General features: G+C 65.1%; 42 protein-coding genes, 1 tRNA gene and 1 pseudogene (1 of these 44 running past the window's edge). 17 read left to right on the top strand and 27 right to left on the bottom strand.

The genetic code is table 11. The features are described 5' to 3' along the window. Positions 1 to 2,031 carry the 5' portion of a hypothetical protein gene (locus ABJO18_RS06110; RefSeq protein WP_348506773.1) on the bottom strand. It extends 1,764 nt beyond the left edge of the window, so the window shows 2,031 of its 3,795 coding nt (coding positions 1-2,031); it begins with the start codon at positions 2,029 to 2,031; its stop codon lies off the left edge, out of view. 148 nt (positions 2,032 to 2,179) lie between these two features. Between ABJO18_RS06110 and ABJO18_RS06105 the strand changes: the two genes are divergently transcribed. Further along, entirely contained in the window at positions 2,180 to 2,761 is a 582-nt protein-coding gene (locus tag ABJO18_RS06105) for an ECF-type sigma factor (RefSeq protein WP_348515793.1), read from the top strand. On the opposite strand, the gene ABJO18_RS06100 is transcribed toward ABJO18_RS06105, so the two are convergent. The 7 genes from ABJO18_RS06100 to ABJO18_RS06070 form a co-directional block, all read right to left on the bottom strand. Further along, positions 2,685 to 5,129, bottom strand: coding sequence for a protein kinase (locus tag ABJO18_RS06100; RefSeq protein ID WP_348509630.1), 2,445 nt, complete (start codon positions 5,127 to 5,129; stop codon positions 2,685 to 2,687). The two genes, ABJO18_RS06105 and ABJO18_RS06100, sit on opposite strands and share 77 nt — an antisense overlap. Positions 5,130 to 5,309: 180 nt before the next feature. Further along, the gene (locus ABJO18_RS06095) at positions 5,310 to 8,465 is read right to left on the bottom strand and encodes a CusA/CzcA family heavy metal efflux RND transporter (protein ID WP_348515792.1); all 3,156 of its coding nucleotides are present in this window, start codon (positions 8,463 to 8,465) and stop codon (positions 5,310 to 5,312) included. Beyond that, complete coding sequence (locus ABJO18_RS06090; RefSeq protein ID WP_348515791.1) at positions 8,449 to 9,687, bottom strand: efflux RND transporter periplasmic adaptor subunit; 1,239 nt, start codon at positions 9,685 to 9,687, stop codon at positions 8,449 to 8,451. The genes ABJO18_RS06095 and ABJO18_RS06090 overlap by 17 nt, the downstream gene beginning before the upstream one ends. After that, positions 9,684 to 10,940 carry a TolC family protein gene (locus ABJO18_RS06085; protein WP_348508884.1) on the bottom strand — a complete coding sequence of 419 codons (1,257 nt, stop codon included), beginning with the start codon at positions 10,938 to 10,940 and terminating at the stop codon, positions 9,684 to 9,686. Before ABJO18_RS06085 ends, ABJO18_RS06090 begins: the two co-directional genes overlap by 4 nt. Before the next feature lie 102 nt (positions 10,941 to 11,042). Continuing rightward, positions 11,043 to 11,357 (bottom strand): hypothetical protein, encoded by a 315-nt coding sequence (locus tag ABJO18_RS06080; protein WP_348508883.1) that lies wholly within the window; start codon positions 11,355 to 11,357, stop codon positions 11,043 to 11,045. 520 nt (positions 11,358 to 11,877) lie between these two features. Continuing rightward, positions 11,878 to 12,522: a TetR/AcrR family transcriptional regulator gene (locus tag ABJO18_RS06075; RefSeq protein ID WP_348515797.1), complete on the bottom strand. Its 645-nt coding sequence runs from the start codon at positions 12,520 to 12,522 to the stop codon at positions 11,878 to 11,880. Between the two features lie 292 nt (positions 12,523 to 12,814). After that, on the bottom strand, positions 12,815 to 15,094 hold the full coding sequence (locus tag ABJO18_RS06070) for a TonB-dependent receptor (RefSeq protein WP_348508882.1): 2,280 nt from the start codon (positions 15,092 to 15,094) through the stop codon (positions 12,815 to 12,817). Positions 15,095 to 15,385: 291 nt separating this feature from the next. Between ABJO18_RS06070 and ABJO18_RS06065 the strand changes: the two genes are divergently transcribed. The 6 genes from ABJO18_RS06065 to ABJO18_RS06040 all read left to right on the top strand — a co-directional run bounded on the left by ABJO18_RS06065 (position 15,386) and on the right by ABJO18_RS06040 (position 24,158). Continuing rightward, complete coding sequence (locus ABJO18_RS06065; protein WP_348515790.1) at positions 15,386 to 16,081, top strand: TetR/AcrR family transcriptional regulator; 696 nt, start codon at positions 15,386 to 15,388, stop codon at positions 16,079 to 16,081. Between the two features lie 174 nt (positions 16,082 to 16,255). Continuing rightward, positions 16,256 to 17,923, top strand: coding sequence for an MFS transporter (locus ABJO18_RS06060; RefSeq protein ID WP_348507767.1), 1,668 nt, complete (start codon positions 16,256 to 16,258; stop codon positions 17,921 to 17,923). Beyond that, positions 17,916 to 19,235, top strand: coding sequence for a hypothetical protein (locus ABJO18_RS06055; protein WP_348507768.1), 1,320 nt, complete (start codon positions 17,916 to 17,918; stop codon positions 19,233 to 19,235). The genes ABJO18_RS06060 and ABJO18_RS06055 overlap by 8 nt, the downstream gene beginning before the upstream one ends. A gap of 4 nt (positions 19,236 to 19,239) precedes the next feature. Next, the gene (locus ABJO18_RS06050; protein ID WP_348507769.1) at positions 19,240 to 20,895 is read left to right on the top strand and encodes a carboxylesterase family protein; all 1,656 of its coding nucleotides are present in this window, start codon (positions 19,240 to 19,242) and stop codon (positions 20,893 to 20,895) included. A gap of 288 nt (positions 20,896 to 21,183) precedes the next feature. Further along, positions 21,184 to 22,500, top strand: a complete 1,317-nt coding sequence (locus ABJO18_RS06045; RefSeq protein ID WP_348507776.1) for an MFS transporter — start codon at positions 21,184 to 21,186, stop codon at positions 22,498 to 22,500. After that, positions 22,497 to 24,158 carry a carboxylesterase family protein gene (locus tag ABJO18_RS06040; protein WP_348507770.1) on the top strand — a complete coding sequence of 554 codons (1,662 nt, stop codon included), beginning with the start codon at positions 22,497 to 22,499 and terminating at the stop codon, positions 24,156 to 24,158. Before ABJO18_RS06045 ends, ABJO18_RS06040 begins: the two co-directional genes overlap by 4 nt. 62 nt (positions 24,159 to 24,220) lie before the next feature. Here the strand turns inward: ABJO18_RS06040 and ABJO18_RS06035 are convergent, their stop codons facing one another. Both ABJO18_RS06035 and ABJO18_RS06030 read right to left on the bottom strand, forming a co-directional pair. After that, positions 24,221 to 24,886 (bottom strand): TetR/AcrR family transcriptional regulator, encoded by a 666-nt coding sequence (locus ABJO18_RS06035; RefSeq protein ID WP_348507771.1) that lies wholly within the window; start codon positions 24,884 to 24,886, stop codon positions 24,221 to 24,223. Positions 24,887 to 24,947: 61 nt separating this feature from the next. Then, entirely contained in the window at positions 24,948 to 26,531 is a 1,584-nt protein-coding gene (locus tag ABJO18_RS06030) for a long-chain-fatty-acid--CoA ligase (protein WP_348507772.1), read from the bottom strand. Positions 26,532 to 26,888: 357 nt separating this feature from the next. Here ABJO18_RS06030 and ABJO18_RS06025 point away from each other — a divergent pair, with 357 nt between their 5' ends. Then, positions 26,889 to 27,779: an SDR family NAD(P)-dependent oxidoreductase gene (locus ABJO18_RS06025; protein ID WP_348507773.1), complete on the top strand. Its 891-nt coding sequence runs from the start codon at positions 26,889 to 26,891 to the stop codon at positions 27,777 to 27,779. A 96-nt stretch (positions 27,780 to 27,875) separates the two neighbouring features. On the opposite strand, the gene ABJO18_RS06020 is transcribed toward ABJO18_RS06025, so the two are convergent. Further along, complete coding sequence (locus tag ABJO18_RS06020; RefSeq protein WP_348507774.1) at positions 27,876 to 28,202, bottom strand: hypothetical protein; 327 nt, start codon at positions 28,200 to 28,202, stop codon at positions 27,876 to 27,878. 150 nt (positions 28,203 to 28,352) lie between these two features. Then, the gene (locus ABJO18_RS06015; protein ID WP_348515789.1) at positions 28,353 to 31,475 is read right to left on the bottom strand and encodes a hypothetical protein; all 3,123 of its coding nucleotides are present in this window, start codon (positions 31,473 to 31,475) and stop codon (positions 28,353 to 28,355) included. A gap of 150 nt (positions 31,476 to 31,625) precedes the next feature. Between ABJO18_RS06015 and ABJO18_RS06010 the strand changes: the two genes are divergently transcribed. Then, on the top strand, positions 31,626 to 32,189 hold the full coding sequence (locus tag ABJO18_RS06010; protein WP_348508794.1) for a hypothetical protein: 564 nt from the start codon (positions 31,626 to 31,628) through the stop codon (positions 32,187 to 32,189). A gap of 34 nt (positions 32,190 to 32,223) precedes the next feature. Here the strand turns inward: ABJO18_RS06010 and ABJO18_RS06005 are convergent, their stop codons facing one another. The 3 genes from ABJO18_RS06005 to ABJO18_RS05995 all read right to left on the bottom strand — a co-directional run bounded on the left by ABJO18_RS06005 (position 32,224) and on the right by ABJO18_RS05995 (position 36,866). Further along, positions 32,224 to 33,807: a hypothetical protein gene (locus ABJO18_RS06005; RefSeq protein WP_348515788.1), complete on the bottom strand. Its 1,584-nt coding sequence runs from the start codon at positions 33,805 to 33,807 to the stop codon at positions 32,224 to 32,226. Positions 33,808 to 33,885: 78 nt separating this feature from the next. Next, the gene (locus tag ABJO18_RS06000) at positions 33,886 to 36,252 is read right to left on the bottom strand and encodes a serine/threonine-protein kinase (RefSeq protein WP_348507504.1); all 2,367 of its coding nucleotides are present in this window, start codon (positions 36,250 to 36,252) and stop codon (positions 33,886 to 33,888) included. 29 nt (positions 36,253 to 36,281) lie between these two features. Beyond that, positions 36,282 to 36,866, bottom strand: a complete 585-nt coding sequence (locus ABJO18_RS05995) for an ECF-type sigma factor (RefSeq protein WP_348507505.1) — start codon at positions 36,864 to 36,866, stop codon at positions 36,282 to 36,284. A 188-nt stretch (positions 36,867 to 37,054) separates the two neighbouring features. Here ABJO18_RS05995 and ABJO18_RS05990 point away from each other — a divergent pair, with 188 nt between their 5' ends. Genes ABJO18_RS05990 through ABJO18_RS05975 form a run of 4 tightly spaced genes read left to right on the top strand, consistent with a single transcriptional unit; the run spans position 37,055 to position 40,062 of the window. Then, positions 37,055 to 38,083 (top strand): hypothetical protein, encoded by a 1,029-nt coding sequence (locus tag ABJO18_RS05990; protein WP_348515787.1) that lies wholly within the window; start codon positions 37,055 to 37,057, stop codon positions 38,081 to 38,083. A 42-nt stretch (positions 38,084 to 38,125) separates the two neighbouring features. Continuing rightward, positions 38,126 to 38,770 (top strand): hypothetical protein, encoded by a 645-nt coding sequence (locus ABJO18_RS05985; RefSeq protein WP_348508449.1) that lies wholly within the window; start codon positions 38,126 to 38,128, stop codon positions 38,768 to 38,770. A gap of 25 nt (positions 38,771 to 38,795) precedes the next feature. After that, the gene (locus ABJO18_RS05980; protein WP_348508450.1) at positions 38,796 to 39,518 is read left to right on the top strand and encodes a hypothetical protein; all 723 of its coding nucleotides are present in this window, start codon (positions 38,796 to 38,798) and stop codon (positions 39,516 to 39,518) included. 34 nt (positions 39,519 to 39,552) lie between these two features. Then, positions 39,553 to 40,062: a hypothetical protein gene (locus ABJO18_RS05975; RefSeq protein WP_348508451.1), complete on the top strand. Its 510-nt coding sequence runs from the start codon at positions 39,553 to 39,555 to the stop codon at positions 40,060 to 40,062. Positions 40,063 to 40,291: 229 nt separating this feature from the next. On the opposite strand, the pseudogene ABJO18_RS05970 reads toward ABJO18_RS05975, so the two are convergent. Both ABJO18_RS05970 and ABJO18_RS05965 read right to left on the bottom strand, forming a co-directional pair. Continuing rightward, positions 40,292 to 41,033, bottom strand: a pseudogene (locus ABJO18_RS05970) (IS6 family transposase). A gap of 158 nt (positions 41,034 to 41,191) precedes the next feature. Next, positions 41,192 to 41,281 (bottom strand) — tRNA-Ser (locus tag ABJO18_RS05965). A 139-nt stretch (positions 41,282 to 41,420) separates the two neighbouring features. On the opposite strand from ABJO18_RS05965, the gene msrA reads away from it, so the two are divergent. Together msrA and ABJO18_RS05955 are read left to right on the top strand one after the other, a co-directional pair. Next, the gene (gene msrA / locus ABJO18_RS05960; protein ID WP_348508452.1) at positions 41,421 to 42,074 is read left to right on the top strand and encodes a peptide-methionine (S)-S-oxide reductase MsrA; all 654 of its coding nucleotides are present in this window, start codon (positions 41,421 to 41,423) and stop codon (positions 42,072 to 42,074) included. A gap of 89 nt (positions 42,075 to 42,163) precedes the next feature. Beyond that, positions 42,164 to 42,838 (top strand): HAD-IB family phosphatase, encoded by a 675-nt coding sequence (locus ABJO18_RS05955; RefSeq protein WP_348508453.1) that lies wholly within the window; start codon positions 42,164 to 42,166, stop codon positions 42,836 to 42,838. 147 nt (positions 42,839 to 42,985) lie between these two features. Here the strand turns inward: ABJO18_RS05955 and serA are convergent, their stop codons facing one another. From serA to ABJO18_RS05905, 10 genes are all read right to left on the bottom strand, one after another. Beyond that, entirely contained in the window at positions 42,986 to 44,194 is a 1,209-nt protein-coding gene (serA, locus tag ABJO18_RS05950; RefSeq protein ID WP_348508454.1) for a phosphoglycerate dehydrogenase, read from the bottom strand. A gap of 119 nt (positions 44,195 to 44,313) precedes the next feature. After that, positions 44,314 to 44,850, bottom strand: a complete 537-nt coding sequence (locus ABJO18_RS05945) for a redoxin domain-containing protein (protein ID WP_348508455.1) — start codon at positions 44,848 to 44,850, stop codon at positions 44,314 to 44,316. An 84-nt stretch (positions 44,851 to 44,934) separates the two neighbouring features. Further along, positions 44,935 to 46,743 (bottom strand): translation elongation factor 4, encoded by a 1,809-nt coding sequence (gene lepA / locus ABJO18_RS05940; protein WP_348508456.1) that lies wholly within the window; start codon positions 46,741 to 46,743, stop codon positions 44,935 to 44,937. A gap of 287 nt (positions 46,744 to 47,030) precedes the next feature. Continuing rightward, entirely contained in the window at positions 47,031 to 47,432 is a 402-nt protein-coding gene (locus ABJO18_RS05935; RefSeq protein ID WP_348508457.1) for a F0F1 ATP synthase subunit epsilon, read from the bottom strand. A 31-nt stretch (positions 47,433 to 47,463) separates the two neighbouring features. Beyond that, entirely contained in the window at positions 47,464 to 48,903 is a 1,440-nt protein-coding gene (gene atpD / locus ABJO18_RS05930; RefSeq protein WP_348508458.1) for a F0F1 ATP synthase subunit beta, read from the bottom strand. Positions 48,904 to 48,921: 18 nt separating this feature from the next. Beyond that, complete coding sequence (locus ABJO18_RS05925) at positions 48,922 to 49,809, bottom strand: F0F1 ATP synthase subunit gamma (protein ID WP_348508459.1); 888 nt, start codon at positions 49,807 to 49,809, stop codon at positions 48,922 to 48,924. A gap of 32 nt (positions 49,810 to 49,841) precedes the next feature. Beyond that, positions 49,842 to 51,374, bottom strand: coding sequence for a F0F1 ATP synthase subunit alpha (gene atpA, locus ABJO18_RS05920; RefSeq protein ID WP_291890002.1), 1,533 nt, complete (start codon positions 51,372 to 51,374; stop codon positions 49,842 to 49,844). A gap of 4 nt (positions 51,375 to 51,378) precedes the next feature. Beyond that, a complete protein-coding gene (locus ABJO18_RS05915) occupies positions 51,379 to 51,918 on the bottom strand; it encodes a F0F1 ATP synthase subunit delta (RefSeq protein ID WP_348508460.1) in 540 nt (179 codons plus the stop codon). A 273-nt stretch (positions 51,919 to 52,191) separates the two neighbouring features. Further along, the gene (locus ABJO18_RS05910) at positions 52,192 to 52,911 is read right to left on the bottom strand and encodes a TerC family protein (protein WP_348508461.1); all 720 of its coding nucleotides are present in this window, start codon (positions 52,909 to 52,911) and stop codon (positions 52,192 to 52,194) included. 221 nt (positions 52,912 to 53,132) lie between these two features. Then, complete coding sequence (locus ABJO18_RS05905; RefSeq protein ID WP_348508462.1) at positions 53,133 to 55,289, bottom strand: primosomal protein N'; 2,157 nt, start codon at positions 55,287 to 55,289, stop codon at positions 53,133 to 53,135. A 165-nt stretch (positions 55,290 to 55,454) separates the two neighbouring features. Here ABJO18_RS05905 and ABJO18_RS05900 point away from each other — a divergent pair, with 165 nt between their 5' ends. Together ABJO18_RS05900 and ABJO18_RS05895 are read left to right on the top strand one after the other, a co-directional pair. Then, a complete protein-coding gene (locus ABJO18_RS05900) occupies positions 55,455 to 56,144 on the top strand; it encodes a DUF484 family protein (RefSeq protein WP_348508463.1) in 690 nt (229 codons plus the stop codon). Further along, positions 56,123 to 57,061 carry a tyrosine recombinase XerC gene (locus ABJO18_RS05895; RefSeq protein WP_348508464.1) on the top strand — a complete coding sequence of 313 codons (939 nt, stop codon included), beginning with the start codon at positions 56,123 to 56,125 and terminating at the stop codon, positions 57,059 to 57,061. Before ABJO18_RS05900 ends, ABJO18_RS05895 begins: the two co-directional genes overlap by 22 nt. The last annotated feature ends 610 nt before the right edge of the window (positions 57,062 to 57,671 follow it).

Genomic DNA, 57,671 nt, shown 5'->3' with positions numbered 1-57,671 from the left:
ATTCGTGACGACCTGGCGCACACCGACGCCCCGCATCTCGAACCGGCCGCTGCGTGACAGGGTCATGCGGTTGAGCGGCAGATAGCGTTGACCGGCGCTTTCGACGAGCGCCCAGTCGGTCGCAATATAATCCGCCAGACGCACGGCGCCGGAATTGAGCCGGTCGCGATTGCCCAGCGACTGGTTGGAGATATTCACCCAGGCGTCCTCACCGGCCAGGACGGCGTCGTCCAGGTCCGCGGCATCATCGAAGGCGAGTGTGAACAGGCGCACCGGAATGGTGACCGGATTGGGCAGGACCTGCAGCGTGCGCTCGGGCGTGTATGTCAGCTGCGGTGACTCGCGGCCGGCATCGGCGGATGTGAAATTCACCAGACCGACTGTCATCTCCAGCTGCGCGTCGCGCGGCTCTCCCCGCCCGGGTGTCCAGCCGGTCGTCAGGGCGCGATCAATGCCGAGACGCCGCATCTCCGCCGACACCGTGTCGATGCGCGGGAACGGAAACTCGGTCCTGTCGAACCGCGCCGGCGTTCCCCGCGCATTGCCAACCTCGGCAGCATCGAGACGGACACACATCCGGTCCGGCATGGCTGCACTGTCGTGCCGGTCGCGTTCTGGCGGCCATTCAAAGCGGGACCGCAGGACAACGGGCCGGCCGGGCAGGACCGGCGCGTCGCGCGATCCCTGGTAGGCGTGGAAGTCCACAGCATCGCCATAGAGGGACTGGAAGGTGCCGCTATCGCTGGCCGGGGCGGTCTGGAATTCGAAACTGAACCCGCCGTCCAGCACCTGCCCCGGATCCAGGCCGAGCACGCCATTGGCGCCGCCGGTGACCTCGACCCGGTAGCGCGTCAGCGGGAACAGTGCCGTACCGGGCTCCAGATGGACCAGACCCTGGCCGTCCGTGGTGAAGGTCTGGCCGGTATCCTCCCACCCCGTTCCGCGCAGCGCCATGAGGCGGACATTGCCGGCAAGGCTCCGCCGCGAAACCGGCTGAGAAAAGCGGATATCCACGACCGGAGCGGCGGGATCGTTGTTGGTGCACTCAACGGTATTCTGATCGGGTCCGCGCAGGATGACCGGCTCGGGGCCGTAGGACACCACTTGCAGAACGCCGTCATCGATCGGTGCGCCGGCATGGATCTGGCCGCGTGCCGAGACCAACGGACACAACGCCTCGTCAGGGCCTTCAACCGTTCCGGAAAAGATGAGGTGAAAATTCGCGGGGCTCGGGTCGACAATCTGAACCACCGGCACGGCTTGCGCAAAACAGGCCGCCTGCTGCAGCTCTTCGATACTCCCGTAACCGGTCCCCGCCTCGAAACCCGGGCCCAGAATAGTCTGCAGGCCCATCAAGGCGTCCGTCGCGCGCTGACGCTCCTCCGGTTCCAGTTCTGCGAGGTCGGCTTGTACCTCGGGCCGGCCGAGAACGTCTGCCCCGGAAATGTTCGACCCGATCTCCATCAGCGAGCGGCACGCCGGCGCGGGCAGGGCAACGGGGCTCGCCGCCACACCCGCAGGCGGTCCGGCCGTCAGATCATAGCGCTCCATCTCAGCTTCGCTGAGCAAGCGTCCATTCACGGCCTCGCCATCGACAACCGGAAAGATGAAGCCGCCGCCCAGTCCGCCGCTCCCGGCCATCACGACCTGTATCCCCGCCGGCAAGCCATCCGGCCCCGGCTGGAGGCCGGTGCGCGAGATGGTCAGCATGGCGGGGCAAGTCACGCTGTAGGCTGCCGGTTCGCTCCAGATCACCGAAATCGAGACCGGGATTTCCATCTGCAGGGAATCCGTGCGCCCATCCCGTCCGCGCAGCCGCTGCCACACAGATCCTTCCGGCAGGCCATCTACCTCGACCCCGAACACGGCGGCAACCTCATCAGCGTCCTGGACTTGCGGGCGGGCATCCAGCGCCGGTTGCGCCTGGGCCTGGGCCGCAATCAGGAGCGCCGCAACAAGCAATCCGGAGCCAGATCCGGCCAGGCGGCGAGGTCCGCCCTCTCCGGCCGTTTTCGATACCTGCCGCACCATCCCGTCTCCTCCATGCATCCGGCGTCACACAGGGAAACGGAATGCATCGGCGGAATGGGACATCACCCGGTCCGGCGCTTTCACCTTGAAACCGGACGCAAAAATGAAAACACTGTCGGCGAGGGACGGTTTTCACCGAGGCAGTCTTATGACGGCAATTACTGCGGAGCGCGACGCGGGGGCGTCCGCGCGATCGCCTTCCGAGCTCGAAATCCTCGTTCCGGCCATGTGGGACGAGCTGCGGCGCATTGCCCGCAGCCATCGCCGCCGCGTCGGCGCCGGCGAGACCCTGCGCACAACGGCCCTGCTGAACGAGGCGTGGCTGAAATTGCGGCGGCAGGACATCTTCATCGACGACAATCACTTCCTGTCAGCGGCGGCCGTCGCGATGCGGCATGTCCTGGTCGACCATGCCCGCAGCCGCCTCGCAGCCAAGCGCGGCGCCGGGCAGATCGACCCGTTGCTGGAGGATCTCGATCCGTTCTGGGAGAGCGACGAACAGCTCGTCGAGCTCAACGACGCACTGACCCGGCTCAAGACCATGGATGAGCGCCTCGGACGCGTTGTCGAGCTGCGCTTTTTCGGCGGCTACACCGAAGACCAGACGGGCACCATCCTGGGCGTCTCGCGCAAGACCGCCCAGAGGGACTGGCTCAAGGCCCGCGCCTGGCTTCACCGGGAACTGACAGGTCCGGATCTGCCAGACCATACTGCACTCGCAGGGTGTTGATCGTCGCGATATAGCGCCCACCGGCCGGGCCGAGCGTTGCGAAGGCGGCTTCGGCGCGGTCCAGCCGCTCGGCCGCAGCCGCCAGATCGCCACTGTCGGCAAACACCCGGGCGGCGCCCACATCAAAAGCGCCCTGAGCCGGGGAGCCGGGTTCTGTGGCCGATGCCAGCCGTTCGTCATCGTCGAGCATGACCGTCCAGGCTTCACCGGACCGGCCGTCGGCAATCAGCGCCTCCAGCAGACCTGCGCTCGAGGCGGCGAAGTGGAGACTGCCCGACCCCGCGAATTCAAGCGCCATCTGGCGGGACCGGCCCAGCACGCCTGCTGCCAAGGCATAGTCACCGGTCGCGATCAGCGACTTTCCATAATTCCCGAGCGCAGCCGCCAGAGCCGCTGACGGACCATAGAGCGCCTCGCGCAATTCTGTGGCTTCACGGAAGACCGGGGCCGCCCGGTCGGGTCGGCCCAGAAGAAACTCTGCCGCGGCCAGATTGTTCAGCGTATTCAGCGCGTCCGGCCCGGTGTCGAGATCATTGATCCGCCAGATATCCCGCGCCCGCGCCAGCTCCTGTGCCGCCGGTTCCAGCTGTCCGGCCATCAGCAGCATGACCCCCAGATCATTGTGGAATACGCCGGTCTCGCGGAAGTCGGCACCGTTGAGCGCAATCTGCTCCGGCAGGACCTGCCGCAACAGGGCGATCGCATCCTCGATCTGCCCCTCATCCCGCAGCAGACGGGCCTCCACGAGACGGCTGTCGACCTGCTCGCGCCTGTAGCGCACCGGGTTGGTTGCCCAGAAGGCCTGCGCCGCATCCAGCTGGGTGCGCGCGAGATCAGGTTCGCCGCGGCGCTGGCTGACCTGGGCCAGATCATAGGCCGCGGTGGCCCGCAATTCCGGCGACAGGACATCCATTGCGACCAGCCGGCGGAGCAGCGGTTCGGCCGCCTCGTAATCATTCACGTGGAAATAGAGCTCGGACAAGGCGTGCAGCACTCGCCCGCCCGTTTCCGGGTCCTCGGCAAGCCGTTCAGTGACCCGGGTCGCTGCACTGTCCAGCACATCGCGGATCCCGACCTCTCCCTCCCGCTCGGCCGCGTCGCGCAGCATGAAGAAGAGATAGTCCTGGACCGCTGCCAGCCGGGTCTGTTCGCGGACGACGCTGTCGCGTTCGGCCCGGATCTGGGCCTGCTGCCAGGCGGATATGCCCAGACCAGCAGCCAGGACGACGATCAGCCCGGCAACCGACAATGAGGCAACCGCATGCCGTTCGAAAAAGCGGTGAAAACGATAGACGGCCGAGGCTGCACGGGTCGAAACCGGTTCTCTCGCCAGCGCCCGCCGTAAATCATCCGCGAAAGCCTGCACGCTGCGATACCGGTCTTCCGGACGGGCGGCGAGCGCCCGCATCAGGATCGCGTCGAGATCCGCCCGCAGCGCGCCCGGCATGACGACTGTTCCGCTTTCGTCGCAAAGCCGCGTCACCGGCGCGCCTTGGCTGACCCAGGCCATGACGGACAGGGCCGATGCACCGGTGTCGGCGGGCGGATGGCCGGCCAGCAGCTCATGGAGGGTTGCCGCCATGGCATAAACATCGCCGGATGTGCCCGCCGCATCGCCCAGGAGAACTTCCGGCGCGGCATAGCGCAACGACGCCCGCGCCTCGCCGGCATCACCGGCACCCGCGGAAATACCGAAGTCGATCAGGCGTGTCCGGCCATTCTCGTCGACCAGTATATTGGACGGCTTGATGTCGCGGTGAACCAGCAGGCGGGAATGGGCATAATCGAGACAATCGCAGACCTCGAGCACCAGCCGGACGCGGTCTTCCGCCGAACAGTCCCGCTCCCGGCACCAGCCGTCCAGCGGGAGCCCGTCGACCCGCTCGACGACCATCCAGGGCCGTCCGTCCGCGTCCACGCCGCCATCGAGCAGGCGGGCAATGCCCGGATGTTCCAGACGCGCCACGGTCTGGCGTTCATGGTGAAAAAGGGCAACGCCGTCCTCGTCCAGCGGACCGAGTATCTTGAGCGCCGCGTCCTGCTCGAACCCGCCATCGATGCGCTCGACGGCATAGACATCACCCATTCCGCCCTGGCCGATATGACCGGTGACAGCCCAGGCCCCCACCCTCGAACCGATCTTGAGCCGGAGACTGTCTGCATCAGGTGTGGTGGTTTCTGCGCGAATACCGCGCTTGCCATACGGGTCTGGAAACGCTTCACCCGGCTCCAGGCCAGCGAGCATCTCGCGCAACTGCTGCCCGAGCTCCGGATCCTTGCCGGACACTTTGTCGACGATCGCGTCCCGATGCTCGGGAGCCGCATCGAGAACCGCATCGAACGATGCGCTTAGGCGTGACCAATCCATTGTTTCTTGCCGTCTTTTTGACCGTTTTCCGGTCACTAAGCCCTCTCCCGCCCCGCTTGCCAAGCGAAAAGGGCCAACCAGAGCGCACAATCGGGTACGTGGGCGTGGTTCCGGTGGCAGACCCTGCTTCATCATCAGGGAAATGGCTCCGGGCCGAGGACGCGGCCCGGAGCCTTGCCGTCAGGCGTTGTCTGCCGATTGAGCATCTTGTGCCCATCCGGGATCGGCCGGTCGCAGTGCAAACCACTTGTAGACGGCCGGCAAGACGAGCAGCGTCAACACGGTGGATGTCACCAGCCCGCCAATAACGACAGCCGCCAGGGGACGCTGCACTTCCGATCCGATCCCGCTCGCAAAGAGCAGCGGCATCAGCCCGAGCCCGGTCGTGGTCGCTGTCATCAGCACCGGCTGAGCCCGCATCACGGCCGCCTCGATACTGAAAACGTCGACGTCCAGGCGGGTCCGGGCAAAGCGGTCGAGGAAGGACACCAGCACCATCCCGTTGCCCAGGGCGATACCGAACAGGGCGATGAAGCCGACGGAGGCCGGGACAGACAAGTTCTGCCCGGTCAGCCAGAGCGCCGCGACACCGCCGACCAGGGCCAGCGGAATGTTGGCCACGATCAGCAGCGCGCTTTTCAGGCGGCCGAAGCTGAACAACAGGAGCAGAAACACAATGCCCAACGTCACCGGAATGACAACGGCAAAGCGGGCATTGGCCTGTTGCTGCAGTTCGAACTGGCCGCCCCACTCCACATAGTAGCTGGACGGCAGATCGACCTCGGTGGCAACAGCATCTTGCCCTTCAGCGACGAAGGACCCGATGTCGCGGCCGCGCACATTGGTCTGGATGGTGATGAAGCGCCGCCCGTTCTCGCGGGTGACCTGGCGCGGTCCCTCGATCCGTTCCACATCCGCGACCTGGTGCAGCGGGATGAGTTCGCCGCCGGGCCCGTTGAGGACGATACGGCCGATGCGTTCGGCGTTGGCGCGATCAGCCTCGGGATAGCGTACGACGATATCGAACCGCCGGACGCCCTCGAAAACCTGCCCCGCGGTTTCACCGCCCACCGCACTGCGCACGACCGACAGAACGTCTTCGACATTGAGGCCGAAGCGGCTGATCGCGTCGCGATCGACCGTGATGCGCAATTGCGGTGCTCCTGTTACCTGATCGGTCTGCACGTCGGCCGAGCCCTCGACCCCCCGGATCACGCGGGCGATCCGGGCCGCCTCGCGCTCAAGCACGGCCATATCCTCACCGAACAGCTTGATGGCGAGATCGGCCTTGGTGCCGGTGAGGAGTTCGTCGGTCGCTGCCGCAATCGGCTGGGTGACGTTGAAGCGAGCGCCGGGAAAGTCCTCGAAACGCGCACTGATGCGGGCCAGCAATGCGTCCTGGCTCTGTGTCGTCGTCCATTCCGATCGCGGCCGCAGAGCCACGAAGGCTTCGGCGCTGTTGACCGGGTCGGCGTGGGCGCCGACCTCGCCGCGCCCGACCCGTGTTACCACGCGCTCGACCTCGGGGAAGTCCTCCAGCAACGCCTGCTCGAACCGGGTGACCGTCTCGCGGGCTTCCGGCAGGCTGATCGAGGGAGCCATGGTGAGGCGGACCAGAAGATCGCCCTCATTCATGCGCGGCGTGAACTCCGAGCCCAGCCGCGGGAAGATCAACGCCCCCGCAGCCAGCATGGCGCCGGCGAGCAGAACGGCCGCCCACCGCCGCGCCACGAAGAAGCCGACCGCCGGACCGAACCAGCGCATGTAGATACTGTTGCGATCGCCACTCGCGGGTTTTGGCCGCAGACCGAGAAACGCTGCCGCCGGCGCCAAAAAGACGGCAAAGACCAGCGATCCTGCCATCGCGAAGACGACAGCAAAGGCGAGTGGCCGGAAGGTCTTCCCCTCTACGCCATCGAGAGTGAGGATCGGCAGAAAGACGACCACGACGATCAGGATCGCGAAGACCAGGGGCTGAAGCACCTCGGCACAGGCTCGGGCCACGGTGCCGCGCCGGTTTCCGCCGGTCCCGGCCTCCGCCAGGCACCGGTTGGCATTCTCGATCATGACCACGGCCCCGTCGACCATCATGCCGATGGCTATCGCGATACCGCCCAGAGACATCAGGTTGGCGGAAACGTCGAACAGACGCATCGCGATCAGGGCAAAGCCGACCGAGAAGGGAATTGACGCCACCACGATCAGGCTCGGGCGCCAGCCGCGCAGGAATGCGAACAGCACGATCGCGACCAGCAACGCCCCCTGCCAGAGTGCCGTCGTCATGGTCGACACGGCTGCGCCGACCAGCTCGGACTGGTCGTAATAGGGTACCGCCCGGACCCCATCCGGCAGCGCCTCATTGATCCGGTCGAGTCGGTCGTGCACCCGGCCTATAACGGCGTTGGTATTCGCCCCGATCAGCTTGAGAACCAGGCCGGCAACGATTTCGCCACGTCCGTCCATGGTCGCCAGGCCCTGGCGCGGAGCTCCGCCGGTCTCGATGCCGGCAACGTCGCGGACGCGCACCGGCACGCCGTCGACCACCTTGACGACGATGTCGCCGAGATCGTGGGCGCCCGCGGCCAGGCCGACTGCCCGCACCGTGTACTGCTCGGAATTCTCGACCAGGAACTGGGCACCGGCATTGGCGTTGTTCGCCTCGACAGCCGCCACAACGTCGGCCACGGCGAGATCGAAGCGCAACAGCGCCTCGGGCCGGACATTGATCTGGTATTGCTGCTCGAAACCGCCGAGGGACAGCACTTCCGTAACGCCCCGGACCGTTTGCAGATCGAACTTGACCTGCCAGTCCTGGAGCGTGCGCAGGGCGACGCCGTCCATGGCGGTTTCGGTGCTGTCCAGAAAGTAGAACAGGATCTGTCCGAGTCCCGTGGTGATCGGCCCCATCGCCGGTTCGCCGAAACCGTCCGGAATGTCTTCACGCGCGAGCCGGAGGCGCTCGCCGACAAGCTGGCGCGCCCAGTAGATGTCGGTCCCGTCCTCGAAATAGATGTTCACGACAGACAGGCCGAAATTCGAGGTCGAGCGGACCTCGGTCAGCCTGGGCAAACCGTTCATCGCCGTTTCGACCGGGAAGGTGACATAGCGCTCGACCTCTTCCGGTGCGAGCCCCTCGGTTTCGGTAAAGACCTGCACCAGAGCCGGCGTCACGTCCGGGAAGGCATCGACCGGCATGGATCTGAACGTGATTCCGCCGCCAATGATGACAGCAATGAAGCCGAGCACCGCCAGAAGGCGTCCACCGGTGATGCGGTGCAGAAGGCGGGTGACCGCCCCCTTGCTGTCCGGGGTCGTGTTTTCAGTGGGCGTGTCCATCTTCGAACTCCCCCTTTTGCAGTTCCGACTTCAGGGTGAAGGCGCCGGCGATGGCGATCGCCTCGCCCGGTTCGACACCGGTCCGGATTTCCGCAAACCGGTCCGATCGTTGCCCGATCCGGACCCGCCGGACCTGGAAGCCCTCCGCGGTGCGCACAAAGACGACATCGTCGCCATCGACGGTCTGCAGGGCGGTGACGGGGACGCGCGCCATCGCGCTTGCACCGTCGGTCTGCGCATGGACCGACACGAACATGCCAGGGCGCAGCCGCCCGTCTGCATTGTCCAGAACGATCCGCGCCCGGCCGGTCCGCGTGCTTTCGCCGAGTTGCGGACTGATAAAGGCGATCTCGCTGACGATTTCGGCACCGCCGTCGCCCGGGTCTATGCGGACAGGACTGCCGGCCTGGAGCCGGCCGAGATCGGCCCCGTATATCGCGGCATCCACCCAGAGTGTGGAGGTATCGGCGATGATGAAGGCCGGCGGCTGGACGCCTTCCTCGATCACCTCGCCCAGCACGGCATGTCGCTCGATCACAGTTCCGGAAATCGGCGCTGCGAGCGCGTAGCGAGTGAGAGGCTGAAGTGTTCCCGAAACAAGGGTCGCCCGCGCGACCTCGTCGACGCCCAGCGCCTCCAATTGCTGGCGGGTGCTGCGCACCTCGATGCGGGACTCCTCCAGCGCCTGGCGGGCGTCCAGGAAGTCCTGCTCGGCCGAGATCTGCTGGTCCCACAGCCGCCTCTCGCGTTCGAAACGCGATTGGTCGAGGTCGAGGCGGGCCAGGGCGGACAGGTAGCCGGCCTTGGCGTCCGCCAGGTCGCGACTGTCAAGCACGGCAAGGAGCTGACCGGCTTCGACCGTGTCACCTTCGGTGACATGGACGGCATGGACGATGCCCGATACGCGCGGCGAGACATGTGCCAGCCGCGTCTGATCGAACCGCACCTCGGCCGGCAGTTCCACCTCGCCGTCTACCGGACCGGTATCGACCTGGCCGATCGTTATGCCCAGTGCGTCGATTTCATCGTAGGCCATGTCGACTTCTTCGAAGCCATCGGCGTGATCGGCCTCTGACTGGCTGGTTCCGCCCCCCATCTCGTGTGTATTGGTGCCCGCGGGGTCTTCGTGGGCGGGGGCTTGCGCGGGCGGGTCCGAGCAGGCGGACAGCAGCGCCAGCGCCGCCGTGCCGGCGAGCAATGTCCGGGTCATTGTCGATGTCATGGGTTGGCCTCCGCACCGGCGATGCCGGCGAGTTGTCTCAAGCGCGGGGCGCCAAGGAGCACGTCGAGTTCGATGACCGCGCGGGCAAGTTCCGCCCGGGCCTCGATTGCCTGGATACGTGTGTCGAAATAGGTGCGCTGGACGTCCAGCAGATCGAGAAGCTGCAGGGCGCCCTCGCGATAGGCGAGGCGGGCGCGGGAGAAAGCACTCTCCGCGGCGGGGAGTACCCGTTCGCTCAGCGCGGTGTGCCGCTGCAGCGCATCGCTCCACCGGCGGCAGGCCGCCGTGTGGCGTGCCAGCAATTGCCGGCGTAGCACCTCCTCGTCCAGCCTGGCGCCGGTCTCGCGCGCAGCAGCTGCAGCGATGCGTCCCTGATTGCGATCAATGACCGGGATCGGAATTTCGACCGTGGCGAGATAGGCCGTCTCGTCATCACGGCCATAGCGCCTTATCCCGGCCCCAACAGTGAGATCCGGGATAGCGGCGGCCCTTTCCCTGGCGATCTCTTCGCTTCGCGCCCGCGAGGTCTGCTGCGCCACTGCCAGATCCGGATTGCTCCGCATCATGGCGTCCGGCGTCAGCGCGGACTGGTCCGGATTGTTGGCAAGTACGGATGGCGGCGAGACCTCGCCTTGCGGCGCGCCGCCCCACACTGCGGCCAGCGCTCGGCTTGCATGCCGGGCATCCGTCGAGGCCGATATGGCGTTCATGCTGGCCGTGGCGGTCAGGATGTCGGCCCGGTCGAGATCGATGGGCGAGGACCGCCCCGCCTCGACGCGCCGGCGTATGGCCGACGCTGCGGTTTCCGCGAGGTCCTGCAGCTCCGCCCTGACGCGCGCGGTTTCCTGGGCCGCACGAGCATCCACGAAGGCCGTGGCAGCCTCGCCCAGAAGGGCGGCAATCTCGGCATTCAACCTCGCTGATTCGACACGGGCCCAGGCCTCGGCCGCATCGCGGGCGCGGCGCCGGTCGCCGCCCAGCGGGATGGTCTGGCGCACCGCGACGGTGAGATCGCCATCGCCGATATCGCCGCGATCGCCACCGAAACCCTCGATTTCGGCTTCCAGGGAAGGATTGTCCCACAGGCCCGCTTGACGGGCGTCGCCAAGCCGGGCGGACACATCGGCCCGGGCCGACCCGATGCGCGGATTGGCTTGCACAGCGCGTTGCAAGGCCGTGGAGAGTTCAAGCGGATTGTCCTGCAAGGCCGGCTGTGCCGGCGCAACGGACGCGAGGAGTGCGCTGCAGGCCATGCCTGCAAGCCCTCGACCCGGCCATCCCGGCCGGGGAGCTTTGTCTGAATACATCCAGATATCCCGATTGTCTTGAGAGAACGAAGGTTTGGAACGTTCTTCTCAGGCAATCGGAGGCTGGAGTTGTGGGGCAAGCGCCCGGCCGGCGCCGCGCTCATGAGACAGGCGATAGGCCGGCCGTGCTATGGATGCACTCGCTGCCGGCGTGCCGGTATTGGCGGGAATAGCATGATGGCAAACACCGCACGCGTGCACGGGGTGCTGGGCGTGACGGTGGTCGCTGCCACCCGAGCCACCGCCGGCGACATCTTCATGGCCGAGATGATGATCGTGCTGCGGCACAGCCGCCTCCACCACCTCTCCCGAGAAGGACAGGATGGTCAGAACGGCCAGCAATGTGCGTATCGCACTCAGCACCGACATCTCCGGCAAGGCGAAATAACGACAGACCGGCTCTTCCGATCACGGGCACAACAACGCTAACAGCTCTAGCAACTAGAGCTTCAAGAAAAACCTGCAGCTAGCGGACCCGGCGGGCTGGAGCTTGTACAACTCATTGTGACTGATCATGGGGACGAGATCATCCGGGCGTGCGCAAGACAGGCTTGTCCGGATCAATCCGCCCTCCACCGCAGTTCCTGGACTCAGTGGGCAAAAGCGCGGGCCCGGCAGCGCAAGTCCGCATACTCGCCCGATCATCTGCGATAGAGCGGCCAACTTTCGAGACCTGTCCGCTTCGATCTGAGCGAAATGGCGGTACTGTCAGACAAACGCGGACGGGTCTCGCGAGGCCGCGGGAAGTTCGACTTCGGGCGGCAGGCTGACGCCACCCGGCCAAGGCGATGGACCAATGTTGCTTGAAGTCGCTCGGCGGTGGAAGTTGGGTTCGAGATTGAAGTGATTGTGAGCGGACGCGTGGGTGGTGACACGCCTTCGCCTACCCGCTTTTGGTGTGCGCCCCTTCATCGCCCTGCGCCGCGATTGCGTGGAAGCCGGCGGCCATGAATTCCGCCATTCGCTGTTTGGCTGCCAGGAGATCATCCGACCTGCACACGCCGCCGGACAGTGCATCGATACGGCCTGTACGAGCGAGGGTGAGCATGAAGGCGCCAGTCACGAAGTGATAGCCCCAGAACAGGTCGGTCTCGCTGCAGCCGGGCAGCGCGCGCTTGAGCAGATCGACGAGCCGGCGCACCACGGGGTCGAAATGCTTTTCCATGATGTCGGCCCCCCATTCGGGCGTGTTGGCCACCTGCGCCCCGAGGGCGAGCGCGTGCTTCCATTCCTCCTGATGCTCGAGATAGAGCTCGAAGTCGGAATCGAGAAAGGCGTGCAGCGCGCCCTCGACGGTGGGCTTGCCCCCGGACGCTTTCTCGTAGGCATCCAGCGCCTCTGCGCGCCGCTTGCTGGACACCGGCGCCCGGCGGGCGAACACGGCATCGACCAACGCGTTCTTGTCGTCGAAATAGTAGTGAACAAGCGTGTGGTGGACCCCGGCATGCGCCGCGATGTCCTTCAGCGATACGCCGTGGAAGCCGCGTGCGGCGAACAGTTGTTCCGCGGAATCGAGGATTTGCCGGATCGAGTCGGCGCGCCGCTCGGCACGGCTGCGGCGAGGAGATTTTTCAGCCCGGCTTGTCGTTGACACGTCGCTTTCCCAGTCATTTTCCGAACCGGCGAGACAGCGCACGCGTCTCGCGCACCCGGCCACTCCGGCAGGATATAGGGTCGCGGCCGGACGAACCAAGCCGCCAGGTCAGCCCTTGCATATCCCGGCGGGTGCCCGGATGGCTGCACGTACCGGTTCCATCGCAGCCACGACGGAACCGGTACGCAAACGCTGGCCGTGGAAGGAACCGCCAGCGTCCCCCAAGCTAGTGCCGGTAGTTCAACCGGACCCCGATCGTCCGCGGACGCAGCGTGCTGAAGCGTGCGTCGGCAAAGGCTTCGGGGTGGGAGTAGATCAGGGAGTCGTTGTCGAACGCGTTCTCGACATAGACCGTTGCCGTGAAGTTCTCCCCGAAGTGGGCCCCCAGAGACGCATTGACGGTCTGATAGTCTTCCGTCGGAGCGTAGGTCGGCGACTGGACGCCCGGCTGACCGGGCACGTTCGGGAACTGGTTCACGAAACCGTCGACGTGCCGTGCATTGATATTGGCAAAGGCCAGCGTGTTCGGCCCGGCGCTCCAAGCGTAGTTCACATAGATGGATCCCTGGAATTCCGGGAAGGCCATGGGCGCGCCCAGAACCGCACCGGAAATCGCGGCCTGCGTGGCCGTGAGCTCGTCGACCTCGGCGCTGTTGAACGAGCCATTGATGCCGATGTTCAGCCCGTCAGTGGGCATGGCATTGACCTCGAACTCGATACCCTGACTGGTCGCGCCGCCGATATTGGTCGCGAACTGCACCTGGTCCGACACGCGGTTCGCCTGGACCTGGATATTGCTCCAGTCGATCAGGTAGGCCGCGATATTGGCCGAAAGGCGATTGTTGAACCAGTTGCCCTTCAGGCCGACCTCGAAGTTCTCGAGCTCGTCCGAAACGGCGCCATACGGGATGACGATGTCATTCGGGTCGACCGTGCTGGCCAGGCCACCGCGCGCATTCACTACCGGCGTCCGGAAGCCTGTCGCGTAGGTTGCGTAAAGCGTGATGTTTTCAACGGGCTTGTAGGACGCGCTGAACTTGAAGGACGGTCCCTCCTCGACCCCCTCATCGCCGACAGCGGCAACGTTCGGCGTGATGGTGAGCGGTCCGGGAATGCCGTAGATCGCGTTGACCAGGTAGTTACTGGTATAACCGCCCTCTTCGGCAAATCCCTGCACATCCAGCGATCCGTAGCGCAGTCCGCCGGTGAGCCAGAAGTTGTCGCTGAAGCGGTAGGTCAGCTCCCCGAAGGCGGCCAGCTCGTTCGACACGAAGTGGCTGGAGCTGCGCGAGTAGTATTCGTCAGGCAGCCCGGTCATGCCGCGAGCCGCGAGGAAAGCCTCGTCGGAGCGGTAGTTATAGTCCACATCGCGACGCTTGTAGTAATAGAAGGCGCCAACGACCCAGTCCCAGCGACTGTCCGTCTGTGACACCAGCCGCATTTCCTGGACGAAGGCCTCATCATAGGCGAGCGCGTCGAGCGCGAACGGGATGGCGCCGCCGAAGGTCGCGTCCAGATCGATGATGAAGGACTGGTCGTAGTTCGAGAAAGTCGTCGAACTGGTGAAGTTGGCGAAGCCGAAGTCGTGATCCAGCGTGACATTGTAGGAGTCGAGATAGCCGGCGAAGATGTCGGGACGGCGCGTGCGGCGCTGGTCCCGGTCCGTACCGAGCGTCGGGTTGATCAGCTGGGAATCTTCCGGCTCGCTCGTTTCATGCAGATACATGAAGCGGACCGACGTGTCGGGCGTCGGCTCCCATTGCAGGATCGCGCGGCCACCATAGGACTCCAGCGTGTTCGCATTATCCTCACCTGTGCCGATGTTTTCGACCCAGCCTTCCTCGTTGCGGTAGAAGCCGACGACCCGCAGCGCAAGCCGGTCCTCGACCAGCGGGATGTTGACCATGCCGTTATAGCGCTGGCGGAAGGAATCGCCCTCGGTCAGGCCGAAGTCGACCAGAAGTTCGGCGTCGAACTCGTCGAGATCGGGACTGCGGGTCAGGATGCGAACGGCGCCGGCAAGTGAGCCGGATCCGAACAGGGTGCCTTGCGGGCCGCGCAGGAATTCAACGCGCTCCACGTCGAAGAGCGTTGAGTCGAGCTGGGTCGAATTGCCGTTGGCCGAGATCGGAAGCTCGTCGATATAGACCGCCACTGTGTTCTGCAGGTTGGCGCCATAGCCGTTTGTGGCCACGCCGCGCACTGAAAACGTATTGAAGTTGGCGGTCGGCTTGTTGAGCACCGCGCCGGGTGTTTCCAGCGCCAGGCCCTCATAGCCGACGATCCCCTTCGTCGTCAGCTCTTCCTGCGAGAACGCGGTCACACTGAGCGGAATGTCTTGGACGTTCATTTCGCGGCGGGTGGCCGTGACGACAATGACGTCGTCCCGGTCGGAGCTTTGCTGGTTTTCTTCTGAAGCCGTTTCACCACTCGTCTGGGCAAAGGCCGGACATGGCAAGGCGATAAGAGCGACCGCGGAAACGGACGCACAAAGTACGTATTTCATCACTACTTCCTCCCCTGGTCGGTCTTTTGCCAACCTCGTTGATCATGCCTTTCACGCTACCGGCAAATATATTCACTGACAAGTGTGTGAAGATCTTTTCGGACGAAATTCTTACCTGCACCATGAATCGGGCCTGGCCTGCAGTGACATCAATGTCTTAGAGGGCGTGATGGAAGCTGAGCCGTGAGTGCCCACATTACGGCAAGGCTATTGTAAGGCGACTGCCCGGGCGTTTATGACAGGGATACGCGCCTTGCGGCAGGCGAACGGAATGATTCGAAAGGACAGCTTTTGGCAGCGGAAAGCAAAACCCCGCGGAAGCGTCAGACAAAGGCCGAAAAGCGCGCTGAAACAACGGAGCAGATTCTCGACGTTGCCGAGTTTCTGTTCTCCCGCAACGGCTTGCACGGCGTCACACTGAAGGATGTTGCCCGCGATGTCGGGGTTCACCACACGCTGCTTAATTACTATTTCAAGGACAAGCAAACGCTTTTCGACGCCGTGTTCGCACGCCGCGCAGCCGTCACCTGCGAGCGCCGAATGAAGGCGCTTGAGGCCTATGAGACCGAAGCCGCCGACAATCCGACCGTTGAAGGCGCCCTGCATGCCTTCCTCGACACCGATCTCGATCTCTATATCGAGGGCGGCCCGGGCTGGCGCAATTATGGCGCCCTGAGTGCCCAGGTCGCCAACACGCCCGAATGGGGCGCCGAGCTGATGGATCAGCATTTCGACCCGGTCGTGCTGCGGTTGATCGGTCTGCTCAAGAAGGCCCTGCCGCACGCCTCCGAAGAGAACATCTTCTGGGGCTATCATTTCGTCAGCGGCGCGCTGATGCTGACCCTGGCGCGCACCGGACGGATCGACAAACTGTCCGGCGGCCTGTGCAAATCGGACGATTACGCAGCGGTCAAATCCCGCATGGCCCAGTTCATGGCCGCAGGCTTCCACAAGATCTGCGGTCCCGCCCCCGACACCACGGACTGACGCAGCCGGCCCGATCGCCGTCTTTCCGCTTGATCTCGCCGGGATCATATTTCACTATCACGCGAGCGAATAACTTTCGTTTGTGTCGGCTCCGTGTGAGCGCCGCACAAACCCGCAGCGTGAAACCGGCACCAGACCGGCCGCGCCGCGGTGTCAACAAGGGGAGGACGGCCGATGGCCGACACAGCGAGCGCAGCGACCGCTGCGAGCGATCTGAGACGCCGTGACATCAAGGTCATTGCCGCCTCGTCACTCGGCACGATGTTCGAGTGGTTCGACTTCTATCTCTACGGCCTGCTCGCCCGCTACATCTCGGCCCAGTTTTTTTCGGGCGTGAACGAAACAACCGGCTTCATCCTGGCGCTGGCCGCCTTCGCCGCCGGCTTCGCCATCCGGCCGCTGGGCTCGATCGTGTTCGGGCGCATCGGCGATCTGGTCGGACGAAAATATACCTTCCTGGTCACCATGGGCCTGATGGGCCTGTCGACCTTCGCGGTCGGCTTCCTGCCGAGTTATGCCACGATTGGCATCACAGCGCCGATCATCCTGGTGGGGCTACGCCTCGTTCAGGGGCTCGCTGTCGGCGGCGAGTATGGCGGTGCGGCAACCTATGTCGCCGAGCACGCGCCGGAAGGGCGCCGCGGCTTCTTCACAAGCTTCATCCAGACGACTGCCACGATCGGCCTCTTCGCCGCCCTGTTGCTGGTCATCGGGCTGCGCGGCCTGATGGGCGAAGAGGCCTTTGCGGAATGGGGATGGCGGATACCCTTCCTGCTGTCGATCTTCCTGCTGGCCATTTCCCTGTGGATCCGCTTCCAGCTGTCGGAAAGCCCCACCTTCCAGAAGATGAAGGACGAGGGCACGACATCGAAAGCGCCGCTGGCGGAAGCTTTCGGACGCTGGTCGAACCTCAAATACGTGCTCATCGCGCTTTTCGGCGGCGTCGCAGGCCAGGCCGTGATCGGCTATACGGGACAATTCTACACGCTCTTCTATCTGGAGCGGATTGCCGATGTGGACCCGGCGACCTCGAATGTGCTGCTGGTCATCGCGCTGATCATCGCAACACCGACTTTCGTCTTCTTCGGATGGCTGAGCGACAAGATCGGCCGCAAGAAGATCATCATGACGGCATGCATCCTGGCCGCTCTCACCCTGTTCCCGCTGTTCAAGGCCCTCACGCATGCGGCCAACCCGCAGCTGGCCCGGGCGGTTCGAGACGCGCCGGTCACCGTCGTCGCCATGGCGGATGAATGTTCCGTCCAGTTCGATCCGATCGGCCGGAACACCTACGATTCCTCAAGCTGCGATATCGCAAAGGCGTATCTGGCGAGAAACGGTATCAATTATACCAATATGGACGCCGAACCCGGCACGATCGCGGAAGTTCGTGTCGGCGGCACGGTGATCATGGCCCCCGACCCGTCGGAGCACGGTGCGCAAAGCCTGGCCGCGGCGATCGATGCCTTCCGCACCGAAGTCGGCGCGGAGCTCGTCGAGGCGGGCTATCCCAGCGAGGCCGACCCGGCGCAGATCAACCGGCCGCTCGTCATCGCGATTATTGTCGCGATCATGCTGATGGTGACGGCGGCCTACGCGCCGCTGGCCGCGATGCTCGTCGAGCTGTTCCCGGCCCGCGTGCGCTACACATCGATGTCCCTGCCCTACCATATCGGCAATGGCTGGTTCGGAGGTTTCCTTCCGACCACCGCCTTTGCAATGGTTGCGGCCACGGGAAACATCCATTTCGGCCTCTGGTATCCCGTGGTGATCGCCGGGATGACCGCCATTGTCGGCCTTCTTTTTCTGCCGGAGACCTTCCGGAGGAATATCGATGCATAGGCAGGACAAGCACAGTCTTTCGGCAACCAGACGGGGCTTTCTGGCCGCTTCGGCCGTCACTCCGCTGCTCGCGTCCGCGCCGGTGTCCGCCGATGGTCCGGACATCGCCCACGATCGCATAGCCCGGGACTTGCAGCGCTATGTCGGCTTCGGCAACAAGCAGTCCGGCGGCCCTGGCGACGAGGCCTGTGGTGCCTGGCTGGAAGACGAGCTGGAAGCGATCGGCTTCCGGACGCAAAGGCAGTCCTTCTCTGCGCCTTGGTTCACACCGGACACGTCGGAAATTGCCGTGGACGGTGATCGGGCGGTGCTTTGGCCGCAACCCATCGTTCAGACAACGCCGCGGGACGGGCTGATTGCACCGCTTGTCCGCGTCGACAGCGCCGGACGCGCTGACCGGCCGCTCGGCGGCGCTATTGCGCTTGTCGATCTGGCCCATGCGCGCTGGTCGTCCATGTTCTGGCCCGGCGTAGCAGGGCCAGTGCGGGCTGCATTCGAGCAAGGCGCGCTCGCCTGTGTCATCATTACGAACGGGCCGAGCGGCAGGATCATCGCGCTGAATACGGACGGTCGCTCGCCGCTCTATGACAGGCCGATCGCGATATTGGCTCCGGACGACGCTGCGCCCTTCCTCGCGGCCGCCCAATCTGCACAGCCGGCGAGACTGACAGTCACCGGACAGGGCGGACGCCGTCCGGCCTTCAACCTCGTCGGCACGCTTGACCGGGGCCGGGGCCGGTGGCTCGTCGTCTCGACACCGCGGTCGGGCTGGTTCACCTGCGCCGGCGAGCGCGGCGGCGGTATCGCGGCCTGGCTGCACATGGCGCGCTGGGCGAGCCGGCACGCGCCGGGCTTCGACCTGTCCTTCGTGTGCAACAGCGGCCATGAATACCAGTATCTCGGCGCAGAAGAGCTGCTCCACAACGTGGCGCCGCCGCCCGGTGAAACCGCGTTCTGGCTGCATCTCGGCGCCAATCTCGCGGCCCGGGACTGGCATTCCGGTGTTGGCACGCACCGCCCCCTGCCCGGCACGGATTCGCAACGCTATCTCGTCGTGAGCCCGCATCTCGTGCCGGCCGCCTCGGAGGAGTTCGCCGGGCTGTCCGGCCTGGAGGCTCCGTATTCCAGCCAGGACCTGTCTGCCGGCGAGCTGACCAATGTGATCGAGGCCGGCTATGCGCCGGTCGCCGGCATTTTCGGCGTCCACCAGTTCCATCATGTGGCGGACGATGACGAGCGTTGTGTTTCCGCCACGGCGGTGAGCGAAACCACACTCGCTTTCCAGCGCCTGCTTCAGCGCGCCTTGAGGTAGTCTGATGACCCGTATCGCAAAGCCCCTGACCACCCTTTCCGCGCTCGCGGTGCTTCTTCTGACCGGCTGCAGCCAGCCCGAAACAGCATCGGCGCCCAGGGTCCAGACCGCGAGCGGGACCGTGCAGGGTGCGCGCGCGAATGGCGTCGTCAGCTTCAAGGGCATTCCCTACGCAGAGGCGCCTGTCGACGAATTGCGCTGGCGTGCACCGCAACCGGTCCGGCCCCGCGACGACGTTCTGGAGGCAACCGCCTTCGGGCCCAGCTGCGTTCAGCAATCCATCCCCGCCACCAGCATCTACAATGATCCGCCGACGGCGATGTCCGAAGATTGTCTCAGTCTCAATGTATGGGCGCCGGAGCATGCAGCAGAGGCCCCCGTCATGGTGTGGATACACGGCGGGTCGCTCCGTATCGGCGGCGCCGCGCAGGCCATGTATGACGGTACCGTCTTCGCCGAACGCGGCATTGTCTTCGTATCCGTCAACTACCGGCTCGGCGCGCTGGGCTGGATGGCCCACCCCGAACTCAGTGCGGAATCGCCCCATGGCGTCTCCGGCAATTACGGTCTGCTCGACCAGATCGAGGCCTTGCGCTGGGTCCGAGAGAATGTGGCGGCCTTCGGGGGAAGTCCGGACAATGTGACCGTGATGGGGGAGTCGGCCGGCGCGCTGAGCGTGACCTATCTGCTGACCTCACCGCTTGCCGAAGGCCTGTTCGACAAGGCCATCGTCCAGAGCACAAACCTCCGCGCCTTTCCGGAACTGGATCAGGCTGTCTTCGGCCTGCCCTCAGCAGAAGACACCGGCCTGAGAATGGGACGCGCCCTGGGGCGCACCACAATCGCCGGCCTGCGAGAGATGGATGCGGAAACACTGACGCAGGAGACCGCGCGCCTCCGTTTCAGCAGCCAGGGGACGATCGATGGGTGGTCCTTGCCCGAGCAGATCATCGACGTGCTGGACCGCAACGCGCAGGCGCCCGTGCCGCTGCTGGCCGGCTTCAATAGCGACGAGCTTCGGACCCAGCGCATCCTGGTGCCGGAAGCACCCGGCACACCGGAGGAATACGAGCGGCTCATCCGGTGCGGATATGGCAGCCGGGCTGACGCGTATCTGGCGATCTATCCTTCCGACGACCCGGAACAGTCCACCTTCGATGCCGTCCGCGACACGATCTATGGCTGGGCCGGCGAGCACCTCGTCCGATCCCAGACCGACATCGGAGCGCCCGCCTATCTGTACATGTTCGACCATTGCTATCCCGCCGCCGAAGCACTCGGCATTTGCGGCTTTCACGCCAGCGAACTGCCTTTCGTGTTCGGCCAGACCGGCGAGGATGCGGCGCTGACCGCGAACTGGCCCGCGCCGGTCGACGACACAGACGAGGCCCTGTCCGCAGCCATGATCGACTACTGGGCGTCCTTCGCCGCGACCGGGCAGCCGGTCAGCGAGGCCGGGCCGGACTGGCTGCCTTATGCGCAGGACCAGTCCTTCATGCGTTTCGACGGCGCGCCGCATCTTGGGCGGGATCCGGTCCCCGGCATGTACGAGTTTCACCGGGACTGGGTCGCACGCCAGCGCTCACAAGGAGAGCAATGGTTCCTGCAGGTCGGGATCAACGCGCCGCAGACCTGCCAGACCGAGGGATCTGCTGAATAGTTGCTGCGAAAAGACGGGCAACTCGCACCCTTAAAGTTATTCACACACATTAGAATGAATGTTGACATCGCGAGTCCGGCCCGCTCAAGATGCGCTTCAAACCGGCCATGAGAGCCAGAATTTTCGGGAGGACACCGGTGCATCACATACCGGATTATCCGGATGCCCCGTTGCGGGCATCTGTTCGAATATCGCGCCACTCGGCCTGCCGGCCCCACGAGGGGAGGAGCGGCCGTGAGCGCTGAACCGCCGAGCCCCGAGATCACCCAGATCCCTGCCGAACCGGGTGTGAAGCCCCGGCTCGAGCCGGCCGGGGATGCGGCCGCCAGCCCGCCGGCACCCGGACACCGCGCCTGGGTGGTGCTGGTCATCCTGTGCTTTGTCTATGTCCTCAACTTCCTGGACCGCCAGCTCTTGTCCATCCTGGCCAAGCCGATCCAGGACACGCTGGGCATATCGGACAGCCAGCTGGGCCTGATCGGCGGGCTCTACTTTGCCTTCTTCTACTGTTTCATCGCCATTCCGGTCGGCTGGCTTGCCGACAAGACGAACCGCGTCGGCGTCCTCGCGCTGGCCTGTGCGATCTGGAGCGCCGCGACAATCGCCTGCGGTGCTGCCCGCAATTACGGTCAACTCGTCGTGGCACGCATGACGGTGGGCTTTGGCGAAGCTGGCGGCGTACCGCCATCCTACGCGATCATCACCGACTATTTCCCCAAGGGGCGGCGCGGTACCGCACTGGGCATTTTCAACCTCGGCCCGCCGATCGGGGCCGCACTGGGCATTGCCTTCGGCGCTTCGATCGCTGCAGCCTTCAGCTGGCGCGACGCCTTCTATGTGCTTGGCGGGGTCGGCCTGGTCGCCGCGATCGCCGTCGCCGTATTCGTTCGTGAACCCAAGCGTGGCGGGCTGGACGAACCCAATCCGGAACACGCCTCAGAACCGTCCGGCTTCTGGGTCACGCTGAAAATGTTCTTTTCCCACAAGGCGCTCATGCTGGCGGCGCTGGGCAGTGGCGCGACACAGTTCATCACCTACGGGCTCGGCAATTTCACCGCGCTCTTCCTGATGCGCGAAAAGGGCATGACCCTGAACGAGATCGCCGTCTGGTATGCGCTGGTTGTGGGGATCGGCATGAGCGCCGGCATCTTCATGTCCGGTTGGGCGATCGACCGGTTCACGCGGATCTCCAAACGCTATTATGCGCTGATCCCGGCGGCATCACTGGCCCTGTGCATTCCCTTCTATATCGGGTTTGTATGGGCACCCGGCTGGCAGCTGGCGACCCTGTTCCTGATCGGCCCCTGCTTCCTGAACTATTTCTATCTCTCGTCCTCGGTGGCGCTCGTTCAGGAAGAAGTCCGGCCGGACCAGCGCGTCATGTCCGGCGCCCTGCTTCTGCTGGTGATGAACTTCATCGGCCTTGGCCTGGGGCCAACCTATGTCGGCATTGCCAGCGACCTCTTCCGCGCCAGCTTTCCCGACAATTCCCTGCAGATCGCCCTGTACACGCTGGTGCCGTTCTACGGCCTGGCGATCGCCCTGTTCCTCGGCCTGGCGCGTGTGCTTGCGCGCGAAGAGGCCAAGCAAGGAGGTGTTTCATGACCTGGAAACTCGACACGCCTGCCCTCAAGGCCGGCACCCTCGCCTGCCTGCTCGCCGCCTCCACGGCCTGCGCCCAGACCGGTGCTGAAGGCGCGCCGGTTGTCAATGCGCCGGTCGGCCCGATCTCCGGACAGGCCGCAGGCGGGCTTCGCTTCTTCAAGGGCATCCCCTACGCCCGGCCGCCGGTGGGCGAGGCCCGCTGGACGCCCCCGCAGCCGATGGAGCCCTGGCAGGACACGCTGCAGGCAAATGACTACGGCCCGTCCTGCGTGCAACGCGTGCGCGAGACGACGAGCATCTATGCCTCGGACATAACCCCGGTCAGCGAAGACTGCCTCAGCTTGAACATCTGGGCGCCGGAAGATGCCGATAATGCGCCGGTCTTCGTATGGATCCACGGCGGCGCGCTGTCGGCCGGATCGACCCGCGAACCGCTCTATGACGGCGCCCGGCTGGCGCAGGACGGCGTCATCGTTGTTTCAATCAACTATCGTCTCGGCGTGCTCGGCTACATGGCGCACCCCGAACTCAGCGCGGAGTCGCCCGATGGCGTGTCCGGCAATTACGGGCTTCTCGACCAGATCCAGGCCCTGCGCTGGATACAGGACAATATCGGCGCATTCGGCGGCGATGCCGACAATGTGACGATTGCCGGTGAATCCGCCGGCGGTCTGAGCGTGATGTATCTGATGGCGGCACCCGATGCCCGCGGCCTGTTTTCGCGCGCCATCGCCCAGAGCGCCTACATGATCTCGACACCGGAACTCAAACGCCCGGTCCACGGCGCCTATGCGGCCGAAGCCGTCGGCGCCTACATCGCCGGCCAGCTGGGAGCGGCAAACATCGCCGAACTTCGTGCCATGGACGCCCAAGCCGTGACCGATGGCGCCCTGGCCGCCGGCTATCTCACATCCGGCACAGTCGACGGGCACTTCCTGCCCCGGCAACTTGTCGAGACCTTCGATCGCGGCGAGCAGGCTAACGTGCCGATCATCGCCGGGTTCAACCAGGGCGAGATCCGTACACTGACAGCGCTTGCACCGGCCGTGCCGGAGAGTGCCGAGGTCTATGAGAACCGCATCCGCGAGCTCTACGGAGACATGGCCGATGATTTCCTGCGGCTCTACCCCGGCGACAACCTGCAGGAAAGCATCTACGAGACCACTCGCGACGCCTTGTACAGCTGGACCGCAGAACGTCTGGTGCGCAGTCAGGAAGCCCTCGGGCAACCGGGTTATCTCTACATGTTCGACCACGGCTATCCCGCCGCTGACGAACGGGGCCTGCATGCCTTTCACGCGGCCGAGCTACCCTACATGTTCGGGAACACTGATCGCACGCCGCCCTACTGGCCGCCCCTGCCGGATACGCCGGAAGAAGCCGCCTATGCCGATGCGATGACCGGCTACTGGACCAGCTTTGCACGTGCCGGCGAGCCGGTCGCGGACGGTGCTGCGCCCTGGCCGAATTACGGGCAGACACGCGCCTACATGCATTTCGCCGAAGTCCCGCAAGCGGATGAGAACGTACTTCCGGGCATGTATGAGTTTGTCGAGGAACTGGTTTGCCGCCGCCGGGCTGCAGGGGGCCAGGGCTGGCACTGGAATGTCGGGCTGGCGTCTCCGCCGGTCCCGGCCCTGCCGCCGGATTGCGAATAGCCCGCACCTGCGGAGACCTCGACACCCCTTGCCTTGACGCCACGCCTCAACCGGGCGTGGCGTTACTGTTTCAGTGCGACAAAGCCGGCGGCCAGAAAATCGCTGATCCGGTGCTTGATGGCGGGAAAGTCGTCGGCATGGCAAACGCCATCCGAGAGGCGGTCGATCCGGCCAGTGCGGGCCAGCGTTGTCATCAGGGCGCCCGTGACGAAGTGATAGCCCCAGAAGATGTCCTCTTCGCTGTGATCGGGCAGGGCGCGCTTCAGGATGCTGACCAGTTTCAGCACGACAGGATCGAAATGGGCGTCCATCAGCTCGGCGCCTTCGGGTGTATTGCTGACCCGGGCACAGAAGGAGGCATAGTTCATCCACGCCTCGCCGCCCTCAAAATAGAGGTCCAGATCGGTATCGAGAAACGCGCGCAACGCGCCTTCCACCGTCGGCGCGTCCCCAGCCTGTGCCTCATACTCCGACAACGCCGTCATGCGCCGTTCGCTTGTCACGGCGGCCCGCCGCGCGAACACCGCCTCGAACAGGTGTTTCTTGTCGTCGAAATAGTAGTGCAGCAGCGTGGTGTGGATGCCGACACGCTTGCCGACATCGCGCAACGTCACCCCGTGCAGTCCGTGCCGCGCAAACAGATATTCCGCAGCATCGAGGATCTGCTCCAGCGTTTCCGCGCGCTGTTCAGCCTTGGAACGACGCGCCCGGCGCCGAGGCTGTGACACGGCCTTCGCGCGGGCACCGTCTGTATTTTTTGGCGATTGGCCCGTCATGCTCGTCCCGGTCCTATCCTGCCGCCGCATAGTCAAGCCGCAGCCTGCGCTTGTCGATCTTGCCGGTCGGGGCAAGCGGCATCGCATCGACCAGAATGAGCTGATCGGGAATCCACCAGTCGGCGACCTGCCCGCGCAATGCGCCTTGTAGGGCAGCCCGGTCCGGTTTCATGCCCTGGTTCGGCTCGACGATGAGCACCGGCCGTTCGCCCCATTTCGGGTCGGCACGGCCGATCACCGCGACCTGGCACACATCGGGGTGCCGCCCCACGATCTCCTCGATCTCGGCCGGATTGATCCACTCGCCGCCGGACTTGATGAGGTCCTTGGCCCGGCCGCAGATCGTCAGATTGCCGTCATCGTCGAGGGACGCAAGATCGCCGGTGTCGAAATAGCCGTCCTCGTCCAGAGTGTCCGTCTCGGCCCGGAAGTACCGGTCCACGACGCTCGCACCCTTCACCTTGAGGTGCCCGACAGTATTTCGCTGCTCCGCCAGTTCGCGGCCGTCCCGGTCGGTCAGTTTCAGGTCGATGCCCAATGGCGGACGCCCGGACGATTGTAGGGTCTGCGTCGACGCGCCCGGCGGCGCGATCGTACCAACCGGCGACAATTCCGTCATGCCCCAGCTGGTCTGCACCTCCACTCCCAAGCGCGTCTCCATGCGGCGGATCAGGCTGTCGGGACATTTCGAACCGCCGATCAGAACCCGCTTGAGGTCCGGCAGTTCGCCGCCGGTCTCGTCGAGATGGTCCATAACGCCAACCCAGATCGTCTGGACGCCGGCGGCCAGCGTCACACCCTCGTCGCGCATCAGCCTGGCAAGGCTGGCACCGTCGGCACGGCGGCCGGGCAGGACGAGTTGTGCGCCCACGGCGGGCGCAGCGAAAGGCAGGCCCCATCCATTGGCATGAAACATGGGCACCGCAACCAGCACCGTATCCCGGCCGGTCAGCGCAATGGCATCCGCCTGGAGTGCGCGCAGCGTGTGCAGATAGTTCGAGCGGTGCGTGTATAGGACCCCTTTTGGCCGGCCCGTTGTGCCGGATGTGTAGCACAGTCCGGCCGGCGCATTCTCGTCAAACCCGCCCCAGGCCACCGGCTTGCCACAGGACTGCAGAAGGGTTTCATACGGCCAGAACCGGACGGCCTCTCGTGCACAGCACATTTTCGCCGGGCCATCGCCATCAAGCCAGATCACGTGCTCGATCACCGGACAGAGCGGCAGAAGCTGGGCGACCAGATCGGCAAGACTGGAGGCAGCGGCAATCACCCGGTCCTCGGCCTCATTGATCATGGCAGCCAGATGAGCCGGTGTGAGACGAGGATTGAGCGTGTGACAGACCAACCCGCAACCCATTGAGGCATAGTAGACTTCAAGATGATGCTGCGTGTTCCAGCCAAGCGTCCCGATGCGGTCTCCCGTCTTTAGCCCCAAAGCCCCCAGCGCACCCGACAGATCGTTCGCCCGCCGTCGCAGTGCCCCGTAGGTAACCCGCTCCACCCCTGCTCCGTCCCCGGCCGACGCGACCCCGCGCTTCCCGTTCCATCGTGCTGCGTGGTCCAGGAATTTGTCGATGGTAAGCGAGTAGGTCTGCATCGCGGATACACACTTGTTGTCGAGGAAGCGGATTGCCGTCCGGGAAGTTCGGCAATTCGCCCCGTCTGTTGTTCGGAACAGGCCCGAATAGGGAGCACCGCACCCGCGCGAAGCGCAGGCCGGACCAATTGCGGAAAGAGGGATCCAATCGCAACAGGACGACCGGCAACACGATGCAACCCCACTGGCACACAAGGCAAAACTAGCCGCCTGCCCAGACTCTTGTCAATCTTCATTATACTGTGAGCGAATAAGTTCACATGGCCCGCCCGATCGTGCTAGGGGATGCGATCAGGGCACTTCACCGTGCCGGGTTCGGTTTGTGCGGGACATCGAACGTCCCCGGGGGAGAGGTATATGATCGATCTTTCTGGACAAGTTGCCATCGTAACGGGGGCCGGTGGCGGTCTGGGCCGTTCGCACGCTCATCTTCTTGCGGCGCGGGGCGCTCACATTCTGGTCAATGACCTCGGAGAAGGGGCCGAAACCGTCGCGGCCGAGATCCGCCACAAGGGCGGCTCGGCCATCGCCTTTCAGGGCTCGGTCACGGATGCCTCCGCCATGCAGGTCATGGCGGACACTGCGATGGCGCACTGGGGCCGGATCGATATTCTTGTCAACAATGCCGGCATATTGCGCGACAAGACCTTCGCGAAACTGCCGCTCTCGGACTTCCGGCTGGTCGTTGACGTGCATCTCACAGGTGCCGCCAACTGCACCAAGGCGGTCTGGCAGATCATGCGTGACCAAGGCTATGGACGGATCGTCATGACAACCTCGTCATCGGGCCTGTACGGAAATTTCGGCCAGTCCAATTACGGCGCAGCCAAGCTCGGCCTTGTCGGGCTGATGAACACGCTTGCGCTGGAAGGCAAGAAATACGGCATCCACGTCAACTGCCTCGCGCCGACAGCGGCCACGCAGATGATGGAAGGCATTTTGCCGGCCGAACAGCTCGAGCGGCTGGACCCCGGCCGTGTCAGCCCGGCCGTCCTCGCCCTGTGTTCGAAGGACGCTCCGACACGCCAGATCCTGTGCGCCGGCGCAGGCGGTTTCGAACTGGCCCACATCACCCTGACCCGGGGCATCCATATCGCCGACGGACCGGACATGGCCGAGGCCCTGCTCGAACGCTGGTCCGAACTCGCCGACAGAAGCGGCGAGCTCATCCCCGACCAGGGTTTCGACCAGAGCCGCCTGGAGCTTGAAAAAGCCGGTTACACACCGCCTGACGAAGCTGCGGAGTAGCCGGCCCGACCTTCCTAGTTGACGATGATGGAGGTTTCTGCGTGGTGCTGTCAGACAAAAGCGAAGCGGTCTCGAATGTCGTTCCTTCAACCTACATCAGGCAGCGAGTTGACGCCATTCGGCCAAGGCGGAGGCGCGGCTGTTCTTGAAGTCGCCGCGGCGATAGAAGTGGCGTTCGAGGTTGAAGTGATTGTGGACTGAAGCGTGGGTGGCGGCGAGCTTTTGCAGGCTTCGCATCGACCTTGCGAAGAGAAGGCCGAACCTGGTCCACCAGAACCGGACCGTCTCATGTATGATATCGCTTCCGCGCTCGTGAAGTAGATCCTCGACGTTCCGAAGCGACAGCGAGAACCGCACATACATCATCACGGCCAGGCGGATGATCTCGGGAGAAGTCTTGAAATACCTCAAGGGGTTACGCATCCGGCGAGGCTATGAAACCGGCGCTCCACGCTCAAGCCAAAGTTCCTCTGACACTGCCTTCCCCGACAATTCCACGCCGAAGTGCGGGTGTTGTTGCATCTGATTCCACCCTCGCTGACCCGCCCGGCTATGCGGGTTCTCGCTCGCCCGTCAGAGCGGGCACGCCGTTGGCGACTTGCCACCGGACAGACCGACAATCCCGTCGATATTTTCCAGGGTCGAAAACGTGGTGACTGCTAGGCCGGCAATGCGGCCGGCATCGGCAAACACGCCGAGCGTGATATTCTTGACCACCTCGCAAGCCATGCCGGCAAGTGCCAGACGCAAGGCCGGCGCAATACCGCCGGCATCCATCAGGATCACACTCATCGCAACCGCGCCGTAGAGCCGCGCCAGGCGCTGCCCGTAGGCCGCAGCAATGCCCAGCGACACGCCACCGACACCGCTCAGCGCTCCGGCCGCACCCGCTGCACCTGCCAGGAGGTTGATGGCCGAGATGGCGCGATCAAGCTCCGACAATTCCCGTGCGATGCGCTCGGCTTGGCTGCCGCCACCACTGGCATCTTCGAGCACGCCGACAATATTGGCGCTTTGCTTGTCGACCAGCCACATGGCCCGGACGGCCCCGCCGGACGGTGCCAGATAGTAGGTCCGGGAGAACGGAAAGGACGGCCTGAGCTGCGCCATCAGATGATGCCAACTCTCCTGTTCGGTGTCAGGCAAGCCGGGTTCCAGATACCGGAATCCCCATCGTCCCAACGAGGCCAGCGAGCGGCCGTCGAGTAGGCCTGCTGTACTGCGCTCGAACAGAGCGGCTTCAGCCAGGTTGAGATCGAGGCTGAGGTCAAAGGCCTGCTGGCGGCGGAACGCGGCATCCGGAGACAGGACGCTGATCCGGCCGGTGGGCAGGATGTCGACGCGCTTCACAAACCGGTCCGATCCCATGACCGGGTGGGCGGAATAGAGAATAGCCCGCAACCCTTGCTCGGAAACCGAAAAATCTTCTCCCGAAAGATGACCGGTGCGGGACATCATCGTCACCAGCTCGCCCGGCAGGACCGGAATACCGGCCTCGATGGCATCGATCATCTGCTCGAGCGAAGCGGCAGGATCTACGAGCGTCCGATCGAGCCGTTCCAGGCCCAGCTTGGCGCGCAACACATCATCCAGCAGGACGGACAGAGCCGGCGGTGCCCCCTCGAAGCCGATCATGTGCAATCCAAGCATGGCGCCGTGCACAGTGCTGACATGATCGTCCGTCACCTCGCCCAGCCCGTCATGACCGGCCAGGACCCGATTGACGGTATGGCCGCCGACATCCAGCTCCAGACGCAGAGACGCCAGTTTCCGCGCGCGCCGGCGCGGCGCCGCGTCAATCGTGTAGCGTGCCGTCTGGCGCACGGATCCGGCAGCAATATTCACCTGCCGTTCCCCGGGTGACGCGTCCAGGGCGCGATAGGCCAGGGTGTAGAGCGGGCGATCCTGGGTCCTCAGCATGCGCTGGATTGCAGCGGCGATCGGCGCCATGTCATTTCCTTCCGGAGCGTCCATGGCCTCGCCACCCGTGGCCTGTGCCATGGCGTCGAAGACATTGCCGGACCGGTTGCGCTCCTCCGCTAGATTGCGGTCGACATCGATCACCAGGGCTGGCGGACCCGCCTCCAGGAAGCGCAAATCTGCCGCGCCGGGCGCCCCGCCGACCAGATCGCCATCGGTTGCGTAGACAACGAGATCGGCCTGGCTTTCCGCGGCTTCGATCAGGTGCCCCCACAAGCGCGAACTGGTCCCGCGCACTGTCACCCGGGCTCGCGGATGGATCCGACGCGCCATGTCGCGCACGTGATCCGCCAGGGCCTGCATCTCCGGCGCAGCGCCGCGGAAGACCCGCGGCATGGACAGCGACTCGTCGGCGAGGAAAAGAATGCGCGGCGCATTGTCCGACCGGCGCAGGGAATGGCTGACCGTCTCGTCCTCATCCTCCAAGGCAAAATCGGCGACAGACAGCCCCTCGACGGCAGCGCCGCCGGCGTCTCGCGGCGTCAGACCGAGCCGCATATCAGGAAAGCACGAGGCGTCGACACGGACATCGATCGAGGCAATGCGCGGCGCATGTCCCGATGGCCCTGCAGATGCCGCAACGGGCTCGTCATTGACGAGAACGGCGCCGGTCTCGTCCAGCGCAACCCGGTCGCCGTCCAGGGTGATGACATCACCCACGGCCACGGCATCCTCGCCCAGGTCTTCGCCGTCCAGGGCCTGGACGGACAGGACCGGCGAAAACGCCCGCAAATTGCCCAAGCGCGCCGACAGCGTCTCCAGTGTTCCCGCTGCCGGCTTGAAACCGATACGCACCTGGCGGCCGGCGAGTTGTTCGGCAGACCATTGAGCCTGCACAAGTTCGAACGGCGTATCCGGTGCGTCCGTCGTTGTCGCCAGCAGCCGGAGGCAGACCGGCAAGGCCGGCTCCGCTTCGCTGGCAGCGGACTCGGCCAGCTCTGCCGGCCAGGGGCCCAGCTCGCTGCCGGGCCGGACCGGGTCGGCACACAACACCTGCCCGTCCGGCTGCGCGATCCGGACCACGGGGGTGCGGCCTACCTGGCGCCCGTAGAAACGATCCGAATGCCCGAGGGCTTCAAACCCGGCATCGCCGATGGCGGCCCGGACCACTTGTTTGATCCCCGCCCGCTCCGGCGCCCGGGCGAAAATGTCGACCATGCCCGGACCGGATGTGTCGCGCCCCAACCGCATACGCCAGGCTGCAAGATCGCTCGGGCCGATGTCGGGATCGAAACCCTGTTCAAACCCCCTGTAGAAGACGCGTCCGGTCCCGGCGCCCGATCCGGTGGCAGGGGTTTCGACCACCTCGGCCGCAACCCCCGCTTCCTGCAGAAGACCGGCCAGGAGGTCCGCCTTTTCACGGGCTGTGCCGGCCGCGGAACGCAGGGTCGCCCGGCTGCCCCACTGCCGCCCGCCTCCCATGGCAAACCGGTCCGGCTGGCGCGAGATCAAACGGATCTCGTCTCGCACAAAGCGGTGCAGGGCCGCGATATCGCCCTCCGCGACGAGCGCCCGGGCCCGTCCGACACTGTGATCGGGACTGGCCCGCAAAGCGGCCTGCACCTCGCGCCACACCGAATAGGGCCCAGCTTCGGGGGCTGCGTCCGGAGAGCAAGCGCCCAGCACCGGCGGCAAGCCGCTCAGAACCAGGCTGCTCACACCCAGCTTGAGCGCGCCGGACATAACTTCGCGCCGCGTCTTTCCCTCTTGTGACATGCCCTTTTCCCCTTCTGGCTTCCGGCCACATCAACAAAGAACGAAAATCAGGCGGGAAGCCGGACATGTCCGTTATGGCACCCGGAACTCGTTTTCCTCCCTGTCCGGTGTTTGCGGACCCGTGTTTGACGCTTGTTCTGGGAGACCCTCATGCCTCACCCCGTCAGCCGCGCAGCCCTCAGCCTTTTCGCGCTGGGCCTGGTTGCCTGCGGCAATGAAGACAGCCCGTCGGCTCCTGCCGGCGGGTCCGCGACCGCCGAGGCGGCGGATGCACAACCAACGGCCCGGTTCGGTTCGGTCGAATGGACGCTGAACGGCCAGCCCGGCACGCTGGGCGTCGACAATGCGCTGGTGAACTCGTCCACGCCCGGCCTCTACTACATTCGCATCGAGGCCAATCCCCCCGAAGGAGCGCCAACGCGCCATGGGCCGGTCCTGTCACTGTCTTTCCAGCTGATACACACAGCCACCACATCGACCACTCGAACTGCACTCTTGTCCTACGACCCGCGCGGTCCGGACACGGGCTGGTGGAGCGGCCGGGCCGGGCCGGAGAGCCAGATCACGCTGACCATCGACCACGCAGCCGAAGCGGACGGCCGGCTTTCGCTGAGTGGACATGTTTCCGGCCAGCTGATCCCACGTGCGGAAGACGACGCTTCCCCTGCCCCGGTGGAAGCCCGGTTCTCGATCCAGGCCGAAGTCGGCGAATGAGCAAAGGGTGCTGGCCTTGGCCAGCGCCCCCATTTTATCGAAGCTGCGCGCAGACCAGATCGGCCTCGAACTGGATGCGTTCGCTGGACATGACCCGGTTTACCCGGTTCTGCATGCCGCGCAGTTCTGCAGCGCTCAGATCTGAGAAGCGGGGATCGGCAGAGGCATTCATGCCCTGCCCGGCGGACCGGAAGCTCTCGCCCATCAGTTCGCGCTCCCGCGGCGACAAGTGCTGCCCCGTCACGTCGGCCTGGCAGGCACACAGGCCGGGGGCATTGCCGAAGCTTTCGCAATCGGCCCGCACAGCCTGCCGCCAGTCCGTACCGGAAACCGGAGCGGCCGGGGACTGCGCAACACGCTCGCCGGCGCGCCGCGCCGCAAGCAGGTCACCATCGCCCGGATCGGTACAGGTCCGCGCTAGGCCGGTATCGTAGTCGGTCAGCCGATCAGCCAGATCCATATTGGCCAGCGCCCGGTTGGGCGGATAGTCCGAGACCGGCTGTTGCGGAGTCCCGAACAGGCTGGACACCAGCACATCCGCCACGAAGGCACGATCCGGTCCGTCCAGCGCGCCGATCGCCTGTGCGAACCCGTCCGCCATACACCGGCAGTCCAGCGGAAACGCACTGTCGCGGCAGGCCGCCTCGACAAATGCCGTCTGTGCGCATGCCGGCGCCGCACGGCGCTCCGACGGTGCCGGACACGCTTCCTGCAGGGCATCGGGCATCAGATCCCCCATCCGGCCGGCAATCCGCTCCAGCACAGGAACCGGTGTTTCCGATATCGTGTTCTCTCCGCCCAGCGAGGCGATCGCCACCCGCGCCAGTCCGGCCTGCTCTTCGCGGTCAGCACCGGTTGCCACCCGGCTGTACGCATCCCCGACACAGCCACAGTCCAGATCGAATTCCGATTGGATACACGCCTGCCGGACATCCTGCAGCAAAGCGGACGCCGCCCGCCCTATGACCCGCGCCGGCGCCGCGGCGGGCAGGCTGGCCGGTGTGGCACAGGTCTGGGCGACCTCGTTCAGCGGCCCGATCTGGGTTTCGAAACCGCGCAACAGGCGATTGATCTCCGCCAGCCGGCCGAGATCGGCGGGCGGGGCACCGTTGAGATTATGGATCGTCAATTCCGCGATGGCCTGCCGTTGTTCCAGGCCGGCGCCTTCGGCTGCTTCCCGATAGGCCGTATCGACACAGCCGCAATCGATCGGTGCGGGATAGCGGGCACATACCGCGCTGACCTCGGCATCGATGGCCGCTTCGGTCAGCTGGCCGGCCGGGACGGGCTGAGCGGCGCACGCATCGGTGAGGTTGTCGAGCGCGTTCAGCCGTTCCGTGACAGACACGATCACGGACATGTCCATAAAGGCCGGGTCCGGTTCGATCCCGAGCATCACGCCGGTCATTCCGGCCAGTGTCTGGCGCTCCCGCGTAGACGCACCTTGTGCCGCAGCCTCGAACCGGGTCGCCACGCAAGCGCAGTCCAGATCGAACATGCCGCGATCACAGGCAGAAACGACGTGTTGTGCCGGTCCGTCGGCAAGAGCCGGCGCAGGCGCTACGCTCACAAGCAGCACCAGAAGCGCGCGCAAAAGGCGTTTGGGTAGAAGGGCCATGAAGGTCTCCGCAGCTTGGCAATACTCTGCAGAACGACATTCGTGACCGGCCCCGGACACAATGTACCGAACAGCGGATCAGTTATGGGCCAGCATCCGGTCTATCAGTGCCAAACGGTAGCGGCCCAGATAGTCTCCGGCCCCGAGCTGCGCGACTTCGGCAGCATAAGCGTCGCGCAGCGAGGCCGCCGCATTGGCATCCCCGGCACCCAGAGCCAGATAAAGCTCGCCCCGCAACCGCTGACGGCGCACAGCATCGCTGTCGGCGAGGGTCTGGATGCGAACCAGTTCCTGCCGGGCATCCTCCAGGCGTCCCGATTGCGTCAGCATCTGGATGCGCAAGGGCCCGAGCGCATGCTTGTGACTGTCCGGCGCGCCGCCAAACTCCGCAAACATGTCATCGGCGGCCTGTACGAGCTGCAGGCCGGCACCGGCCTGCCCTTCGGCCAGCGCGATCTCGGCCTCAAGGACCCGGGCTTCCGCCAGAATCGCACTGGGTCCCTTGGTGTCGTCGGCGATGGCCTGAACCGTTTCCAGTGCCGTGCGGGCCCCCGCAACATCCCCGAGGGCGAAATAGCGCAGATGGGCGGCATTCATCAGAGCCCGGTCGGTGGCGGCACGCCGGGTCGGGTCGACCTGCATCTGCACCGCGACGCTTTGCTCAAGCGCATCAGCCGCCACCGCAAAATCCCCCAGCGCACTGTGGTGCACGCCCTTTTCATTGTAGAGGAAGGGACACCAGAAACAGCCGGTCACCTCCTGGTCGCGAACAATGGCATCTTCCAGCACCGAGATGGCCGTCTGCCGGTCGGTCAGACTGCCACTGGCAACGGCCAGGCTCGACACGGAAGATGCGTGCGACGGCGAGGCATAGTAGTCGGGATCCCGCGCCAGTTCGGCCTCCAGGGCCGAGCGCAGCAGCGGCACAGCCTCCGCATTCCGGCCGACGCCCATATAGGCGCGCGCCAGAAGCGCGTCGCGCTCGGCATTCAATTGCGCCACAGACAGGGTCAGGTCCCGTGCCGGTTCGAGTATCTCCAGCATGGCGGTGTAGTCGTTGCGGCGCAGGAAAATCGACCCGATCGCTACCAGGCTGTAAGCGACATCATCGGGATACTCCTCGATATAGGCCATATTGTCCTGCGAGTATTCGACCAGCTGGTTGCGGACAAAGCCGGGATCCAGCGAATCCGAATCCGCCGAATTGAAGACGCTGAGCAGGGCCTGGGCCTGGGCGGCGCCTAGGCGCCCCGAATATTCCGATGCCTCGAACAGGATTTCGGTTTCACCGAGCAGGGTGTTCGCCCGTTCCGCTTCTGCATTGGCGCGCAGGGCGAAGCCCGTGCTCGCGGTCAAGCCGGCAACAAGGCTGACCAAGAAGGCCGCCGCCAGTCCGGCCCCCAGCCGGTGCCGGTCGACCCAGCGCACAAACCGGTAGCCGGCTCCACCTTCGCGCGCCTCGACCGGCGCCCGATCCAGGAAGTTCTGCAAATCCGTCGCCAGCGCATCTGCACTGGCATAGCGCCGCACCGGATCGGTCGTCAGGCAGCGTTCCAGAATGGCGCGCAGATCACGCGGCAGTATCGCATCCTCCGGCAGGCTTGCCGAACCGTCGGCTGCACGCCGCGGGGGCCGGCCCGTCACCAGCTGGGTCAAGGTGGCGCCGAGTGCAAAAATGTCCGCCGCCACAGACACATGACCACCATCCCATTGTTCGGGAGCGGCAAAGGCCCGGGTCAGCGGCAAGCGGGCCGCCGTCTCGCCCTCGGTCTCCGCCAGGCTGGTGGCAACACCGAAATCGATCAGCTTCAACTCGCCGCGCGGAGTCACGAGAAGATTGGCTGGTTTGATATCCCGGTGCAGGACCAGCCGGCTGTGGGCGTGCGCAACCCCGTCACAGGCGGCCAGGATCAGGCGGACCCGGTCCTGCAGACCGAGCCCCCGCTGATCGGCATGATGATCGATCGGGATGCCGTCGATCAGCTCGACGACCATGAAATGGCGGCCTTCTCCGGCGCGCCCGCCGTCGATCAGCCGGGCGATATTGGGATGTTCCAGACGCGCGAGGGTCTGCCGCTCGGCCTCGAACTGGCGATGCCCTTCATCGGCCTCAACACGGGTGAGCTTGATCGCAGCGGTCTGGTCGTAATGGCCATCGGCCCGGCGCGCCCGGTAGACCTCGCCCATACCCCCGCTGCCGAGAAACTGTTCGACAGCCCAGGCGCCGAGCCGCTCGCCCGCTTGCAATGAGCCCGCATCTTCAGCAGCCCAGCCAGCCGTCACCAGAAAGCTCATCGCGCCTTCCATCAGCGCGAGGCGGCTTGTCGCTGCACGGCGATCCTCGGCGCTTTCCAGACGCTGGGTGATATGGTCTCGGCGCTGGTTCGGTGGCAGCAGAAGCGCTTCGTCGACCACGGTCTCAATCAACGCAAGTGCTGCCGGCATCACAACGCCCCTGACGATTCCGGAAGGGTTCAGGCCGTCGCGGTGACCGACAGGCGCGGCTCTATCCAGGCCCGGGCCCTGTGCCAGTCGCGGCGGACCGTCCGGTCTGTCACGCCCAGCAATTGAGCCGTCTCCGGCTCTGTCAGCCCGGCGAAAAAGCGGCAATCGATCACCCGAACCAGGCGCGGGTCCTCCTCCAGCAATTCCTGCAAGAGGCGGGACAGATCGACGACCACATCAAGCCGGTCAAGATTGTCAGGTCCCGCCACATCATCGTCCAGCTCGACGCGGATGGCGGCGCCACCGCGCTTCTGGGCCAGACGTGCCTTGGCATGATCGGTCACGACATGCCGCATGGCCAGCACGGCAGCCCGGCGGAAATGATCTTCCGACTGCCAGGAACCGCCGTTTCGCAATTTCAGATAGGTGGAATGCAAGAGGTCGCCGGTCAGGAATGTATCCCGCCCGTGGCGGCGGCGGCGGACTTTCCGCGCCATAGAAACCAGCTCGTCATAATGGCTCTGGAACAAACGATCCGCGTCGCTGACCGTGCTCTCGCTCCAGGCTTGGGCCTGTACCGTGGACCCGGCGTGTCCGGTTTTCTCACTCGTCATCGTTAGTCCTGTTGAACCCAATCACGTTCGGCGACCCGTCGCTCGGTTGCGGTTGAATACTGGTGCAACGACCGGCGCAGAGCAAGGCATGCCGGAAACAAGAAGGGGGAGCGGCGGGGTCCGCCGTCTGTCCCGCGAGGATCGGGCGCACACCCATCCAAGCTGGAAGTCCAACACAGGGGACAATGATGAGAAACGTGATTCAAGCCTTCCTCGCCGCCGCCCTTTTCAGTGGCGCCGCCGGAGCCGAAGACTATGAAGGCGCCTGGGACACCTCCTTCGGAGAGGTCCGCATCCAGGAACGCGCCGGTGCCTTTTGCGGCGAGTACGACGATGTCGGCTTTGTCGCCGGCTACACCAACGGTCATTTCGCGCGCGGCGTGTTCGTGCATGCCGACCAGGGCAATGGCACGCTGGACGACAAGCAGAACAATCGCGGCATCTTTCAATGGGTGCAGAACGCGGATGGAGCGTTCGACGGTCACTGGCTGTGGGGCACGCAGGTACAGATGTCCCGCGCCCAGCCCTGGAACGGCCAGCGAACCCGCGAAACGCGACCGTCCGGATCACAGTGGCGGCGCAATGCCGGCTATTGTCTGGGCTATCTGGCCGGCCTTCCCGAGGCGGCGCACGACTGGATGCGCGCTGCGCGCGACATGGCGCCCCCGGCACCGGCTCCAGCCCCCCAACCGCCGGCCCCCGAGCCGCGGCCGGAACCCCAGCCGTCCGGACCGCCCATTCCTCGCCATGTCGACACGAGCGAGTTTTCGAACTGCGAGATGAGCGCCGCGAATCCGAGCATCCTCATGTGCAACACCCGCAATGGCGCTCGGGACCGCTTTGCGCTGGACCTCGGCCTGTGCCTCGAAGGCACGGTCGAACCGACCACCTGGGCAAATGGCATCCGCTGCGCGGCGCGGGACGTGGCGGGCTCCTACTCCCGGTCCTGCGATCCGATGATCGTCGTCGCCACGCAGCTCGGCGAAGCCACCGAGCGCGATGCACGCAACTGGTACTTCACGCCTTGCGCCGGTCCCGAGCTGCGCATGATCGGCACCATGTCCAGCACGCGGACCTTGGTCGAGACGGAAAACCGCAGAGCCTACTACGTGCGGGGCCGCGGCGAGCGTGCCTACCGCAACAGCTATCGCGCGGGGGCCTGCGAATCCCGGCGCTTCTGGAATGAAAACGGCTATCTGCGCTGCAGCGGCAACTAGCCCGGTCGAACGATCCGGCCCGACCGAACAATGGAGAACACCATGTCCCGACACCTATCCAAATTCGGGCTCGCGCTCGCCACAACTCTGGCCAGCCTGGGCCTCTCGACGGCCGCGGCGGCCGACTGCCGCGAGTCGATCGAACTCTCTGTCCTGCCCGCAGAAACCTCCCGGGTGGAACGGGAAGAAGATCTCTACCGCCTCATGTCTGAAGCCCTGTTGCTTTGCTCAGGCCACGCACTGGATGCGGGTCAGCTGCTGCTGATCCGCATCCAGGACCGGCGCATCGCCGATGTGCACCTGTCTGCCGGTTTCCGTCTGCCGCCGCGCTCGCGGGCCAGCCTGGCTGGTCTGCTCGGCCGTTCCGGTCACCGCCACGATGAGACCTTCCCGGGGGACAATTTCTTCCCTGGTGACAGCTTCTTCCCGGGCGACAGCTTTTTCCCCGGGGACAATTTCTTCCCGGGCGACAACTTCTTCCCGGGCGACAATTTCGAGCCCGGAGCCCCGCTTTCCGCCGAACTGCGCGAAGCCATCCTGCGCGGCCGCTCCAGCGGCATTGCCCGCATCGCAGAACAGGGGGTGCGGCAGGCCCGGATGGAGAACGGCCTGATCATTTCCGTCATCGATATCGGCAGCGGCCTGCCTTCGCGGATGGTCATGCTGCCCCTGCGGTCGCGCCGCTGATCGCACAGAAAAGGAGTGTGAAACAATGATCCTGCCTGCTCTCACGGCATCCCTGCTTGTGCAGGCGACGCCTGACCTCACCGCTCAGCCCGATTATCGCGCCACTGCGCAGATCTCGATCGAGGGAGAAACCCATGAACTGGAGGTTCGCGCCTCCGGTTCACAATCCCGCATGACCTTGCCGCAGGCGCTGTCAGGCGCCCCGTATGCCCATGTCATGCTGTGGGACTTCGACACCGGGGAAGTCGCCATTTTCCCGGTCGGGCGCGATGTGCCGGAAGCGTCGCGCATCATTCTGCATATGACCCCTGAGCGCACACCGATGGCCGGGGTTTCCTTCCGTCAGCCTGTCAGAACAAGCCGGGGCGAAACCGTCCAGATTGCCGGCGAGACCTGTACCGACCACGTCCAGGAAACACAGAACACCTATGGCGAGATCGTGCGGTCGGCGGCCTGTTTCACCGACGACGGCATCCTGCTGCGCCAGGCCGTGGATGGCCGGCCCCTGTATCTGGTCACGTCTGTGCAACGGGCACAGCAGTCGCCTGCCCTTTTCGAAACTCCGCAGGGCTATCATGAGATGGGTATGGGCGATCCTTCCGGCGCAGCCGCCGGGGAAGATTCCAACCCCTTCGTCAATACCCTGGGCCACTATGGCGACCAGGTTCGCGACCAGGCTGACCGCCGCACCGGCGAGGAAATCGAAGAACGCACCCGCAACGCGCTGAACCGCTTGTTCGGCAATTGATCCCGACTGCCCTCATCGCAAACAAGGACTTCTCATGATGCAGTTTCGTCAAGGCATTCTGCCCGCAATTCTGGCGGGCGCCTCGGTTCCGGCGGTCGCGGCCTGTCAGCAAGAGACGCCGGCCGATCCGCTGCCTGCGGCCACCATACAAGTGACCTACTACGCCCACGAGACCGAAGACGGCATTTGCCAACCGCGTGGCGTTGCCCGGGTCAATGTGAGCGATACCGACCTCTATGCCGTCTATGGGTCCGTCGAGTATACCGACATTCATAGCGGCGGGACGACACGTCTTCCACTGCAACATGTGTTCTACGGCTATGATTCAGACGGCATCGGCGTGTCGGAAGTGCGTACCGGAATCAACACCGATACGGCCTGCGAAGACCTGCGTATCGACCATGTCGTCGATCACTGCCAGCTGAATGCAACCCGTCCGGCTGAGGAGTCCTGTCCCCGCATTGAGTTGTCGGGGGAAGGCTTTGCCGGCCTCGCCATGCAAGAGGACAATTCCCGGCCCGCAGCCCCGGACACCGAAGGCTGACTCGGCTTCACCCGCCCCGCCTCTGGCATCACTATGTCATCTTCGCGCTATGCCTGACACCGCGCCTTGAAAAATCAGCCGATCAGTTCGCTCTCGCGCGCACGCAAGATCGCCTGGTCACCGGCATGTCGGGCGCGGGTCAGGGGGTAGTTGTGAAGCAGCGCGATGCAGATGACGAAGATCAGGGCCGGTGTGATCGTGTTGACGGCGATCAGTCCGAGAGGTGCTGTCAGACAAAGCCGGACTGGTCTCGAAAGGCCAGGGTCGAGGCTGATTCAGGCCGCCAGTTGACGCCATTCGTCGAGGCGGTGGCGCGGTTTTCCTTGAAGTCGGATCGTGAGTAGTGGTGGCGTTCGAGGTTGAAGTGATTGTAGATCGACGATTGGACAGTAGCGAACTTTTGTAGACTTCGTGATCGCCGAAATCGCGCCATGATTTTCTCGCGCCGACGTAAGGGCTGGTGGGAAATTTCAGCTCGGTTATTCAGCCACCTCCCCCGTCTCTTGGCGGTTTGCATTTCCGAGCTTCCGAAGCGCAGCTTTGTAGCTGCGCAACTTGTCAGTCACGACCACTTCCGGACGGCCATACCGTTTCATCGCCTTGCGCAGAAACTTCAACGCTGACTCGCGATTCCGGGTCTTGGTGACATACGCTTCAAGCACCTCTCCTTCGTGATCAACGGCGCGCCATAGATAGTGAGTTTCACCGTTGATCCGGACGAAAACCTCGTCGAGGTGCCAGGCCCAGTTCGAGTAGTGCCTGTTCTCCACGCGGCGCCTGCGGATCTCGCCTGCGAACATCGGCCCGAACCGGTTCCACCAGAAGCGCACCGTCTCGTGCGTGATATCGATGCCGCGCTCGTGGAGAAGATCCTCGACGTTCCGAAGCGACAGCGGGAACCGGACATACATCATCACGGCAAAGCGGATGATCTCGGGAGAAGTCTTTAAATACCTGAAGGGGTTACGCATCAGGCAAGGCTATGAAGCCGGCGCTCCACGCTCAAACCAAAGTTCCTCTGACACTGCCTGCTCGTGCGGTCTCAGAACCGACAAGCAGCCGCCAAGTCGCGACAAGTTCGGGATGAATTTCGGGGTTCAAGGACCCAGACCGGAAACCGGGGTCTGAGTGGCGGTGAGGGTGGGATTCGAACCCACGAGACGGTTACCCGCCTACACGCGTTCCAGGCGTGCGCCTTCGACCACTCGGCCACCTCACCGCAGGAGGCGCGGACTATACCCATCAGCGCGCGTTCGGCAAGGCCTGAGTCAGCAGGTCCGGCGGTGCCGCTGCACAGGCTGGCAATCGGCGCGCGAACGCCTATCTTTGCAGGGCAAAGCGCGACCCTGGAGCCCGCCATGTCCGACCCTGTCTGGAAGTCCGAGATCATCCCCGCCGGGCAGGCCCTGCCTGGCCGTCCCGACGCCCTTGCCACAGCGCCGACGCATTTCATTACCGGCCGGGACCTCAAGACCGCCGTGCCTGAGGGGATGCAGGAAATCGTGCTGGGCATGGGCTGTTTCTGGGGTGTGGAGCGCCTGTTCTGGCAGACGCCGGGCGTATGGCACACGGCGGTCGGCTATGCCGGCGGCAGCACGCCCAATCCGACCTATGAGGAAGTGTGCTCCGGCGCGACCGGCCATGCCGAAGTGGTGCGCGTGGTCTTCGATCCGGCGCAGCTATCGCTGGACGATCTCCTGAAAGTCTTCTGGGAGGGGCATGATCCCACCCAGGGCATGCGTCAGGGCAATGATCTGGGCACGCAGTACCGCTCGGTCATCCAGACGCAGGGCGAGGACCAGGCCGACGCCGCCCGCGCCAGTCAGGCGCGCTACCAGGCCGAACTGGACCGCTCCGGCCTTGGCGCAATCACGACCGTCATCGAACCGGCCGGCGAATTCTTCTATGCCGAGGACTATCACCAGCAATACCTGGCGAAGAATCCGGACGGTTATTGCGGTATCGGCGGCACCGGCGTGGTCTGCCCGATCGGAACCGGCATCCCGGCCTGACGTTGATCTAGCGCAGGCCTGTTGCCTGTGCGGCCGGTCTCGTCGAGGCTGGCATAAGGCGCTGACATCTCGAACGACAGGACATTCGCTTGCAAAGACTGATCGCCTTTGACGTGGATTCGACGCTGCTGCGTGTGGAATCCCTGGACACGGCCATCGAGGCCGCGCTGGCGGCCCTGCCGGATGCGGCCGAGGCGCGCCGCCGCCTGCACGAGATCACCAATGCCGGCATGACCGGCCGCATGGCCCTGCGCGACAGCCTGGAGGCGCGGCTGAAACTGGCGGCACTCGACAAGGGCGGGGTCGACGAGATGGCCGAGCGCCTGCGCCAGCGCGTCACGCCGGGCATGGCGCCCCTTCTGAAGAAGCTGCGCGCCCGCGGCGACCAGATCCACGCCATTTCCGGCGGTTTTGCCGACCTGATCGAGCCGGTGCTGGGCGATCTGGGTTTCCAGCGCGGCGATATCCACGCCAACCGCTTTGTCTGGCAGGACGAGCGCGTGGTGGGACTGGATATCGACAGCCCGCTCTCGCGCAATGGCGGCAAGGCCGAAGTGCTCGACCGGATCGCCGCTACCAGCGTGGAGACGATCATTGTCGGCGACGGGATGACCGATTTCGAGGCCTTCGAGAGCGGCGCCGCCGACCGTTTCATCGGTTTCGGCCTGATCGCCCGGCGCGATGTCGTGGTCGCGGCCTGCGAGTATTCCGGCGCGGATTATGTGCGCACGGTGGACGGACTGGGCAAGCTGCTGGGGGTTTAGGCGGCTCTGTCCTCCCTCTCCCCGGGGAGAGGGATCAAGGGAGAGGGGGAAGCCGCCGCCTTTGGCGATCACGCGCCAGGCACCGAGATGTCCCCCTCATCCGCCCTTCGGGCACCTTCTCCTCAGGGAGAAGGGGTGTTTGTGCGCCTACGGCCGGATCAACCGCGCCCGGATCGAGCCTTCCAGCGCGTTGACGCGGTCGAGGAAGCCCTCCGGCAGCGGACCTTCCAGATCGGACACCACATAGCCCAGCCCGTTGCGCGTCTCGAGGCGCTGGGCCGCGATGTTGGCCGAGGTCGAGGAGATCGACTCATTGAGCCGCGTCAGGAAGCCCGGCGCATTGGCGTGGAAGCTCAGGAGACGCACCCGGCCCGCCTTGATCTCGCCCGGCTCGATCTCCGGCACGTTCACCGCGCCCTTGGTCGATCCCTGGGAGAGATAGCGCGCCAGCTTGCTCGACACATCCTCGCCGATCGAGGCCTGGGCCTCCAGCGTCGAGCCGCCGATATGCGGCGTCAGGATCACGTTTTCAAATCGTTGCAGCGGCGAAACGAAGGCTTCGTCCTTGGAGGCCGGCTCCTTGGGGAAGACGTCCACGGCCGCACCCAGCAGGGCGCCGCTTTCCAGCGCGTCGGCCAGGGCGTCGATATCGACAAGGTCACCGCGCGCCTGGTTGATCAGGATGGCGCCCTTTTTCATCTTCGCGATGGCGTCGCGGTTCATGATGTTACGGGTCTGCTCGGTCGAGGGCACGTGCAGCGTCACCACGTCGGAGATTTCCAGCAGCTCATCCAGCGAGCCGCACGAGCGCGCATTGCCATGCGCCAGCTTGGGCTCGATATCGTAGAAATAGACATGCATGCCCAGCGCGCTGGCGAGCACGGACAGCTGGGAGCCGATATTGCCATAGCCGACAATGCCGAGCTTCTTGGCGCGCACCTCATGGGAGTCCGTCGCCGATTTCTGCCACTCGCCGCGCTTGGCCGCCGAGGAGCGGGCAGGAATGCCGCGCATCAGCATGATCACAGAGGCCAGCGTCAGCTCTGCGACCGAGCGGGTATTGCCGAAGGGGCCGTTGAAGACGGGGATGCCGCGCGCTTCGGCCGTGTCCAGATCGACCTGGTTGGTGCCGATGCAGAAACAGCCCAGAGCCTGGAGACCGGGGGCCGCGTCGAAAGCCGCCTTGTCCATCTTGGTGCGCGAGCGGATGCCGGCCAGCAGTGCACCGGACAGCCGGTCATGCAGGTCGGAGACGGCCAGGGCGGCCGCATGGCGCTCAATGGGAATCCCGGCCGCCTCGAAGGCGCGGTCGGCGAGCGGGTGCACATTTTCAAACAGGACGACAGTGTCGGACATGGCGGGGTTTCCTGAGGATCAGTCGGGGTTAAGTTAGGCGTGCTTCGCCGCAGCGCAACATGCAAATCCCCTTATGTCCACAGCCCGCGGCGGCACCCCGCCAGGCCCGTCACGCAAGACTATTCGGCGTTCAGCGCCCGAACCGCGGCAATCGTCCGGTCGACATGCTCATAGGGGTTCATTTCCGACCAGGTCAGGGCAATCGTGGAATTTTGATCGATCACGTAGGATGTGCGCGAAGTCCAGCCCGGACGCATCAGAAGCCCGACATCATAGTCCCGCATCATGCCGTCGCCGATGGCAAAGACCGGGAAGGCCGACGCACAGTGCTGGGTGGAGAAATCGGCGAGACGGTCGGTATTGCCCGCAGTGATGCCGATCACCTGCGCGCCCTCGGCCTCGAACTGGTCGATCGCCTCGGCAAAGCTGGCCGCCTGGGCCTCGCAGCCCGAAGTGAAGGCCGCCGGGAAGAAGAAGACCACGACCGGTCCGCTTTCCAGCGCCTCGGCGAGATGGAAGCTGACAGCTTCGCCGGCCTGGAAGCCCTCGACGGTGAAGTCCGGCGCGGTATCGCCCGGCTCAAGCTCGGCAAGGGCCGGAGCGGAGATGGCGGAGATGGCGGCGACGGCGGCAAGGCCGGCAATGAGATGACGCATGGGGATCCCCTCCTCGGATCGAGACAGTGTCGGCAGACAAGATGAGGCGTTTGACGGCCGGGACAAGGCCCCGGCCATCACAAGCTAGTCATCATCCATCTTCAGGGCGGCGATGAAGGCTTCCTGCGGGATCTCGACCTTGCCGAACTGGCGCATCTTCTTCTTGCCGGCCTTCTGCTTGTCCAGCAGCTTGCGCTTGCGGGTGGCATCGCCGCCATAGCATTTCGCCGTCACATCCTTGCGCAGGGCCGAGAGCGTCTCGCGGGCGATGATCCGGCCGCCCAGGGCGGCCTGGATCGGGATCTTGAACATGTGCCGCGGGATCAAATCCTTCAGCTTCTCGCACATGGCCCGGCCGCGCACTTCGGCGCGTGCGCGGTGGACCACCATGGAGAGCGCGTCGACCGGTTCGTCATTGACCAGGATCGACATTTTTACGAGATCGCCGACGCGGTCCTCGATCCACTGATAGTCGAAACTGGCATAGCCCTTGGAGACCGATTTCAGACGGTCATAGAAGTCGAACACCACCTCGTTGAGCGGCAGCTCGTAGACCACCATGGCCCGGTTGCCGGCATAGGTGAGTTCCTTCTGGACGCCGCGGCGGTCCTGGCAGAGCTTCAGCACGCCGCCCAGATACTCGTCGGGCACCAGGATGGTCGCCTTGATCCAGGGCTCGGCAATCGTGTCGATCTTCACGGGGTCGGGCATGTCGGCCGGATTGTGCAGATCCATTTCCGTACCGTCCGTCATGGTCAGACGGTAGACCACGGACGGCGCCGTGGTGATCAGCTCGATATCGTATTCCCGCTCCAGCCGCTCGCGGATCACTTCCAGGTGCAACAGGCCCAGGAAGCCGCAGCGGAAGCCGAAGCCGAGCGCAGCCGACGTCTCCATCTCGTAGGAGAAGGAGGCGTCATTGAGCGCCAGTTTCTCGATGGCCTCGCGCAGATCCTCGAACTCGGCACTGTCGACCGGGAAGAGGCCACAGAACACCACGGGCTGGGCCGGCTTGTAGCCGGTCAGCGCCTTGTCGGCCGGGCGGCGGTCGTCGGTCACCGTGTCGCCGACGCGTGCATCGCGCACCTGTTTGATCGAGGCATTGAGGAAACCGATCTCGCCTGGGCCCAGCTCTGCGATCGCTTCCTTCTTCGGACGGAAGACACCGACACCGTCGACCGGATAGGCCGCGCCGGTGCCCATCAGGCGCACCTTCATACCCTTTTTCAGCGTGCCCTCGATGATCCGCACCAGGCAGATCACGCCGAGATAGGGATCGTACCAGCTGTCGACCAGCATCGCCTTGAGCGGCGCGTCCGGATCGCCGGCGGCGGGCGGCGGCAGACGCTTGACGATGGCCTCGAGCACGTCGGGCACGCCCAGGCCGGTCTTGGCGGAGATCTCGACGGCCTCGGAGGCGTCGATACCGATCACGTCCTCGATCTGCTCCTTGACCCGCTCCGGCTCGGCGGCCGGCAGGTCGATCTTGTTGAGCACCGGCACGATCTCATGGTCGACCTCGATGGCCTGGTAGACATTGGCCAGGGTCTGCGCTTCCACACCCTGCGAGGCGTCCACGACCAGCAGCGAGCCTTCGCACGCCGCCAGCGAGCGGTTGACCTCATAGGCGAAGTCGACATGGCCGGGCGTGTCGATCAGGTTGAGAACGTAGATCTTGCCGTCCTTGGCCGTATAGTCGAGGCGCACGGTCTGCGCCTTGATCGTGATGCCGCGCTCGCGCTCGAGCTCCATCGAGTCGAGCACCTGCTCCTTCATCTCACGCTCAGTAAGCCCGCCGGTGACCTGGATCAGCCGGTCGGCGAGGGTGGATTTGCCATGGTCGATATGGGCGACGATGGAGAAATTTCGGATCAGGGACGGATCTGTGCTCATGGCGCGGGCACGTAGCATTCAAAAGGGGTTTGGCCAAGCGGGATGGGCTGTTGGGCCGGTCGTATTCGATGACCGGACCGGCAAACTTCCCTCTCCCCGGGGAGAGGGATCGAGGGAGAGGGGGAAGACACTGCCATTGGTGTTCTAATCCCCGGCACCGGGATTTCCCCCTCATCCGCCCTCCGGGCACCTTCTCCCCACTGGGAGAAGGGGTCTGGCGCACCCCAAAAACGAAAAAGGCCGCCCCGGAAGGAGCGGCCTTTTCAAAACCATGCGCCGGCGAAAACCTAGTTCGCCAGAACCGCCTGCATCGCCTCGTACTTCTCGACGAGACCTTCGGCGTGTTCGCGATCTTCCTCGGTCTTGGCCACCGCGACGTCTTCGCGGGCATTGGCCAGGTCCTGGGCGAGCTTGTCGGCGTCGATCTCGGAGACCGGCACGGCTTCTTCGGCCAGAATGGTCAGCCCGGCCGGGGTCACCTCGGCGAAACCGCCATGGATGAAGGTGCGCTCGACCGAACCGTCATTCATCACCGCGATAGCGCCCGGACGGATCACCGACATGAAGGGGGCGTGATCCGGCAGCACGCCGAAATCGCCCTCTTCGCCGGGGACCACGACCTGGTCCACCTGGCCGGCAAACACCCGGCGCTCCGGAGAGACGAGATCGAAATGGAGTTTGTCAGCCATCAGGCGTGTCTCCGGTTAGACCGAAGCTGCGTTACGCAGCTTCCGCGGCCAGCTTCTCGGCCTTCTTCACAGCGTCTTCGATGGTGCCGACCATGTAGAATGCCGCTTCCGGCAGGTGGTCGTATTCACCGTCGCAGATCGCCTTGAAGCCCTTCACGGTTTCCGCAACCGGCACCTGGATGCCCGGGAAGCCGGTGAAGATTTCAGCCACGTCGAACGGCTGCGACAGGAAGCGCTCGACCTTACGGGCGCGGGCCACGGTCAGCTTGTCTTCTTCCGACAGCTCGTCCATGCCCAGGATTGCGATGATGTCCTGCAGAGCCTTGTAGCGCTGGAGGATTTCCTGAACGCGGCGCGCCGTCTTGTAGTGTTCTTCACCGACGATACGCGGTTCGAGGATACGCGAGGTGGAGTCGAGCGGGTCCACGGCCGGGTAGATACCCTTTTCCGAGATCGCGCGGTTGAGAACCGTGGTCGCGTCCAGGTGGGCGAAGGTGGTGGCCGGGGCCGGGTCGGTCAGGTCGTCGGCCGGCACGTAGACGGCCTGCACGGACGTGATCGAACCCTTAGTGGTCGAGGTGATGCGTTCCTGCAGCGCACCCATGTCGGTGGCCAGCGTCGGCTGGTAGCCCACGGCGGACGGGATGCGGCCCAGAAGGGCGGACACTTCGGCGCCGGCCTGGGTGAAGCGGAAGATGTTGTCCACGAAGAACAGCACGTCCTTGCCTTCCTCGTCGCGGAAGTATTCCGCCTGCGCGAGGCCGGACAGGGCGACGCGGGCACGGGCGCCCGGCGGCTCGTTCATCTGGCCGAAGACCAGGGCGCAACGCGAACCTTCCGTGGAACCGCCATGTTCCTTGGGATCCTTGTTCACGCCGGATTCGATCATTTCCCAGTACAGGTCGTTACCCTCACGGGTCCGCTCACCCACACCGGCAAAGACCGAGTAGCCGCCGAACATCTTGGCGATATTGTTGATCAGTTCCTGGATCAGAACCGTCTTGCCGACGCCGGCGCCGCCGAACAGGCCGATCTTGCCGCCCTTGGCGTAGGGGCAGAGCAGGTCGACGACCTTGATACCCGTCGGCAGGATTTCAGCGGAGGTCGCCTGTTCCTCGAAGGACGGGGCCGGACGGTGGATCGGCGCGCGCTGCGTGTGGGCCACGTCGCCGGCTTCGTCGATGGCTTCGCCGGTGACCGACATGATGCGGCCAAGCGTGCCCGGACCGACCGGAACCGTGATCGGCGAACCCGTGTCGGTCACTTCCGTGCCGCGCTGCAGGCCTTCCGTCGCGTCCATGGCGATCGTACGGACAGTGTTCTCGCCGAGGTGCTGGGCGACCTCGAGGACGAGCTTCTTGCCGTCATTGGTGGTTTCCAGGGCGTTGAGGATGTCCGGCAGGGTGCCTTCGAACTCAACGTCAACGACAGCGCCCGTAATCTGGACGATGCGGCCTTTGGATGTACTCATAGCGGGTCTTCCTCTCGCCTAGAGGGCCTCGGCGCCGGAGATGATCTCAGTCAGCTCCGTGGTGATCTGCGCCTGACGCGTGCGGTTATAAACAAGGTTCAGTTTGTCGATGAGTTCGCCGGCATTGCGCGTGGCGTTGTCCATCGCGGCCATCTTGGCCCCCATCTCGCCTGCCACGTTTTCCAGCAGGGCGGACAGGATGACGGTATCGGCATAGCGCGGCAGCAGCGTGTTGAGGATCGTTTCCTCATCCGGCTCGGCCTCGTAGATCGCGCCCTTCAGGTCGGGACGTTCCACGCCCTCGTCGATCGCATCGATCGCGGGGATCAGCACTTTCGCGCGCGGCTTCTGCGAGATCACCGACACGAATTCCGCCGAGACCAGCTCGCAGACATCGAACTCGCCATTCTCGAACATGATCCGGATCTTTTCGCCGATCCGGCCCGAGGTGGCGCTGGTGATGGTCTTCTCGGCCGACAGATCGACCCGCTCGACAATGAGCTTGGCGAACTGGCGCTTCAGCTGGTCGCCGCCCTTCTTGCCGACGCAGATCAGCTTGACGGTCTTGCCTTCGGCCTGCAGCGCCGTGATGCGCTCGCGGGCCTTCTTCACGATGTTCGTGTTGAAGCCGCCGCACAGGCCGCGGTCGGCCGTCATCACGACCAGAAGATAGGTTTCCGACTGGCCGGTCCCGACCAGCAGCGGCGATGCGCCCGGCGTGCCGGCCATGGCGGCCGACAGATTGGCCATCACCGCAGACATGCGCTCGGCATAGGGACGCGCGGCCTCCGCGGCTTCCTGCGCCCGGCGCAGTTTTGCCGCAGCGACCATCTGCATCGCCTTGGTGATCTTCTGCGTCGACTTGACGCTTTCGATCCGGTTTTTCAGGTCCTTAAGGCTCGCCATAAGGCTCTCCTAGCGGTTGGTCTCGATCAGGCTCACGCGAAGTGTTCGGTGAACTTGTCGAGAACCGCCTTCAGCTTGCCTTCCGAGTCGTCGGTCAGCTTCTTCTCTTCGCGGATCGAGGAGAGAAGGTCGGCGTGCTCGGCGTGCAGGTGACGCAGCAGGTCGGCTTCGTAGCGGGCGATGTCCGACACGGCCAGGCCGTCCAGATAACCACGCGTACCGGCGTAGATCACACAGACCTGTTCTTCCATCGACAGCGGCGAGAATTGCGGCTGCTTCAGGAGCTCGGTCAGGCGCTGACCACGGTTCAGCAGCTTCTGGGTGGCGGCGTCGAGGTCGGAACCGAACTGGGCAAAGGCCGCCATTTCGCGGTACTGGGCCAGTTCGCCCTTCATCTTGCCGGCAACCTGCTTCATCGCCTTGGTCTGGGCGGCAGAACCCACGCGCGACACCGACAGGCCGACGTTCACGGCCGGGCGGATGCCCTGGTAGAACAGGTCGGTTTCCAGGAAGATCTGACCGTCGGTGATCGAGATCACATTGGTCGGGATGTAGGCCGACACGTCATTGGCCTGGGTTTCGATGACCGGCAGGGCCGTCAGCGAACCATTGCCATTGGCGTCGTTCAGCTTCGCCGCGCGCTCCAGCAGGCGGGAGTGCAGGTAGAAGACGTCGCCCGGATAGGCTTCGCGGCCCGGCGGGCGGCGCAGCAGCAGGGACATCTGGCGATAGGCGACGGCCTGCTTGGACAGGTCATCATACACGATCAGGGCGTGCATGCCGTTATCGCGGAAGTATTCGCCCATGGCGCAGGCGGTGAACGGTGCCAGGAACTGCATCGGAGCCGGGTCCGAAGCGGTCGCGGCGACCACGATGGTGTAGTCCATCGCGCCGTTTTCCTCGAGCGTCTTCACGATCTGGGCGACCGTGGAGCGCTTCTGGCCGACGGCGACGTAGATGCAGTAGAGCTTGGCGCTCTCGTCATCGCCTTCATTGACCTGTTTCTGGTTCAGGATCGTGTCGAGCGCGATGGCGGTCTTGCCGGTCTGGCGGTCGCCGATGATCAGCTCGCGCTGGCCGCGGCCAACCGGGATCATGGCGTCGATCGCCTTGATGCCCGTCGCCATCGGCTCGTGCACGGATTTCCGCGGGATGATCCCCGGGGCCTTCACGTCGACGCGGCGGCGCTCGGCAACATCCTTCAGCGGACCCTTGCCGTCGATCGGCTCGCCCAGACCGTCCACGACACGGCCCAGCAGGCCCTTGCCCACGGAGGTGTCGACGATCGAGCCGAGACGCTTGACGGTGTCGCCTTCCTTGATGCCCCGGTCGTCGCCGAAGATCACGCAGCCGACATTGTCGCGTTCGAGGTTCAGGGCCATGCCCTTGATGCCGCCCGGGAACTCGACGAGCTCACCGGCCTTCACCTCGTCCAGGCCGTAGACGCGGGCAATACCGTCACCGACGGACAGCACGCTACCAACGTCCGAAACCTTCGCTTCGGAACCGTAATTCTTGATCTGATCCTTGAGGATCGCAGAGATTTCTGCGGCACGGATGTCCATGGACCTAGGCCTCTTTCATCGCATTCTTCATCCCGTCCAGCTTGGTGCGGAGGGAACTATCGAACATGCGGGAGCCGACCTTCACGATCAGCCCGCCCAACAATTCGGGCCGCACATCCGTGCGCACCTCGATCTCGCGCCCGAAGGCACCCTTCAGCGAAGCCGCCAGGGCCTCGGTCTGTTTCTTCGTCAGCGCCGCTGCCGTGGTCACGTCGGCGGTCACCACGCCGCGATCGGCCGCAGCCAGCGCAGCATAGATCTTCGCGACGGTGCCCAGCTCGCCGGCGCGGCCATTATGGGCAGCTACGCCGAACGTGTTGCGGGTCAGCGCGTTGAACTTGGCCTTCTTCGCCAGCTCGGCCAGCACGCCATCCTTGGCGTCAGCCGGATGCAGCGGCGAGGCAAGCACCTCGGCCAGTTCCGGGGATTCCTCAAGCATCGCGCGGAAAGCCGACAGGTCGGCTTCCACCGCGTCAGCGGCACCCGAGGTCTTCGCCAGCTCGAACAGGGCAGTTGCGTAGCGTCCTGCCGCGTTGGCTGTCATGGCGTCTTCGCCGGTCTTCACCGTGACGTCACTCTCTAGCTGGATGGCACCCGTAGATCGCCGGAATGGCGCAAGTGCTTGTTATTCAACGATTTTCACAAACGAACACGCTGTGTTGCACCGCACGTCCTCGTGGTTCGGCGCTGCGATAGCACAGGCATAGGGGCACAGCAAGCCACTCACACCGGGCGTTTCAGCGCACGGACAGTGTTTTGACGACGCTCTCGTCCGCCAGGCCGCGCACCTTGGGGCGCTTCAGGAAGGATGTCGCCATCACACCCCCTTCCGCCGCGCCTTTTTCGCCAGGATGTTCATCGTCTCGACGAAGAGCGAGAAGGCGATGGCGAAGTAGAGATAGCCGCGCGGGATATGGAAATGCAGCGCATCGGCGACCAGCGCGACGCCGATCAGCAGGAGGAAGGACAGGGCCAGCATCTTGGTCGTGGGATGCCGCTCGATGAAGCGCGACACCGTGCCCGCGGCGAGCAGCATGATCGCCATGGCGATGGCGACCGCCGTGATCATCACCGGCAGATGGTCGGTCATGCCGACCGCCGTGATCACACTGTCCAGCGAGAAGACGATGTCGATCAGCACGATCTGGAACACGACCGCCCCGAAGGCCGCCGCCACCGGGTTCTCGTGATGGGCATTGTCGCCCTCCACCGAATGGTGGATTTCCAGCGTTGCCTTGACGATCAGGAAGAGACCGCCGCCCATCAGGATCACATCGCGCCAGGACACGTCGAAACCGGCGATCGAGAAAACCGGTTCCTCCAGGTGCGCAATCCACACCAGGCCGAACAGCATGATGACCCGGAAAATCAGCGCCAGGCCCAGCCCGAGCGCCCGCGCCTTCGGCCGCTGGGCCTCCGGCAACCGCCCCGCCATCAGCGCGACAAAGATCACATTGTCGATCCCCAGCACGATTTCCAGAAAGGTCAGCGTGGCCAGCGAGAGAAAGACTTCGGGGGTCAGCAGGGCTTCGAGCATGATCGGTCCGTGAGTGGCGTCCGGCGCATACTCGCAACTGTCTCCGTCTTGTCCAGCCTGCTGGCCGCGCTCCGGACCGTCATTCCGGCGAAAGCCGGAACCCAGCTCACAAAGCCGGGTCGGGCCAGACCTGGCACCGCTTCGTCCGATGATCTGGATCCTGACCTTCGTCAGGATGACGATGCCCGGGGGGCTGCCAGTGTCTGCGCAGAACCTGTTTCTCAGATGAAGCTGTACGGTTCGACGTCGATTGACACCCGCACCGAGGACGGGGTCTTCACCCGTCCCTGCCAGGCGCGCAGATAGGCGGAGATATCGACCGTCTTGTCGGCGCGCACCAGGATGCGGCGGCGGTGCCAGCCGCGCACCATGGCGCGGGGCGGTTCGGCCGGGCCCCAGATCTCCACCCCGTCTGTGACCGGCGCCGCGGCGGCCCAGTCGGCGGCAGCCTTTTCGACATTGGCCGGGTCCTGGCTCATCAGCCCGATCGCGGCGAGCCGGCCGAAGGGCGGCAGGCCCAGCGCCTCGCGCGCCATGAATTCCATGTCGAGGAAACGGTCGCGATCGCCGGCGATCAGCGCCTGGATCGCCTCGTGTTCGGGCTGGTGTGTCTGCAAGAGCGCCCGGCCCGGCCGGTCGGCGCGCCCCGCCCGGCCGGCCACCTGGACCAGGGTCTGGAAGGTGCGTTCCCCGGCCCGCGGATCGCCGCCGGCCAGGCCCAGATCGGCATCCACCACGCCGACCAGCGTCAGATTGGGGAAATTATGGCCCTTGGCGGCGATCTGGGTGCCGACCAGGATGTCGATCTCGCCCTTTTCCATCGCCGCCACGATCTCGGCACCGCGCTGGGTGTCGGAGGAATAGATCTCCACCCGCGCCTCGGGAAAGCGCCGCTTGGCCTCCTCGGCCACCCGCTCGACACCCGGCCCGACACTGGTCAGCGAATCCTCCGCCCCGCATTCCGGACAGGCTTTCGGCTTGGGCATGGAGAAGCCGGTGACATGGCAGACCAGGCGGCCGGTATAGCGGTGCTCGACGAGGTAGGACTGGGTGTCCGGCGACACCATGCGGTGACCGCAGGCGCGGCACAGCACCAGCGGCGCATAGCCCCGGCGGTTGAGATAGAGCAGACTCTGCTCGCCGCGCGCATAGGTCTCGGCCATCGCGGCCACCAGCGGCGGCGACAGCCAGCAGCCGCTCTCGGCCGGAGTCTCGCGCAGATCGATCGTGCCGATCTCCGGCAGGATGGCCGCGCCTGGCCGCGCCGGCAGATGCACATGGACATAGCGGCCAGCCTGCACATTCGCGAGGCTTTCCAGCGAGGGCGTCGCCGAGGCCAATACCACCATCGCCCCTTCCAGCTTGGCGCGGACAATGGCGAGATCGCGGGCCTGGTAAGCCAGGCCCTCATCCTGCTTGTAGGTCGGGTCGTGCTCCTCGTCGACGACGATCAGGGCAAGCGTCATGAAGGGCAGGAACAGCGCCGAGCGCGCCCCCACCACGATACGCGCCCGCCCCTCGGCCACCTCGCGCCAGACCCGGCGGCGGTTTTTCGGCCCGGCGCCGGAATGCCACAGGGCCGGTTTCACGCCGAAGCGTTTTTCAAAGCGCGACAGAACGGCCTCGGTCAGCGCGATCTCCGGCAACATGATCAGGATCTGGGCTTTCGGGTCGCGGCGCAGCACTTCTGCCACCGCCTCGAAATAGACCTCGGTCTTGCCCGAGCCCGTCACCCCGTCCAGCAAGGCCGACTGGAAACCGCCGGCCCGAACCAGGCGGCGCAGCACGCCGGAAGCCTCGCCCTGCATGGCGGTCAGATCGAGCCCGGCATGGTCGGGATCCGGCTCGTCGAAGGGCGGATCGACCAGGCGTTTTTCCTCCGCCAGCGCGCCGGACTTAGCCAGCCCTTTCACCACCGAAGCCGTCACCCCCGCCTCGCGCGCCAGATCCGCGGCGGTCGCCTCGCCCAGCGCCGCCGCAGCATCGAGCACGCGCTGGCGCGCCTCGGTCATCCGCCCCGGATCGCCGTCGCCCGGGCGGTAGACCGTCTCGGTCGGCGAGGGCTTCAGCGCATCGGTCGAGCGCAGGACCGAACGCAGCACGATCCCCGGCGGCCGCACCAGATAGCGCGCCAGCCAGTCGACAAAGCGCCGCGTGCCCTCGGGCAGGGGCGGACCGCCGGTCGCGCTGTCGAGCGGTTTCAGCTTGCGATCCGGATCGTCCGGCTTGATGGCCCAGACCACGCCGCGCGCCAGCCGCTTGCCCAGCGGGGCCAGCACATGATCGCCCGGCTGCACCTCGACATCCTCCGGCACGACATAGTCGAAGGCTTCCGGCAGCGGCAGCGGAAACAGGATGGCGGCGATGCGGCGTGACACGGTCGGGCTTGTCCTCGATTCCGGCCAAGCTTAACCGCCCCCGCCCGGTTTGCGACAGTCCCGGCAGCTGCACCGCTGTGGAGTAAGCGGGCGCTGGCAGACGGGTTTGCATTTCGGAAAGGGAATACGCCAAAACTGGCACGCGAAACGGGCAGGGAGCCAGACATGACCGGCAGCGCAGACCAGGAAGACGACCTCCGGCTCGATGCAGCCTCCGTGCGCGCCTATCTGATGGAGCATCCCGACATCGTCCGCGAGGATGCCGAGCTGATGGCGCTGCTCGCCCGGCGCGACGCGGGCGGCGATGTCGTCGATCTCGGCTCGGCCGCGCGCGAGAAACTGCTCGAGGACGTGCGCCAGCTCAAGGCGCTCAATGTCGGCATTGTCGAGACCGCGCGCGCCAATCTGGCGACCCAGTCCCAGATCCACATGGCCGTGCTGGCCCTCCTGGAAGCCGACAGCCTCACCGCGCTGGACCGCAAGATTTCCGGCCGCCTGACCGGTGCGCTCGGGGTCGATGTCTGCCGCATCCTGATCGAGGGGCACGCACCGCTGCGGGCCGGCGAGTCCATTCTCGGCGCCTCCGAGGGCTTTGTCGGCGACGTGCTGGGCCAGAAGGTGGAGCGGCTCGGCCCGGTCGATCCCGAGATCGCCCATGCGCTTTACGGCCAGCAGGGCGCCCGGGTGAAGAGCGAGGCCGTCGTGCGGCTCGATTTCCACGGCCAGGACGGGCTGATGGCCCTGGCGGCGCGCGATGCGCACCTGTTCGAGGCCGGACAGGGAACCGAACTTCTAAACTTCCTCGCGCGCGCCATCGAGCGCATGATCGTGCAATGGCTGCATCACACGCGCTGACCCTGCCCCTGGGCGCCGCACTGGACGCCTTTTACGCCCATCTCGCCGGCGAGCGCCGTCTCGCCGCCCGCACGCTCGACGCCTATCGCCGCGATCTGGACGGGTTCGCCGAATTTCTCGGCCTGCACCTGGGCTGCGCGCCTGCCCTGTCCGATCTCGCCACACTGCGCGCCAGCGATTTCCGCGCCTGGATGGCCGATCGCCGCCGCGGCGGCCTGTCGGCGCGCTCGCTGGCCCGTGAACTCTCGGCCGTGCGCACCTTTTTCGGCTATGCCCGCCGCCGCTGGTCGCTGGAAAACGCCGCCCTCTCCCTGATCGAGGGGCCGAAATTCGCCCGCTCAAAGCCCAAACCGGTCAGCGAGGAAGCCGCCCGCGAACTGATCGCCGAGACCGGCCATCGTGACGGGCGCGACTGGGTGCAGGCCCGCGACAGCGCCATCCTGTTCCTGCTCTATGGCTGCGGCCTGCGGATCTCCGAAGCGCTCGGCCTGACAGGACGCGACCATCCGCTCGGCGAGACGCTGCGCATCACCGGCAAGGGCGGAAAGATGCGCGTCGTGCCAGTCCTGCCCGCCGTGCGCGAGGCCTGCGCGGAATATGTGCGTCTGTGTCCCTTCGATCTTGAACCCGCCGCCGCCCTGTTCCGCGGCACGCGCGGCGGCGCACTGGGCGCCCGCAGCGTCCAGGCGCTGATGAGCGATCTGCGCGGCCGGCTCGGCCTGCCCGCCAGCGCCACACCCCATGCGCTGCGCCACGCCTTTGCCACCCACCTCCTCGCCAATGGCGGCGATCTGCGCGCCATCCAGGAGCTGCTCGGCCATGCCAGCCTCTCGACCACCCAGGTTTATGCCGACGTCGAGACCCGCCGCCTGATGTCCATCTACGACCAGACCCACCCCCGCGCCCGACGGGGCTAGCGTCACAGCACGCATCTCCCCCCGACGGGGAGGTGCCAACGCCACAACCTCCATTGCCCCCTCATCCTCCGTTTTTCCCGGCTGAAAGCCCGGCGAAGGCCGGGCGAAGTGACGGGATCTACGGGATGCTCATCGCTTGAGATGATCTTCGGTCGATCCCGGATCTGCAGCCTGCCTGCGCAGGCTGAAGCCTGCGCCCGCGAAAGCGAGTGTCCGGGAAAAATGGAGAGAGCGGTGAAAAGAGAGCGCAAACGCCACAACAAGCACCGTCACCCTGACGAAAGTCAGGGCCCAGTTCATAGAGCGCGGTGACGGCGATCTCGCACTTATCCCGCACATCGCCACCACTCAGACCGTGCCCGCCTGGCGAAAATCTGCCTTTACGAACTGGGTCCTGACTTTCGTCAGGATGACGGTGTGTGGGGCGGATATCGCAAACTTATCCCCGCCCTCTCAACTGCGCGTATGCTCGTCAGCGGTTTCCGGGATGGGAGGCATGAGCTCAGTCCCTTGTGCCCGGGAGCGTGCGGAGCTCGTCCGCGCCTGGTGGGTGACAGCATCAGGCTCCGGCGTGGCCATCTGCGGGGACACCGGCAAAAAGCTCGACCGG

It is taken from the genome of Maricaulis sp., from assembly GCF_039978735.1.
GTDB lineage: Bacteria > Pseudomonadota > Alphaproteobacteria > Caulobacterales > Maricaulaceae > Maricaulis.
The sequence above is the reverse complement of the archived record's forward strand: the minus strand, read 5'-3'. Positions and strand labels throughout refer to the sequence as shown.

Excerpts from the sequence above, each read along its gene's own strand:
- ABJO18_RS06105 (WP_348515793.1), top strand. The coding sequence starts at position 2,180 with ATGACGGCAATTACTGCGGAGCGCGACGCGGGGGCGTCCGCGCGATCG.
- ABJO18_RS06100 (WP_348509630.1), bottom strand. The coding sequence starts at position 5,129 with ATGGATTGGTCACGCCTAAGCGCATCGTTCGATGCGGTTCTCGATGCG.
- ABJO18_RS06095 (WP_348515792.1), bottom strand. The coding sequence starts at position 8,465 with ATGGACACGCCCACTGAAAACACGACCCCGGACAGCAAGGGGGCGGTC.
- ABJO18_RS06090 (WP_348515791.1), bottom strand. The coding sequence starts at position 9,687 with ATGACATCGACAATGACCCGGACATTGCTCGCCGGCACGGCGGCGCTG.
- ABJO18_RS06085 (WP_348508884.1), bottom strand. The coding sequence starts at position 10,940 with ATGGCCTGCAGCGCACTCCTCGCGTCCGTTGCGCCGGCACAGCCGGCC.
- ABJO18_RS06070 (WP_348508882.1), bottom strand. The coding sequence starts at position 15,094 with ATGAAATACGTACTTTGTGCGTCCGTTTCCGCGGTCGCTCTTATCGCC.
- ABJO18_RS06060 (WP_348507767.1), top strand. The coding sequence starts at position 16,256 with ATGGCCGACACAGCGAGCGCAGCGACCGCTGCGAGCGATCTGAGACGC.
- ABJO18_RS06055 (WP_348507768.1), top strand. The coding sequence starts at position 17,916 with ATGCATAGGCAGGACAAGCACAGTCTTTCGGCAACCAGACGGGGCTTT.
- ABJO18_RS06050 (WP_348507769.1), top strand. The coding sequence starts at position 19,240 with ATGACCCGTATCGCAAAGCCCCTGACCACCCTTTCCGCGCTCGCGGTG.
- ABJO18_RS06040 (WP_348507770.1), top strand. The coding sequence starts at position 22,497 with ATGACCTGGAAACTCGACACGCCTGCCCTCAAGGCCGGCACCCTCGCC.
- ABJO18_RS06030 (WP_348507772.1), bottom strand. The coding sequence starts at position 26,531 with ATGCAGACCTACTCGCTTACCATCGACAAATTCCTGGACCACGCAGCA.
- ABJO18_RS06025 (WP_348507773.1), top strand. The coding sequence starts at position 26,889 with ATGATCGATCTTTCTGGACAAGTTGCCATCGTAACGGGGGCCGGTGGC.
- ABJO18_RS06020 (WP_348507774.1), bottom strand. The coding sequence starts at position 28,202 with ATGCGTAACCCCTTGAGGTATTTCAAGACTTCTCCCGAGATCATCCGC.
- ABJO18_RS06015 (WP_348515789.1), bottom strand. The coding sequence starts at position 31,475 with ATGTCACAAGAGGGAAAGACGCGGCGCGAAGTTATGTCCGGCGCGCTC.
- ABJO18_RS06010 (WP_348508794.1), top strand. The coding sequence starts at position 31,626 with ATGCCTCACCCCGTCAGCCGCGCAGCCCTCAGCCTTTTCGCGCTGGGC.
- ABJO18_RS06005 (WP_348515788.1), bottom strand. The coding sequence starts at position 33,807 with ATGGCCCTTCTACCCAAACGCCTTTTGCGCGCGCTTCTGGTGCTGCTT.
- ABJO18_RS06000 (WP_348507504.1), bottom strand. The coding sequence starts at position 36,252 with ATGCCGGCAGCACTTGCGTTGATTGAGACCGTGGTCGACGAAGCGCTT.
- ABJO18_RS05995 (WP_348507505.1), bottom strand. The coding sequence starts at position 36,866 with ATGACGAGTGAGAAAACCGGACACGCCGGGTCCACGGTACAGGCCCAA.
- ABJO18_RS05990 (WP_348515787.1), top strand. The coding sequence starts at position 37,055 with ATGAGAAACGTGATTCAAGCCTTCCTCGCCGCCGCCCTTTTCAGTGGC.
- ABJO18_RS05985 (WP_348508449.1), top strand. The coding sequence starts at position 38,126 with ATGTCCCGACACCTATCCAAATTCGGGCTCGCGCTCGCCACAACTCTG.
- ABJO18_RS05980 (WP_348508450.1), top strand. The coding sequence starts at position 38,796 with ATGATCCTGCCTGCTCTCACGGCATCCCTGCTTGTGCAGGCGACGCCT.
- ABJO18_RS05975 (WP_348508451.1), top strand. The coding sequence starts at position 39,553 with ATGATGCAGTTTCGTCAAGGCATTCTGCCCGCAATTCTGGCGGGCGCC.
- msrA (WP_348508452.1), top strand. The coding sequence starts at position 41,421 with ATGTCCGACCCTGTCTGGAAGTCCGAGATCATCCCCGCCGGGCAGGCC.
- serA (WP_348508454.1), bottom strand. The coding sequence starts at position 44,194 with ATGTCCGACACTGTCGTCCTGTTTGAAAATGTGCACCCGCTCGCCGAC.
- ABJO18_RS05945 (WP_348508455.1), bottom strand. The coding sequence starts at position 44,850 with ATGCGTCATCTCATTGCCGGCCTTGCCGCCGTCGCCGCCATCTCCGCC.
- lepA (WP_348508456.1), bottom strand. The coding sequence starts at position 46,743 with ATGAGCACAGATCCGTCCCTGATCCGAAATTTCTCCATCGTCGCCCAT.
- ABJO18_RS05935 (WP_348508457.1), bottom strand. The coding sequence starts at position 47,432 with ATGGCTGACAAACTCCATTTCGATCTCGTCTCTCCGGAGCGCCGGGTG.
- atpD (WP_348508458.1), bottom strand. The coding sequence starts at position 48,903 with ATGAGTACATCCAAAGGCCGCATCGTCCAGATTACGGGCGCTGTCGTT.
- ABJO18_RS05925 (WP_348508459.1), bottom strand. The coding sequence starts at position 49,809 with ATGGCGAGCCTTAAGGACCTGAAAAACCGGATCGAAAGCGTCAAGTCG.
- atpA (WP_291890002.1), bottom strand. The coding sequence starts at position 51,374 with ATGGACATCCGTGCCGCAGAAATCTCTGCGATCCTCAAGGATCAGATC.
- ABJO18_RS05915 (WP_348508460.1), bottom strand. The coding sequence starts at position 51,918 with ATGACAGCCAACGCGGCAGGACGCTACGCAACTGCCCTGTTCGAGCTG.
- ABJO18_RS05910 (WP_348508461.1), bottom strand. The coding sequence starts at position 52,911 with ATGCTCGAAGCCCTGCTGACCCCCGAAGTCTTTCTCTCGCTGGCCACG.
- ABJO18_RS05900 (WP_348508463.1), top strand. The coding sequence starts at position 55,455 with ATGACCGGCAGCGCAGACCAGGAAGACGACCTCCGGCTCGATGCAGCC.
- ABJO18_RS05895 (WP_348508464.1), top strand. The coding sequence starts at position 56,123 with ATGGCTGCATCACACGCGCTGACCCTGCCCCTGGGCGCCGCACTGGAC.